This is a genomic window from Paenibacillus sp. PL91, assembly GCF_012935325.2.
In the GTDB taxonomy this organism is placed as follows: domain Bacteria; phylum Bacillota; class Bacilli; order Paenibacillales; family Paenibacillaceae; genus Pristimantibacillus.
Genome location: NZ_JABBYG020000029.1, coordinates 1 through 49,801 on the forward strand (window position 1 = coordinate 1; position 49,801 = coordinate 49,801).

The 49,801-nt window shown below is 41.2% G+C and carries 42 protein-coding genes and 1 pseudogene; 29 read left to right on the top strand and 14 right to left on the bottom strand.

Features of this window, described 5'->3' with window-relative positions; all coding sequences use genetic code 11:
- Positions 1-77, top strand: a pseudogene (locus HI950_RS36245) (type I methionyl aminopeptidase); the annotation flags it as partial.
- Positions 78-463: 386 nt separating this feature from the next.
- On the opposite strand, the gene HI950_RS32820 reads toward HI950_RS36245, so the two are convergent.
- The 3 genes from HI950_RS32820 to HI950_RS32830 form a co-directional block, all read right to left on the bottom strand.
- Positions 464-823: an MmcQ/YjbR family DNA-binding protein gene (locus tag HI950_RS32820; RefSeq protein WP_169090990.1), complete on the bottom strand. Its 360-nt coding sequence runs from the start codon at positions 821-823 to the stop codon at positions 464-466.
- Between the two features lie 192 nt (positions 824-1,015).
- On the bottom strand, positions 1,016-1,204 hold the full coding sequence (locus HI950_RS32825) for a hypothetical protein (RefSeq protein ID WP_169090992.1): 189 nt from the start codon (positions 1,202-1,204) through the stop codon (positions 1,016-1,018).
- Positions 1,194-1,532, bottom strand: coding sequence for a YolD-like family protein (locus tag HI950_RS32830; protein WP_169090994.1), 339 nt, complete (start codon positions 1,530-1,532; stop codon positions 1,194-1,196). Before HI950_RS32830 ends, HI950_RS32825 begins: the two co-directional genes overlap by 11 nt.
- Positions 1,533-1,847: 315 nt before the next feature.
- Between HI950_RS32830 and HI950_RS32835 the strand changes: the two genes are divergently transcribed.
- Positions 1,848-4,355: an SBBP repeat-containing protein gene (locus HI950_RS32835; RefSeq protein ID WP_169090996.1), complete on the top strand. Its 2,508-nt coding sequence runs from the start codon at positions 1,848-1,850 to the stop codon at positions 4,353-4,355.
- Between the two features lie 1,136 nt (positions 4,356-5,491).
- Here HI950_RS32835 and HI950_RS32840 read toward each other — a convergent pair.
- The 9 genes from HI950_RS32840 to HI950_RS32880 form a co-directional block, all read right to left on the bottom strand.
- Positions 5,492-5,905 carry a hypothetical protein gene (locus HI950_RS32840; protein ID WP_187768209.1) on the bottom strand — a complete coding sequence of 138 codons (414 nt, stop codon included), beginning with the start codon at positions 5,903-5,905 and terminating at the stop codon, positions 5,492-5,494.
- 11 nt (positions 5,906-5,916) lie between these two features.
- The gene (locus tag HI950_RS32845) at positions 5,917-7,707 is read right to left on the bottom strand and encodes a glucosaminidase domain-containing protein (RefSeq protein ID WP_169091000.1); all 1,791 of its coding nucleotides are present in this window, start codon (positions 7,705-7,707) and stop codon (positions 5,917-5,919) included.
- 12 nt (positions 7,708-7,719) lie between these two features.
- Positions 7,720-10,473 (bottom strand): CD3337/EF1877 family mobilome membrane protein, encoded by a 2,754-nt coding sequence (locus HI950_RS32850; RefSeq protein ID WP_317618497.1) that lies wholly within the window; start codon positions 10,471-10,473, stop codon positions 7,720-7,722.
- Entirely contained in the window at positions 10,448-13,093 is a 2,646-nt protein-coding gene (locus tag HI950_RS32855) for an ATP-binding protein (RefSeq protein WP_169091003.1), read from the bottom strand. The genes HI950_RS32850 and HI950_RS32855 overlap by 26 nt, the downstream gene beginning before the upstream one ends.
- Before the next feature lie 32 nt (positions 13,094-13,125).
- Entirely contained in the window at positions 13,126-13,530 is a 405-nt protein-coding gene (locus HI950_RS32860) for a TcpE family conjugal transfer membrane protein (RefSeq protein WP_169091005.1), read from the bottom strand.
- 3 nt (positions 13,531-13,533) lie between these two features.
- The gene (locus HI950_RS32865; RefSeq protein WP_169091007.1) at positions 13,534-13,830 is read right to left on the bottom strand and encodes a hypothetical protein; all 297 of its coding nucleotides are present in this window, start codon (positions 13,828-13,830) and stop codon (positions 13,534-13,536) included.
- Positions 13,831-13,857: 27 nt separating this feature from the next.
- On the bottom strand, positions 13,858-15,030 hold the full coding sequence (locus tag HI950_RS32870) for a conjugal transfer protein (protein ID WP_169091009.1): 1,173 nt from the start codon (positions 15,028-15,030) through the stop codon (positions 13,858-13,860).
- Positions 15,031-15,036: 6 nt separating this feature from the next.
- Complete coding sequence (locus tag HI950_RS32875) at positions 15,037-15,414, bottom strand: hypothetical protein (protein WP_169091011.1); 378 nt, start codon at positions 15,412-15,414, stop codon at positions 15,037-15,039.
- Between the two features lie 409 nt (positions 15,415-15,823).
- The gene (locus tag HI950_RS32880) at positions 15,824-16,798 is read right to left on the bottom strand and encodes a replication-relaxation family protein (protein WP_169091013.1); all 975 of its coding nucleotides are present in this window, start codon (positions 16,796-16,798) and stop codon (positions 15,824-15,826) included.
- A gap of 650 nt (positions 16,799-17,448) precedes the next feature.
- On the opposite strand from HI950_RS32880, the gene HI950_RS32885 reads away from it, so the two are divergent.
- The 4 genes from HI950_RS32885 to HI950_RS32900 all read left to right on the top strand — a co-directional run bounded on the left by HI950_RS32885 (position 17,449) and on the right by HI950_RS32900 (position 25,455).
- On the top strand, positions 17,449-18,759 hold the full coding sequence (locus tag HI950_RS32885; protein ID WP_169091015.1) for a ParM/StbA family protein: 1,311 nt from the start codon (positions 17,449-17,451) through the stop codon (positions 18,757-18,759).
- A gap of 37 nt (positions 18,760-18,796) precedes the next feature.
- Positions 18,797-19,324 (top strand): hypothetical protein, encoded by a 528-nt coding sequence (locus tag HI950_RS32890; RefSeq protein WP_169091017.1) that lies wholly within the window; start codon positions 18,797-18,799, stop codon positions 19,322-19,324.
- A 2,530-nt stretch (positions 19,325-21,854) separates the two neighbouring features.
- Positions 21,855-22,844 carry a hypothetical protein gene (locus HI950_RS32895; protein WP_169091019.1) on the top strand — a complete coding sequence of 330 codons (990 nt, stop codon included), beginning with the start codon at positions 21,855-21,857 and terminating at the stop codon, positions 22,842-22,844.
- A gap of 136 nt (positions 22,845-22,980) precedes the next feature.
- Positions 22,981-25,455, top strand: coding sequence for a type IV secretory system conjugative DNA transfer family protein (locus tag HI950_RS32900; protein ID WP_223285652.1), 2,475 nt, complete (start codon positions 22,981-22,983; stop codon positions 25,453-25,455).
- Positions 25,456-25,468: 13 nt separating this feature from the next.
- Here the strand turns inward: HI950_RS32900 and HI950_RS32905 are convergent, their stop codons facing one another.
- Entirely contained in the window at positions 25,469-25,780 is a 312-nt protein-coding gene (locus tag HI950_RS32905; RefSeq protein ID WP_169091021.1) for a hypothetical protein, read from the bottom strand.
- A gap of 206 nt (positions 25,781-25,986) precedes the next feature.
- On the bottom strand, positions 25,987-26,637 hold the full coding sequence (locus HI950_RS32910) for a helix-turn-helix domain-containing protein (RefSeq protein WP_169091023.1): 651 nt from the start codon (positions 26,635-26,637) through the stop codon (positions 25,987-25,989).
- 359 nt (positions 26,638-26,996) lie between these two features.
- Between HI950_RS32910 and HI950_RS32915 the strand changes: the two genes are divergently transcribed.
- The 23 genes from HI950_RS32915 to HI950_RS33025 form a co-directional block, all read left to right on the top strand.
- A complete protein-coding gene (locus HI950_RS32915; RefSeq protein ID WP_169091025.1) occupies positions 26,997-27,599 on the top strand; it encodes a hypothetical protein in 603 nt (200 codons plus the stop codon).
- 130 nt (positions 27,600-27,729) lie between these two features.
- Positions 27,730-28,215, top strand: a complete 486-nt coding sequence (locus tag HI950_RS32920; RefSeq protein WP_169091026.1) for a hypothetical protein — start codon at positions 27,730-27,732, stop codon at positions 28,213-28,215.
- A complete protein-coding gene (locus tag HI950_RS32925) occupies positions 28,208-29,056 on the top strand; it encodes a S1 RNA-binding domain-containing protein (RefSeq protein ID WP_169091028.1) in 849 nt (282 codons plus the stop codon). The genes HI950_RS32920 and HI950_RS32925 overlap by 8 nt, the downstream gene beginning before the upstream one ends.
- 21 nt (positions 29,057-29,077) lie before the next feature.
- Positions 29,078-29,983 carry a replication-relaxation family protein gene (locus HI950_RS32930; RefSeq protein WP_169091030.1) on the top strand — a complete coding sequence of 302 codons (906 nt, stop codon included), beginning with the start codon at positions 29,078-29,080 and terminating at the stop codon, positions 29,981-29,983.
- Positions 29,984-30,013: 30 nt separating this feature from the next.
- On the top strand, positions 30,014-30,535 hold the full coding sequence (locus HI950_RS32935; protein WP_223285655.1) for a hypothetical protein: 522 nt from the start codon (positions 30,014-30,016) through the stop codon (positions 30,533-30,535).
- 55 nt (positions 30,536-30,590) lie between these two features.
- The gene (locus HI950_RS32940; RefSeq protein WP_169091035.1) at positions 30,591-32,258 is read left to right on the top strand and encodes a hypothetical protein; all 1,668 of its coding nucleotides are present in this window, start codon (positions 30,591-30,593) and stop codon (positions 32,256-32,258) included.
- Positions 32,255-33,163 carry a CpaB family protein gene (locus HI950_RS32945; protein WP_169091037.1) on the top strand — a complete coding sequence of 303 codons (909 nt, stop codon included), beginning with the start codon at positions 32,255-32,257 and terminating at the stop codon, positions 33,161-33,163. Before HI950_RS32940 ends, HI950_RS32945 begins: the two co-directional genes overlap by 4 nt.
- Positions 33,160-34,410 (top strand): CpaE/TadZ family protein, encoded by a 1,251-nt coding sequence (locus HI950_RS32950; RefSeq protein ID WP_169091039.1) that lies wholly within the window; start codon positions 33,160-33,162, stop codon positions 34,408-34,410. Before HI950_RS32945 ends, HI950_RS32950 begins: the two co-directional genes overlap by 4 nt.
- Positions 34,411-34,422: 12 nt before the next feature.
- Entirely contained in the window at positions 34,423-35,820 is a 1,398-nt protein-coding gene (locus HI950_RS32955) for an ATPase, T2SS/T4P/T4SS family (RefSeq protein WP_169091041.1), read from the top strand.
- Positions 35,821-36,750 carry a type II secretion system F family protein gene (locus HI950_RS32960; protein WP_169091043.1) on the top strand — a complete coding sequence of 310 codons (930 nt, stop codon included), beginning with the start codon at positions 35,821-35,823 and terminating at the stop codon, positions 36,748-36,750. It begins immediately after the preceding gene.
- A gap of 16 nt (positions 36,751-36,766) precedes the next feature.
- The gene (locus tag HI950_RS32965; RefSeq protein WP_169091045.1) at positions 36,767-37,639 is read left to right on the top strand and encodes a hypothetical protein; all 873 of its coding nucleotides are present in this window, start codon (positions 36,767-36,769) and stop codon (positions 37,637-37,639) included.
- A gap of 17 nt (positions 37,640-37,656) precedes the next feature.
- Positions 37,657-37,806: a hypothetical protein gene (locus tag HI950_RS32970; RefSeq protein ID WP_169091047.1), complete on the top strand. Its 150-nt coding sequence runs from the start codon at positions 37,657-37,659 to the stop codon at positions 37,804-37,806.
- A gap of 13 nt (positions 37,807-37,819) precedes the next feature.
- Entirely contained in the window at positions 37,820-38,011 is a 192-nt protein-coding gene (locus tag HI950_RS32975; protein ID WP_169091049.1) for a hypothetical protein, read from the top strand.
- Positions 38,012-38,059: 48 nt separating this feature from the next.
- Positions 38,060-38,254, top strand: a complete 195-nt coding sequence (locus HI950_RS32980; RefSeq protein WP_169091051.1) for a hypothetical protein — start codon at positions 38,060-38,062, stop codon at positions 38,252-38,254.
- A gap of 46 nt (positions 38,255-38,300) precedes the next feature.
- Entirely contained in the window at positions 38,301-38,492 is a 192-nt protein-coding gene (locus HI950_RS32985; protein WP_169091053.1) for a hypothetical protein, read from the top strand.
- 5 nt (positions 38,493-38,497) lie between these two features.
- Positions 38,498-38,656 (top strand): hypothetical protein, encoded by a 159-nt coding sequence (locus tag HI950_RS32990; protein ID WP_169091056.1) that lies wholly within the window; start codon positions 38,498-38,500, stop codon positions 38,654-38,656.
- Between the two features lie 175 nt (positions 38,657-38,831).
- Positions 38,832-39,194 carry a hypothetical protein gene (locus HI950_RS32995; protein WP_169091058.1) on the top strand — a complete coding sequence of 121 codons (363 nt, stop codon included), beginning with the start codon at positions 38,832-38,834 and terminating at the stop codon, positions 39,192-39,194.
- Positions 39,187-39,813 (top strand): hypothetical protein, encoded by a 627-nt coding sequence (locus tag HI950_RS33000; protein ID WP_169091060.1) that lies wholly within the window; start codon positions 39,187-39,189, stop codon positions 39,811-39,813. The genes HI950_RS32995 and HI950_RS33000 overlap by 8 nt, the downstream gene beginning before the upstream one ends.
- A gap of 197 nt (positions 39,814-40,010) precedes the next feature.
- Complete coding sequence (locus HI950_RS33005) at positions 40,011-40,355, top strand: HD-GYP domain-containing protein (RefSeq protein WP_169091062.1); 345 nt, start codon at positions 40,011-40,013, stop codon at positions 40,353-40,355.
- A gap of 31 nt (positions 40,356-40,386) precedes the next feature.
- Positions 40,387-40,602 (top strand): HD domain-containing phosphohydrolase, encoded by a 216-nt coding sequence (locus tag HI950_RS37220; RefSeq protein WP_411268180.1) that lies wholly within the window; start codon positions 40,387-40,389, stop codon positions 40,600-40,602.
- 183 nt (positions 40,603-40,785) lie between these two features.
- Entirely contained in the window at positions 40,786-41,769 is a 984-nt protein-coding gene (locus HI950_RS33015; RefSeq protein ID WP_169091064.1) for an S-layer homology domain-containing protein, read from the top strand.
- A 63-nt stretch (positions 41,770-41,832) separates the two neighbouring features.
- A complete protein-coding gene (locus HI950_RS33020; protein ID WP_169091065.1) occupies positions 41,833-48,567 on the top strand; it encodes an Athe_2463 domain-containing protein in 6,735 nt (2,244 codons plus the stop codon).
- A 1,016-nt stretch (positions 48,568-49,583) separates the two neighbouring features.
- The coding region (locus tag HI950_RS33025) for an SH3 domain-containing protein (RefSeq protein WP_169091067.1) at positions 49,584-49,801 on the top strand (218 nt) is incomplete at its 3' end.

A 49,801-nucleotide genomic window follows, 5' to 3' on the forward strand; every position in this document is an offset into this window, starting at 1 on the left:
CCCGGACGCTGGACCGGAAGCTCGCCGCCCAATACGAGCATACGATCGCCATCACCGCTGAAGGTCCACAAATCCTGCCGCGCAATAGAATAATTAGAGGCCGACCAACGAGATGGTCGACCTCTTTTTACGTATTCGTTATAGCATCCTTCTTCATACGATAGATAGTTCCCCGTTAGCTCATAAATTTCCTTATTCAGGAAATAGTCCCCTTGTATATTTTGTGATAGGACAGGGCCTACATAATGGTTTGGGTGTAAAATTTTTTTAGGAGAAACGATGGCAGAATAAAGACAATGCATCAGCCGGCAGTTGCCGCCGAGCTCCGCAGCCAGTTTCCGCATGTCCTCTCGTTTGTTTTAAACTCATGTTAGCCTCATTATCAAAGAAAGTATGTATTAGACTGAATGATGTTGATTACACGATGTATTCTGGTTGAACACCGTATTATGTCATTGATCAATTAATTCATTTCAGAAATAGATTCTCGGAGTCTCTTAGGAAGATTTTTGAGAACCAATTCGTAAGAGTGGTCAATCATTTCAAAGATATCCGACTCTGGCAAGGAACCATCGATCGTAATTGTATTCCAGTTCTTTTTGTTCATATGGTACCCTGGTCGAACGGTCTCATGTTGCTCTCTCAAGTTTTCCGCAATCACTGGGTCACATTTTAGGTTTAATTGAAAATAATCCCCTTTGTCCTCAAAAATAAGCGCGAACATTTTACCTGCAATTTTGATCACCAATGGAGCGGGTCCGAAGGGATAATCCTTAGTCGCTCCTTTCTTCTTTAAACAGTAATCGATTATATTATTCTTCATATCAGCAAGTCTCCTTCGCCGGTGATATCAAATTCCTTAAGTCTTGTATATCATTATTATAACTGAATGTTGCCAGACCATTAATAACAGTTTGCTTTAATACGCACGTCAATCTAAGTCTTTATTTTCTTTCCACTATCATAAGCTAAGCCCGGCCTAGTTGGTCGGGTTTGGTATAGTCATTTCGTTAGTTTATTCTTCGTTGAATCTCCCATTATATAAGTCGTCCAGCAAATGTGTGAGCATGATTTTCTTAGCGACCCACATTAGAATCATTCCGCTGTCGATGCTTTTCGCTTCGTCATAACCATCTATTTTCAACCGCAGCTGTTCAGCGTTCTCTTCAAGATGCTCAATTAATTTTTTACGATCAATTCTCAAGCTGGGCACCTTCGATATTTTTGATTAGGAACCATTCACCATCGACCATGAACTGGCTCTTTAACTGGTTCACTCTATCTACGATACCGATAATCTCGAGTTCCTCAAATTCATGATACATCTTAAGCTTAATCGGCTCGCGCTGCTGCATCGATTGTGCAACGGCTCGAGAAACGTCTTCCCACTCTTGCTCATCAAGATGGATTCGCGTCCGTTTATGCCGTTCGCGATCCCATACATTCAAAGCCACTTTATGCTCTGGCAGCATCATTCTGCTGCTCTCCCACATTCCGTTTCCTTCAAGTTTCTTGCGCGATCCAGTGACCATTAAAACATCCTCCTCAGAGATTTATGTTTCTATTATATGCGAACAAACGTTCGTTATTCAAGTGATGAGAAATTTCATTAACATCGGAACAATTGTTCAAAGGTGAATAAAGTTTTAGATTGCTAATGCAATGATTTGACTACCGTGTCCTGTCTATGATGATGTATATTTAGGTGTTTCTAGAGCAATACCTTACCCCGTTCTTGATTAGTAAGTCCAGAAGTTATGTCACAAGGATAGATGCACAGGCAAGACGTTCAGGCCTAACATAACCATATGTAGACGCTCAACTAAGCGCTCGAAAGGAGGATGACATTGCAACCCATTGAAGAAACAAAACTGAGCATATTTGAAGCATACGGGAGGCTTCCTCTTGCGTTCGTTCCCAATGCCGGGCAAAAGGATCACCGGATTTCGTTCTATGCTCATGGGAAAGGCTTTCGATGCGCCTTTACTCCAGATCAAGTAAGAATGACCTTTTATGAAATTGATTCTCTCCCTTCATCGGTTGACAAAACCGGGATCGATTGGTTTTCGCCGGAACATACAGAGCAAGAAAGCGAACGGCGAATGAGAGGTGTAAACCTGACCTGGCGATTTGTAAATGCCCTTTCCGGAATGACAGTGGAAGGAGACGTATCGGAAGCCGGTAAGATCAACTATTTGCGCGGCAGCGATCCGCAACAGCATTACACGAATCTTCCGCAGTACCGGGAAGTTGCATACCGGCAGGTATGGCCTGGCATTGATGTCGTATTTCAAGGAGAGCAAGGGAATCTAAAATATGATGTAGTGCTGCAGCCAGGTAGCCGTGTGGAGGATATCCGGATCGTTTGTGAGGGTGCAGATGACATCCGTCTGGATGATGAAGGGAACTTGTTGTTCGAAACTCCCTTCGGAACCTTTACGGACCTCAAACCGTTCGCGTATCAAGACGTGGGTCACCTGCGAAAGCCGGTAGGCTGCCGCTTTGAGATCCGATCGGAAACGGATGGAAGTAGGACCATCGGATTTGAGATGATGGAGGAGTTCGATCCCGGATTTCCTCTGGTCATTGATCCGATTCTCCTCTACTCCACCTATCTCGGGGGAAGTATTACAGATCAAGGTCTCGGAATCGCAGTTGATGCATCCGGTAACGCCTATGTGACAGGATTCACCTTTTCCGCCGATTTTCCAACCACCCCCGGAGCATTCGATACCACCATCAATGGTAGTAGCGATGCATTCGTGACAAAGCTGAATCCGACTGGGACGGCGCTTGTCTACTCCACCTATCTCGGGGGAAGTGGGCAAGATCTAGGTCAAGTTATCGCGGTGGATGCATCCGGTAATGCCTATGTGACAGGTTTCACCCAATCCAGCGATTTTCCAACCACCATCGGAGCATTCGATACCACCTTGAGCGGCGTTCAGGATGCGTTTGTGACGAAACTGAATCCGACCGGGACGGCACTTGTCTACTCCACCTATCTCGGGGGAAGTGGGAGTGATGAAGGTCAAGGCATCGCGGTAGACGTATCCGGTAACGCCTATGTGACAGGCTTCACCAGTTCCATCAATTTTCCCACCACCCTTGGAGCATTCGATACCACCTTCAACGGTGTTCAGGATGCATTCGTGACGAAACTGAATCCGACGGGGACGGCGCTCGTCTATTCCACCTATCTCGGGGGAAGCACGGATGATTTAGGTTTAGGCATCACGATAGATGCATCCGGTAACGCCTACGTAACAGGACTCACCAATTCTAACAATTTTCCAACTACCCTCGGATCTTTCGATACCACCTTCAACGGTGTTCAGGATGCATTCGTGACGAAACTGAATCCGACGGGGACGGCGCTCGTCTACTCCACCTATCTCGGGGGAAGTGGGCAGGATATAGGTTTTTCTATCGCGGTGGATGCATCCGATAACGCCTATGTGACAGGACGCACACTTTCCATCAATTTTCCAACCACCCTCGGATCATTCGATACCACCTTAGGCGGCGGTCAGGATGCATTCGTGACGAAACTGAATCCAACCGGTTCGGCACTTGTCTACTCCACCTATCTTGGGGGAAGCTCATCTGATACAGGTTTTGGCATCGCGGTAGATCCTTTCGGTAACGCCTATGTGATAGGATCAACCCAATCCACGGATTTTCCCACCACTCCCGGAGCTTTCGATACAACCTTCAACGGAGTTGTGGATGCGTTTGTGACTCGTATTAGTTTAACAGGCTCAAACTTACTATTTTCCTCTTATCTCGGGGGAAGTGGGCAGGATGAAGGTCTTGGCATCGTGGTAGATGCATCCGGTAACGCCTATGTGACAGGACTCACCAGTTCCATCGAATTCCCCACCACCCCCGGAGCTTTTGATACCACCTTTAACGGTGTTGCGGAAGCGTTTGTCGCAAAAATAGGGGAAGTTATCGTTCCCGGACCACCAGGACCGCAAGGGCCTCCGGGTCCACAAGGGCCTCCGGGTCCACAAGGGCCTCCGGGTCCACAAGGGCCTCCGGGTCCACAAGGGCTTCCGGGTCCACAAGGGCTTCCGGGTCCACAAGGGCCTTCGGGTCCACAAGGGCCACAAGGAGAACCTGGACCATCTGGGCCTCCGGGACCTCAGGGAAAACAAGGACCACAAGGCGATCCAGGTCTACCAGGAACGCCGGGACCACAAGGGGCACCTGGACCACCAGGGCCGCCAGGGCCGACTGGACCAGCTGGACAAATAATCGTAAAACCCAAAAATTTAAAAAAGAAAAAGCTCCGTACTTGTAAAAAAAGCCTACGAAAAAAACACTGTTATCGAAAGAGAATTATCTGGTAATAATTACGAATCTCTACAGGCCCTCCTGTTTAAGGGGGGTTCTTTTGTCTTATTCGATTAACTGCCCGTGAGCTTTATGCTGGTATTCTAAATCTTTATTTCCTAGTCTATAACTATATTTTCACAGTCCAATACCGTCTTCATTGGGATTAGGGATGCGTTGTCGCAATTAGGGAAAGTTGTCGTTCCTGAACCACCAGCATTGCAAGTCAGAAGGTTTCCCTGACTATGCTATAAGAAGTGCGGGAGTGGTTCGATGAACGAGCAGGAAATAACCGTTCTAGATTGCTACGTTACTTGATAAGGTAGATGTCCTTCGCCTCTTCAACGATCTTCCAGTCGAAGTCACTATAGATCACTCGGACGAGATGTTTCGTCTGCTTTTCATATAACCGAGACAGGCATTATTGCTCGCAAGATGCATTGAACAGCTTCATCCAAAGCACTTACACTCGCTACACGCTTCAGTAACCACGGCCAATAACCGTAACGATTGCCAGCCAGACATTCTCAAATTCCGTGTCCCTTCCTACTCCGTGGCTGGCGACCCGTAACAGTACCGCTCCTTCTAACTTCGCAGTTCATCTCTCGAATCAAAACCAAACCACTCCATTCCGCTATGGAAGTGGGAGCAGCGCATTCGCGCATTCGTAGGTTCTTCGGTGAAAGGCGACTGGTTGCGAGGTTCCGCTATTCGATATGGCCAACACAGTCGAAACCGCGGCTGATCTGTAGATTCTTGTGGTGATCGTTCACTCGTCCAATTCTGGATTCACCACACTTCTCGATGAACATCAATTTTCGGGAAAACGGCTGGAAGATTGGCCGCAATGGTATGGCCATCATTACGAGAGTGTAAATATGCAGATCCCGAGTCTATATCTTATTTTTCTCGTCTACAACTACTTTATTTTTCGAGTCTAACACTTAACTTTTCAGTCTAATACTTTATTTTCCTAAGACAACAATGTCAGTGCGATGCATGATCAGATTAAAGAAAATAAAGTGGATTGGCTGCCTTTGGGATTGGTCACATATATTGACCGGGTGATTGCTTAGACTATCTGATTCTTAGTATCGGATAAAGAAAAGACCGCCTTAAGTGAGACGGTCAATTAGGTTGAGCCTATGCTGTTTCAAAAAAAACTGTGTAGCGACGGATAGAGAGGAGTCTCCCGCTTCCGATCTAGATTTAGCTCAAGACCAAGATCAATCATGGCGTTTTGTTCTCCGGAAAGAGAGAGGGTGTTCATCAAACGAATAAGCAGCTGGTGAATTGGATCGTATTCGTCCCGTAGCGGATCTGCATCTCCATCTGTAGAAAAGCACGTCCGATTAACCTGATAGAAGACGTCTTCGTACCGATATATGATCAGACGTGTAAATTCCGCTTGATCTTCTATTACCATCTTCTCAGGAAGAAGAAGTGCCCGGAACAGTGGTACATCGTCCATAACCATGCCGGCCATGTCGAACCAGGCTCTTACGCCAGCAAATGTGATTTCCATGTTCATCATTAGATAGGATTCAAGAAAGAGCTTGTCCATCATTGGTACCCTCATCAGTATTGCCCCTTTATATATTGTACTTGTGCCACGCGAAGGTCTTCGGATGAATCCGATTCAAGCGTAATCGAAATCGCATCTGGTACGTCCTTGATAAAAATATTCGGAGCTTCAGTTTCTCCTCCATATAAGTGGAGCATGTTATTATAATTTTCCAAATTAATGATAGGTTTACCCGTATATGGGTCTATCATATTCGAGTAGGTTATATCCCCATTACTGCGGATTACTTGACGTCCGTAATCACCGTAAACCTGCTGAATGCCGAACATAATGACTACTTTTTCCGTATTATTTTCGGCTGCTGGAGGTTTATTGACTGGTGCAACAACGGGTAATGGTCCGGGGAAAGCGCCAGTGTTATAAGGAACATCCGTCCACCGCTCACCCGTTTTTGGATTTATTCCCCGATCCCTATCCAGACTGGTTAGGTTATGTTTCATCATGAGGCTTTTCAACTTGTTTGCATATTGCCAGTCTGTTGCATAGCCGGCTCTCTGTAGCTCATTTGCCCATTCGAAAGGATTATTCATGGAGCGGGCGGTAAGGTAACGTGGGTTTACGATAAGAAAGTTTGCATGATCATCAAAGGATTCCAAATAACTAGAATAGGCGCGAAATTTTGCTTTTATTGGATAGGCGGTACCCCCACTTTGCTCGCTAGTGTTAGCGCTGCAGGACGGCCCAGTCCATCGACGGTCAGCCTTAATTCCGAATACATTGTTACAAATATCTACTCTCCCCCAGCTAGACTCTAGTGCCATCTGAGCGAGCGTCACACTGGCTTTAATTCCGGTTCTATTTTCTGAGACCATCGCATGTTCCGCCCATTTTAGGAAAAAGGGGTTATTGAGTGTACCGAACCTAGTAGGTACGGTAATAACCGGACCAGGTCCGCTTGTTGACCCCCCGCCTGCCCCGCTTCCCGAGTCCACAAGCCCGCCGCCGTTCAACATCCGTGTATAGATGATACCCTGTTCACTGAAAGTAGGTGCAGCGCTCTCCAAATACATATTACTAATATAGAGCTGGCTGGCTGTCTCGTAATCGAATCCGGTCACGTTAGACCAATCAATGTCCTCCATTGTATCAAAAGCGGAATCGGCAGCGACGTCTACGATTTGTGACATTAAAGTGATGAACGGCGTAGGATCGATAGCTTCAGTTCCTTCAGGAATCATTTCATAATGTAAATGAGGCCCTGTTGAACGTCCGGTTTTGCCTGAAAGACCGATGATCTGACCTTTCTTTACTTCTTGACCGGGTATGACATATGCATCGCTTAGATGGAGGTATTTGGTCACGATACCTTCTAAATCTGCATCATTCGTCTGTACAGCTACAAAAATGCCTGTACTCCTCTTTATCTCTGAATCGGTCGTTAATGGGTAATAGACTGTCTTTACTATGCCGTCTGTGGAACTAGAAACCGGCGTACCGACTCGAATGCCAAGATCAATACCACTATGAAAGCTCTGTACGCCTGTAACAGGATGGACCCTTTCACCAAAGTCATCAGTCATGGTCTTTTCAAGATTAGGCACGTAAATTTGAGGCGGAAGAAATTTCTCTGACAAAAAGGCTGTCGCGGCGATCGTTTGCGTACTGGAGATCACCGCGGCAATGACGTAGAAAAAAATGAAAATGGCGAGAATAATCGCATACACATACCAGAAGGAGGCAAAATGATTGGAGACCTGGTTGACTACTTCTTTTCTGATCTTATTTTTCAGCTGCTGTTTCAGGTAATCCTTCGCCATTTCCGTGGCCTGTTCGAACAAGGCCATGGATAATCCCTCCTAACTGTTATTGTTGTTGTCTACACGCTTCCTCGCTTTTGGTTTACGAGCTGTTTGAGCGTTTTTGGTAACTTTCAGTTCAATTTCCTTGTGTTTGGTGTTAACCGATGCTTCAGTTAGTCTCGTTCCACTCGCACGGCGCATCACATCAAGTTCCTTCCTTACGTTGCTGAGATCGGAAGAGACTTTGGTAGAAACAGAATCTTTCATATTGATAAGGACAGCTGTTTTTGCCACGGTATCGATTTCAAAACGTTCTCCTGGTTCGAGCGCAGCCACGGTTCGGGAAAGACCAACTTTAGCATCGTTCATACTCTTTTTGAGATTATCCGGAAGTTTGACTCTCGACATATCAACGGAGGCTTGAACCTTCCCATTAGCAAGAACGGAAATCGGAATATCCTGCTTAATTACTGTTGCCACACCTCCAGGAATGGAGAGTGGGAATTCCCGTGGTGACCTTACATTCGGTAAAGACGGCATTAATCTAGCAACGCCTTCCTTACTAAGCGGAGCTCCCGGTTTAACCGCAGCAGAAGGCATTTGAATACCTTCTTGCGGTGCAGTAGCTTTCATAAAAGCCTCGTTTGCAAGTAGTAGATCATCCCTCTTCTGCTTAAATTCCGGCATGCTTTGGAATGCTGGGGCAGAAGCAATACGGCCATTACGCGAAAGCATGTATTTGTTGACCTTCTGAGTTGTATTCAATCCTGTACTTTTGAAGCGGGTGTCCATCTTTTTCACAAAATCAGAGTGATTCACTGGCTCCCCTGTTACATTTGATTTGTCTATCGCCTGTTTGTACTCAACTTTATATCGTTCGAACAACTCGATCATGCAAAAATCGTCGATCGTGGTTTCGAGTCTCCGGTTCTTGTTCAATGTACCTGCTCGTTTCATTTGCTCAACAGCTTTCTTCGGTCGATCAGTCATGAAGAAAGATGCTTCACGTATCGCATTCTCATTGGTGTACATGGTGGCCGCTACCTGTTGGTCGTTCATTCCTTCATTAACGCCCTGTGATAGAATGGCCTGTTTTACATCGCCGCCATTTTCCTTAATGTCTTTAAGCCGTGTTTTCTCTTCTTTCCACTCTTTGTCCATGCCACGAAATGGGTTTTTTGTTCCATTTCGAAGATTTTCGTTTACCCGCTGGACATAAGGAGTGTACTGAATTGGCTGACCAGTATCAGTCGCATGTTCTTCAGCAGCGTTTTTCTCTCTTTGGAAGCGAAGCTGCATGCTTGCTGTGGTTGCATCATTAATGTTGTCGCCAGCCTTATGGATGGAGTTTGGATTGAACTTGCTAGGCACGCCTTCCGGCTCCTTCCGGTTGAAAACGCTGTTGACTGACGCGCCTGCCTTGTTATAGATGGTGCGTGTAACATTCCGCTGTATGGCATCCAACATAGTCGATTTGGCCTTTTGTGGCATGGGTATAACACCTGCTGCTTTTGAAAAAACAGACCCAATATCGTTCCGATACTTAAACACAACGAAAATCATAATAGCATCGATAAGCATTGCGACAAACCAACCCGCTCCGGAGTTATAGACGATATTGAACGCCATATGGCCCATCACGATTGAGAAATCCAAGAAGAAAAATGTAATCGTGGTTGTGAGTGCTAGTCCGATCAATTTGACAAATTGGGTGCGGACAACTGATAAACTTGCCTCACGTCCTGGAAGAAGTGACGCGAGTAGTGTGATCGCCATGAAAGCCGCGTGTAGTAATAGTTTTAGACGAACAAAAATCGTTGCAAGTGACCAAAAACTTAAAAAACCTAAGATAATTAGACCGAAAACAGCGTTACATAGAAGGATGACCATTTGTTCATCAGATCGTATTTTTCCTACAGCCGGATAGGTTTTTTTTGCAATCTCTAATGCTTTATTCCTTTCTTCGGAGTAGGGATCTGTTTTAAGGACCGATTCTACGATCTCCGGGGTTTTATCATAGGCAGTCCCATCGTCATACTGAAGCATGGTGTAAGGCTTCATCACAAGTTCCATCCATATTTGATCGGAAATAGCAGTTATGCCGTCAGTAGTTGTCCCACTGAGGCCTCCAGGTACGGCAAGTGCAGAATACATCGTATCTCCAAGCTCCGAAGCGGCGCCATTGATGAATTTAAGGATCGTACCGGCCTGTGAGAAGAATGTTAATGCGACGACGAGTGCCAGTATAAATGAAATTGCTGTTTGAGCCGTTTCCAAAAATCGAAGTCTAACAGCTTGCCAGAGCATATAGAGTAGGGTTACGGATGCAAAAATGCCGAACATACTGTTCCAAAGACCTTTCCCCATAGATCCGCTTGTAACGCCAGTTATGTTACCAATCATTTCAGCAATTCCATCAATTAGCGTGTTCATAAACCCAAAGGTGAAGGCTTCTCGCACAATAAAATTGAAGAAGCGAGTAATTTGTACGCCTAGCAGAAAAATCATGCTCAATGAGTGATCATATATGGAGTTAATACTGTCTGCTGCCTTAGCACCTACATTCCAAAACGAACGTTTGTCGGTTAAGGTCTGAAATGCATATTTTGATACCCCATATTTGTTATAAAGTGCTGATTGCTGGTTCTTACAGGATGGATCGCCTTTTGGACAACTCGGAATCATATTATCTAGTGAGCTCGCATGGATCGTTGGAAGCGGGAATGCGAAAATGAGAAATGCAAACAGTATACTAAAGATGATGGTGGCTTGTCTGGACGGAAGTTTAATCCTCCTCATCTTCCAGATCACGATCATCATCCTCCTCTGACGTAGCAGCTACTTCCTCGGTATATCTGGCAAATCGCTGCAGTATAGCGAATTCAGATTCCTCTTCCTCAGTTTCAGCAGCGCTATCGTTAGCTTCTGGCGGTCGAGTGTCGAAGCAATCAAAGAGATGTTGGAATACAACATCGACAGTAAGTACACCAACACGGCCATAGATATCCTGCATCAAACACTGACCATTTTCGAGATTTTTGACCATATCCATGTTTTCCTGTGTATGTTCGAGACCGAAATAAGATAGGGTGTCCTTTACCTTTTTCGTATCCGCGTCTCGGAAAGCGAATTTCATGCCGATGTTGCCGGCTAAGTCACCTGAGAAGTCAGTTGCATTCTGCGATGCTGCCAGGAGCCCGCCATTAAGCGATCGGCCAGTACGAATAACGCGATCTGCCATTTCTTTACCGATTTGCGTCCGTAGAATTGCCCATGATTCATCCATCGATGCAAGTGTGAAAATACCGCGGTCGTAGTAGATAAAACGGTCCATAAATCGACCAATAGAATACATAGTAGCGATCGACATTTTCTCAGCCAGTGAATAGTTATCTGGCAACTTTTCTACGGCTGGCATCTTCAAATTCTGGATTTGAAGAATATTCATGGCATATTCCATGTTGATCGTCTTCTGCTCACCATTACCAAAGAGCAACTTTGCAAATGAGAGATTCTTAAAGCTGTTGAGCACTTCCGCGACTACAGCAGCAGGTTGGCGGGTCTTCCCCATCTCGGCCAAAACGTCTATACACTTGGATAAGTATGGTTTTGGATGACTTGAAACCTCTATCACAGATTGTGATATGTATGAATATTCAATAGAGTTAGTCTTTACCGATGCTAGGTAGGACAGAATATCCATTGCTGCTTCCTTCGAGTCTTCTATGTTAGAAAGCATCAGAAACGGATCCAATTTCCCTTCGTCTTCGGGGTCAGATGAAAGAGTAGCGACTTGAATCTGTCCCTCGAGTTCTGGCAATGCGTCGGGCCAATGCGAGCGCTCCATTTTTGGATCAAAAAGAAGCGTTTTACCACCTTGAACCGCATTATGATAACTGAAAAGATTCAGTAGAACGGATTTACCGCCCCCCAATGTACCGTGTTCACTGATTGATGGTGATCGGTTGATCTGGCTTGCATGACGAAGATCAACATAGACCGGTCGTTGCAATGAACCAGTGGTTCCAATATATAAACCAACACCGTCACCGAGCTCCTGGGTGGCGCCGATCATTCCTGATGCCAGAGTTTCTGGCGGGATGCGCTGAATGTAATCAGAAACATACCGCGGTGATCCCGGTATAAAATCATTAAAGAGCAGCCACTGGTCACCAGCCGGCAACTCGACGTGAATGTTTCCAAAATCGCGGTAATGATCCTGAATGATCTTCACATTGCTCTTAAGCATGTTCAGGTCGGTGTTATATATTCCAAACGTGACGTGGGTAAGGAATGTCGGGTTCTTACGCTTTTTATATTCATCCTCAAGATAAAGCGCACGATCTTGCTTTTCCTGTAGGTCAAGCGGAACTGTCGCCCCAGCTTCATTGATGTTTTTGACTTGGTTGTCGATGTCCATTTTCTTTTTACTTAGTTTCTTTAGAGCATCACGTGCCTCAAGAACTTCTACCTTGACACTCATTTGGACGGGAAACGGTAAGGTCGCTGCACTATAAAGCCATTCACTTCCAGGCATATCCATGGACTCGGGAAGCTCAGATAACGTCAGGTAAGCATGATAGACTTGCTTCTCTACCCCATCGTACGGTTGAGTAATTTTAATTCTTCGTGGGCTTGAAGCGTCGATATCGCCTTCAGTAAGCGTAAGTACCTGACGGGAGTCGTAAAGAAATGTGCTCAGTCCACTACGCTCTCCTTTGGTTTTCTTTGGATTCCATCCATCATCATCACTTGAGCGAAGTGCTGGATCAGCAATCCCCCACCAGAAATTACGTTTAATCAGCCATTCAATCGTTTCATGAGTACCCCGTTTAATTTTCATTTTTCGGCTGAGTCGTTCAAATATTTGCTGTTCCTTGATCTGATAGGACTTAAATTCATGTTCAAAGATTTCTGGTTCGTTGAGTCCGGATATATTCTCGATAAATCGTTTAGGGTGAAGGATTAGTTTTTTCAGTTCAGTAGCAACATTTTCAACTTGCTCTACTAAATCCTTTGCATCATTCTTGGGAAGGTATACAGCAATATACGCCCTATAATCGGAATTGTTTGTCCCGCTCTGCGACGTATAATTCTCGTTTAAATACTCGTTCAGGGTATCGATAACTTTCTTGCCCCACTTCTTCATGGGTCCATGGAGACGTTGCTTCAGCCGTTCATGGTGCTCGTTAATGTCATGCGAACGTGGCAGCCAAAGGATATGGAAACTGTCGGTCATTAATGCCAAAAAAGAAGTTTGCGTAATTAATCGATCAATCTGCTGTTGGTCGCTAAGATGGTCATAAACATATGGTTCAATTTCATAAATGGCAGATACGGTCTTGTCGTGATTGAATATCAGATTGTTTTCGAAGTAAGCGATCGAGAACTCAATATTTACTTTGCTAATTTTCTTTTTCGGTAGCGCCAAGAATAAGAACCTCCTTTGGAAAAGAGAGCGTGTTATACACGCTCTCTCCGTATGCGATAGACCACTTTGCTTCCGTAGCCATATCGTTTGGTGTGCTCAATTTTTCTGTATCTGTGGAGACGTTTGTTTCTCATCCAAAAAAATACCATGCCGAGAAGCCACAGATGAGGGGCTTTTCCATCCAACTTTTGTTTCGCTATCAGCCAAGTGGCCAAACCGGGCATGAAAATCATGGTATAGGAACTCGGAAGAAAGAAAAGAAGCGTTTTTCCAAGGATAAGGAAAATAATCTCGCATGCCACGAAAATGCCAATGATGCGTAAATTCGCAGGTACTGGCAGCTTCTTTCCTTCCAGCGCGTAGATCACCCAATCCAGATTCCAAATCTTTGTATAATTAGAAACAGTGACACGGGGAGCTTCAGGTTTATCGCTCATTGTTTATGCCATAAAAGAGGTATAGATTTTACCTGCGAGTGTCTTAACCCATTCCCAGTTCGTGAAAATTGCAACTACGAGTGCGATAGCTACGAAGCCGAACATCTTAATCCAGTCGCGTACCCATAAGAAATAAATACCGATCAAAAGCAAAACACCTGGAATCAGTGCATTGATGTTTCTTGTTAGGGAGCCACCGACTTTTTCCCCGACTCCTTCAGCAAAAATTGGTGATACCACAGATAACAAGGCGATGGACAACAGTAAAACTTTCAAACTCATTTCACGATTAAATTTCATGATACAAAAACCCCTCTCAAAAATAGTTTATGGTGTATCAGTTCCGACAAGATTGGTTTCAATCGAATCGGTTACTGGTGTAGCACTTGTTGCACCGGTGTCTGTGCCGGGTGAAGCGGGATTCACATCATCTGTAGGCAATTTTGCATCAACGGTAGACACCTTTTCTTCCGGTTGTTTAATGCCATTAGATAAAACGAATAGTTTTCCGTCCTTCTCCACAACGTTTAAGTACCATGCATTACTGAACGGTTCCCCTAAATCGCTTTTCACTATGACATCAGCTTTTATTCGATATGTGCTGCTCGTCCCATCCGATGAAGGGATTGAGAAGATCGACACTTTTTTGAGGCTATCGTAGGTGAATTCAGACTTCACTAGTGATGCCGGAGGTTTAACATTGTCGGCGTAGAAATATTTGAGCTGGGTTACATTTCCCTCATACCAGGAACGAAGGTAACTATCAGCTAGTTCGGCACCTTTTTCAATCAGTGTGCTATCCCCTACTAAAGTCATTTGAGAATTCGGATCGACGGTACTTCCTTTTGTTTGTTCCGAAACGAAGCGGGGATAAGACTCAATTACGGGACCTTCGGCCGCCAATGTGATAGGTACGACCATATAGGCTTTTTTTGTTATTGGTACTGGTTTTTCCGCAGTCCCCTTCGCTGCTTCGATTTGATTAGGTAGCATAGTTACCGTTCGCCATACGACCACGGTTACATCGATATGCGTATCATCAAGTACAACTGATCCGTAGACTTCGGCTGACGAAACCTTACTGGAACTTTTCACATCAAACGACTTGAGACCCATATCAGCTTCAATGATCCGGATAAATTTTGAAATACGTTTATTTCGATCAGCCGTAAAATCTGCATCCCAAGTAAAGTATTCCGTCGCGAAGTCTGTAGCGAATCCTTTCACTGAATCGGAGACGATTGTTTCATTACTGCCATAAATATTAGTCTCGTTAATGATTCGTGTTCCTTGTGACCAAGCGATGGCTCCTTTGAGAAAAATTAAACCTGCAACGATCCAGATAACTGTTCGAAGCACTTTTTTTCCAGCCATCGATTTAGGGGACCGCGGTTTGATAGATTTATCGGATTTCTTTTTTGGATCCTCCGCTTTGTCTATCTGAACCGTATCTTGTAAATCAACTTCTGCACTCTTATTTTTTTTTTTGATAAACCCCAACTATCATCACCTGCCTTGTTGACTTCGTTTATTTCTGCCCCCGGTAAAAATGCCAATGATTATTACAGCAGCCACGAGGAGGATGATAGCGTATTTGGCTGGAAATACCTCGAACCAATTCCAAAAGCTAACGATCTTCTGCCATATAGATGGTGCCTGATTCGCAACTTCCCCTGAAATGTCATCCACGATAGCTACGATCTTCTCATGTGTCTTGTCCAAATCTTTTGGTGGTGGAATCTCCGGTATCTCCTCTTGGACAGCCTCCTTCGTTGGTTCTGGCGCAATTTCTTTCTCCGTTGGAGTGCGGATAAGTAATACAGCTGCAATCAAGGCGACCAACACACCGACACTTGCAAAGATGATTTTTTTGTTTTTGCTCAAGCGTTCACCTCCTTTAAATCATGATACTTGTATATTAGTAAATTAGTTAATTTACTAATATACAAGTATTAATGAATGCCAAACATGCTCTTCTAGGTAATTCGATAAATGCAGATTTAGAGCCAATTTGCGTAATTTGGGGCTTCATGCGGCGAAGGAAAAGGTTCAAAGTGTTCCGAAGGTCGGAATATCAGGAACAATGTGGCCATTAAGAACACCGCAGAGATACAAAGAAATATAACTTTCTGTTTTCTTCCCAAGAGCACACCACCCTTTTTCTAATTAGCTATCATAATATCACATCAATATATTAATTAGTATACTAGTATTGGGAAATTCTGTTGATTAATATCTGGTCATTCTGGACCTCTGAAAATTCACCTGCTTATTTTAGATAACTATTGTCAGCTTATTGGACTGACATGATGATATCTCCAATGTTCTTCCCGACAAGAACACGTTGCTCATCATTTGGGAATACAAGAGAAGCTGCTTTCTTGATATTCTCCAGCCGCGTCTTATAAACAGCGTCAGGAAGTATGAAGGCGATGAAACCACTTTTTTGGATCTTATTCGATGATAATTTGAGAACGTCTCTATATCTTTCAAGCTTCTTCTCGATTGATACCTGATCGGTATAGAATGGTGATCGTTGCACAGGCTCCGTAGATCGATCTAACTCTATGTAGAAAACTTGATCTCCTATCCTAAGAACTGCATCGGGTCGAACCGACATGGTTTCATTATCGGAGTATACGGAAAAGGCAGGATGCCAATCCCAATCCTGAAATTGATTAAACTCTGGGAACTTCACCATCCAGTTATACCTAAGATCCAAATAAACTTTCCCAAGCTCCCAAAAGTGTTCTTTTTTAGCCCTCTCCATATCGAGTTCAAGCTTTGAAAGTTTGGATTCCTCCAGAACACCAATCTTGATTTCAACAATTCGTAGGCCTCTTGCCGTCAGATAATACCATGTTTCTCCTCTGATACGCCCACGCTTATGAACCGGCTTGTCAGTTTCATCCGGGATCATATTTGTGGATTCTATGAGTCCCCCATTCCTCATCTCCTGAAAATTTCGACGTGCTTTAATTAGAGCACGTTGCCTGTTTTTATCATCTAGGATAGATTTCCTATCCGAATCCACTGAATCATAATCGGGATAATGCTGATCAGGGCTGTCTAAAAAGAACATATCCACCGCAACAGACTGTGGCATTAGACGACATAAATACAGATCAATAAGAATTCGCCAATCTCTACTCCCTAAGCCAGCAATAACATCGCCAAGAGAATAATCACCTGAAGATCGTATTTTTCGTTTCCCGCTTTCTTCCGGAACCGTATTGGCGCCCTTTGCGACCCCTTCCTGTTCCTTCACTGGACACAACTCCTTTCTTGACCCATGAGTGGGCCTGGGTTGATTTGCAGCAAACCGTTTCCGGTGTTAGTCGCGAATTCAGCAATTAATAATTGCCAGGACTTTCGCGATGTTCGCACATATTTGGCGGACAATCTCTGTTCAATGTAAAAACGAATGTGCAATATGATAAATAACGCGATATACAAACATTAAAATGCACAATGTTAAACACGGTAAGAGAACGATGTACAAACAGATAGTAACCTTCTAAAAGTATGATATACAGATTTTAGAGCCCCCAATTTGCCTCTCCCTTCCCACCTCCCTTTCAAGCCTTATTTCTTATTACTGTAGGATCTGGTTGCTGCGGACCGTCCAATAGCCAAATAGTAATACAAAAACTAGTGTAAGAGCAATCATCAGTTTCTGTTTATAACCGTTTGACCACGTACAAGTATGGATAAACTCAATTAAGTCAACGGCTCTAACTGAATAAAGACGACTATACTCAGCTTTATTCGAATGAATATATTCACTACAAAATGATTCGAATGTTATTATTATTGTATTATAATACTGTGTGAATGCTGTTATCATTTAATTTGACTAGTGTTATAAAAGAGGATACAATCTTAGTAGATTGATAGAATATATTGGGAGGAACGACAATGAAACTTGAATTTGTTGTAGGTAACGATATCGGGAATAGCGAACAAGCTATATATATTGACGGAAAGTTGATTAGACAGCCTAACGTATATGCGGGTGCTGTTTCTATCCCATGGACGGACGACGAAACGGATGTTCCAAAGAACCTTAAAAACATTTATGATAGCTTAGTTGTTTCGATTATTTCTTCAGCTATCCCAACGGGTACATACCTTATTGGGCGTCATGCGTTGAAGACAGTGGGGGAAAATGTTACGAGCCTTTACGTAAAAGGAAACAACGCAAAATCGGATCAATTGATACCATACATAAACACACTCGGAACAATTGCAGCTCGAGCTGTTGAAAAAGCTTATGAGACAGGCACCTTACCTGATTCCATTACAGTAAGAAGCGACCAAGCAATTGCGTTGCCTGTTAAACAGCACACCCCGAGAAATGTTGAAACACTACAAAGTAAATTCATGAGCGGTAGTCATAACGTGACCGTGCATCTAGGATTGACAAAGAAAGTGGATGTAAAGATTGAATTTGATTACGTACAAGTCTTGCAAGAGGGTACGCCTCCTGTCTTTGCATTGCAGATGGATCGTGAAAGTAACTGGAGAACAGACAGTTACGAACCCGAATTAACTACTAAGACCAAAGAAAAAGGTAAAATAAACGTTACTAATACTGGTCTATTTGAAGAATTCGCTGCGGAGTACAAACTTGGTGATATCGATGGAAACTACCTGGATGGCAAGAACCTTCTTCATGCAGATCTCGGTGATGGGACTTCCGATTTCCCGTTTACCCGAGGAGATTCAGTGGATAAGGACTTTTGCCATGGTGTGAATCATGGTGTTGGCCACGCTATTGTAGAAGCTGTAGATGATTTGCTAGTGTTGGCGCCTCATGCCTTTAACTCCATTTCACGGCAACAGTATAGCGATATTTTGATAAGTGGATTCTCTGCTCGCAAACATAAATTCTATCAGGAAGCTAAACAGGCATTTCAACCGCATTTGGACAATCAAGTAAATCAAATAATGCAACATATTAGCGATCAAGTACTGAAAATTGGAGCAAATGAGATAGATATTATTGTCGTCTATGGTGGGGGGAGCATTCTTATGAGAGAAAGCATTCTACCTAGACTCAAAACACTTGCGGATAATAACCGAATTCAACTCTTCTATGTTCCTGCTAAATATGCTGTAACCTTAAATGCAGAAGGATTAGATTGGTTTGTACGGAGCCCTCTTTACTCCAAATTAAAGGAAGTATATAAGGAAACTGCAAAACGTGTTGCAGCTGCTAGTGAATAAAAGCCAAACAATGTACGAGACCTGGGGGTGAAAAATCTTGAAACCGACCGATGCGGTACCCGGTAAACCCTACGTATTAAAAATGAAAAAAGATGAAGATCCCCTTATATTCCAATGGCTCAATATGCAAGGAATATATAGTGATTCGATAAGGTATTTGATTGAAAAAGAGATTGCTGAGAATGGTTTGCGCAATCTTCAACACTTCATCCCGAGTAAACGTAATATTCATGCGATGAAAGAACAAATACATTTCGGATCTGGATTTTCACAAGCAAATTATACGGAGCATCATAACTTTCCAATGCATAATAAAGCTGCTCAAGTTGCTGCAGAGGTGGAAATAAGAAGCAATTCGATCAACAATAGCTTTCAAGATAGCGATATAATCAAAAATGATATAATAAAAATTTCAAATAATGATACAGAAGATACTACAGATAGTTCGGAAAATAATACTGAAATGGTAAATGCCCCAAATTATTCAGAACCTAAAATTGAACCAAAAGTACCGAGAAAAGCCGGTAAAAAATTTGATGATGATGTTTTGAATTCTTATAGATAAATACTAGAGACGAGCATTAGAAGCTATTCTGATGCTCGTTTTTTTGTCCTTATTAATTCTTTAAGGTTTCTCGTGTGTTGTTTATTATATGGTGTTCTTCTCCAATGCTATTAGAGACCGCCGGTTACGACAATGTAAGAAGTGTTTTTCTTTCTTGTGGGAATTAATTCATACTAAATGGTAATCTTTTAGATATCTATTCATAGAAACCCATATACACCACCTATTCGGATTCATACAGGTTGAATGGATTGTAGGCTTTACACAACTGATCCTCCCCCCTACTTGAATAAGAAGAAAATCTTTCCTTCTTGTTTTCGGAACGAACTGTATGACACACTCCCAGTGATTACTTAGATGACAAGTACTTACACCTTAAACGAATCCCAATATAATTATAATGACATCTTAAAACTATTTAAATATTATAAAAATACTATTAAAATACTATCTAATTAGTATTTTAATAGTATACAGATGGATCCTATCATGTCATTTGCATCATAAAATCTCATTGCAGATGCAGCATGCTTTTTGAGTGTGTAAGCCGCTCAAGGCGAGCGAAGCGCAAAACAGCAACTCCTTTTTCCTTTAACTTTTGAATCAACAGCTATTCTGCGAGCTATTTGTGTATGTTGCCGTCGTGAGGCAAGTAACACGATAAACAGCATTTCCAAACTCCTATATCTTTCTTGACGGTTCTGCCGAATCATTGCATAACAGATGGCTATTTATTTACAAATTGGCAGCATCCAACGCTTCTGACGTACGCCATGCTCGTTTTACGTGCATGAGTAACAGTTCCTTCCATCATTTTTTTGTCAAACTCAAGGAACAAACAGTGACTTTCAGGATTGGAGGAAATCAATAGTTAGGCAGTTAAACCATTTAACTCTTGGAATGTGAAGTGTGCAGAAAAGCAATCACTCGATGTAGCTACAAGAATGTAGCAGATCTCTCATACTGGAAATCTTGTGTAAGAATCATGATTTGTCCATCGTACTTTCTTCTGGACGGATCAGATGGTTCTTAGTACGCAGAGAACAAATGCTGTCACATGATCTGAATAAATCAGTTATTCAGACTTAATCAAAAGTGAATTAATTCGGCTTTATCCGGTTATACATGGTTTGAGTGACGTTTATTGCGTGGAGTTGCTAACACAGATGAACAAAACCATCTCCGTATTTCTACCTTTATTATTATGAGCAGGTCGGGGTTCACATACTCCTTAACTGCCATGGAAGGTACACGTCAACAGCCATCCAGCGGTTTTTTTGCGATGCCTTTGAGAAGTGTTCGGCGCCTAAAAACAAAGATTCGTATTCCTATTTCTTTCTAGTTGGTTCTGCCTGATCACGCACACATTAGGTGGGTAGCCATTAGATGCAGATATACAGCTATCTATCAGCTTTTTGCTTGTGCTGTTTTCACTTGGTAAACGCGGTGCAAAAACAGCAAATCCCCTTTATATCAAGCTGGGAATAAAGAAATGTAAAGTTATATAGAGGTCCTTATGCCATACGCCTTAGTTATCTAACTTGTATGAGTAACTGCTCTTCCCTTGATTATTTTGTTAACAGCCACTCAGAACAGGACGAACAGTAAGAGTATCTCTTTATCTCTAACGTAACGTGCTGCGTGCATAGCAGTAGATCGATTTAAGTGCAGTATTTTAGTAGATTGCACATGAATCACTAGTTGTGGAGTAATTAAGCGGAACGGAACTTTTGCCACTGTGGCGCTGCGTTATGTAATAGGTTATTGACTCCTTGGTTTCATAGTACCTTTGCAAGCGATCCATTCATTACCGTTTTGGAATTCATAAATTGGATGGTTGGCCAAATTTCTTACCCCATCGCTGAGTACACAAACAACTACTCCCTCCCCTCCTTAGAGCTTTTTGGAAGGTCTGATAGAACGCAGGCGATAAATTAATGCAAATATGAGGAATATTAAATCGGTAGCGGAGTAAAGCTCTATATTCGATGAATAAATTATGTTTATTCAGCATTATTCAGCACCGGATTAATCCGGTTTTATCCGGTTATATGCGAACTTGTACGAATCATTGAAATTTTATTCGAATAACATTATAATTGCATACGCATGTCTTCTTAATAAAGGTAGAATGACATTGCTGTGTAAATCGCATTGATTCAGCATTATTCAGTTAAATTGTTACCCGTATTAAATCGAATATAAACGGTTGTACACGGATGCACCATGTATTTAGATGGATAAAAAACAAACTGAATTGCTATGAATTAACCCCTTTGTATTCATTCTAGATAACATTCTAGACATAAGGATGAACAGTCTGAATAAAAACAATTTATTCATTGTTATTCAAGATATGTATTATTCGTTTAAATTCGAATATATTCGGTTATATACAGATGTGAGATGTATATAACCGAATAAAAAATAAACTGAATTACTATGAATTAACTCTTTTTATTCATTCTAGACTCTAGTAAAATAACCTTATAGAGGATTTTCGGAATTTCTTGTAGAGAGGGTGCTTCAAATGGATGACATTATGACGAAAGAAGAGTTAGAAGAAGCCAGACGAGATGAAATGAGAGAGATTTTAATTAATGCTTTTGACGGTAATTCAATTTTGTACGAGATATATAAAAAACGGGGCTGGTTGGATCGCCTTTTTACAGATCGGATTCTATCAATGGACAAAGATGCTTTATATATATCGAATCAAGTAGCTGAGATTCTTGAAACGGAACCACATGTCGTGAAGAACAAGAGACGAGCTTTATTGCAATACATAAATCCAGAAGAGTACGGAGAAGGTAATGCAAAAATATATAAGCATAATTATATTTCTGTTTTTAAAATGAAAATGATTCATGGTTTGACCGGGGAAGCGTCAGAATACACTTTACCGCAGCTCAAAGAGCTTATATATGGTCAAAACAGCATATCAAAAACTAATAAAGCTCAAGACCAAGATAATGAAATTCTTATTAAATTGATGAGAAAAATGGAACAGTTTGAACAGTTTCAAGGTATGGTTGAAAGTGGTGAGTTCTTTGAAGAAATTGAAAAAAGACTAACAAAAGCCACGGAACGACTTATGGAATCAAACCAGGATATAAATGAGTTAAACATTAAAATAGCCGAACTCTATGATAAAATCATTTCTCCTGACCTATCGATTTCAGAAAAAGAACCCCTTCAAAGTGAGTTTGCGAAATTAGCAGAGAAATATCCAACCCATGCATTTACTATAAATATGTATTTACATGCTGCTCAGGATCGCATAACACATTTTAAGCAAGTGGAGAGGGAGCTTCAGGTTCGGACCATAAAAGAAACGGTCTTGAACTACTATGAGGCTTTTGAAACAGCTAAAGATGATTCAGAAAGAGATGTGATCCGAGATCAACTTCAAAAATTAGCAAATAATAATCAAGATTTAAGCTATGACATACGTTTTTGGTTATCTACAGCAGGAAAAGAGAAGAAGAAGAAAGGATTCTGGTCCTTTTTAAACCGATAACTCGAAAATCGATAAACCTCTGATTGACAGTGCATGCATTGTCGTCAGAGGTTTTATTTTTCATAGCAATTATCCCCTCCATTGTAATATACTAGTATATATATTAATTAACATACGAATATGGAGTGGTCCACATTTGAAGTATGCAGGCATGGTATTAGGTGGAATTTTGTCAGCAATAGGGCACATGGTAGCGTTTATCTTTAAGAATGTATTCATTGCAATTCGAAGGTTTTCTATGGATCCTGCAAACAAGAATACGATATGGAATCTGCAGGCATTTTGTGTTTTATGTTCTTTGATACTTCTCTTTTTGTGGCTAGTTGGCCGGTATCAGGATATTATACTTGGATTAAGAGAGCCAGTGTTATACAGGGCGATTCCATTATTGATACCGTGCTTTCTCGGACATATGATTTATTCATGTCCAGCACTTTTCAAAAACACATACTCAAAGCCAATCATTCAAACATTCTTAAATGCTTTTAGTATACTAGCTTTGGGACAAATCCTAATGCGATTTATTCCAGTGAAATACGGTATTCCACTAGCTTTCGTAATGCTTTTAGGAGCTGTCGCAATTACTTTATATTACACCCTTCATTTGAGTATTAAGAATACTGTTTGGAATAAACTTAATAAGATGGTTGAAGAAGTGGAAAGCCAGGAATCTGATATTAACACTGGTGCAGGAACGAATCAAAATAAATCGACCACTTCAAATTTATCTAGTATAGATTTGTTCGATTTGAACGAAAAAGGATGCTTATCACATCTAAGATATTATTCAGAGGAATGTAAGCTTGAACTTCTTCAAACAGTTCCTACTAAAGAAAGGCAAAGTGAACTCGTAGTATTAAACAGAACCGACCGAGCGCAGCATGCTCAGATTATCGGCGGAACCGGTGCAGGGAAAACCCTCTTAGCAACAAATCTGATTTCACAGGATTTGTTGAATGAATATATAGGTTCAACCATCATTGAACCGAAGGGGTCCCTTATCAATCGTTTATCAAATTTCTTGGAGAGGACAGGTAGGCCTTTCCATAGGCTTGATCCAGAATATAAATTCACAGATTGTTTAAATCCGTTATACGTTCCCGAGAATGAAGATATAGAGCCTATGATAGAAGCAAATGTATCGGCCTTTCATGGATACCTGGGACCTGACGCTGTTCAATACTTTAAATCACGTGCAACAAACCTATTGCGAGTTGGAATTAAAGCTCTGAAACTTGCCTACGGTAATGATGTAACATATAACGAACTGGACCGATTGGTTCAACCCAGCAATGATGATTATCGTGCAGAAGTTTTATATGAATTGAGAGGAAAGGAACACTTAGTACCGGTTCTTATGGAGTATACAAGGAACATGGCTGGATCTCAAAAATCGCAAGAGCACGCGATGCAGACTTACTCAAATTTATATGATTATTTGAGTGAATTGACTTCAAATCGGCATATTCAGAAAATCTTCTGTGGACCATCTACCTTCAATATTGATGATGCATTGAAAAATGGTGAAGTTGTATTGGTAAATGGTGCATATGGAACCCTTCAGACCCTTACTTATACAGTCGGACGATTATATCTTAATCTACTGCGAGCGAGTACCTTTAGACGCAGCTTGAAGGAGAAGGTAAGGCCACATCAATTGACAGTCGATGAAATAGAAATGTTTGCGGATGAAGAATTTTCAACTTTCATGGAAATGGCACGTGAATTTGAAGTGTTTGTAAATGTTATTCATCAGGGTAACGTACAGCTGGACGATGTAAGTGAAAGACTTGGAACCATGGTTAAGCAAAATGCAGTTCAAAAATTCATCTTAGCTGGCTTAGATGTAGAGGATGCTAAATATTACGCAGATATGATCGGTGAGGACTATAAAATTGGTCAGAGTACTGGTACAGATGAGATGGAAGCAACAGGATTCAAAACTCAATTGAAAGAAGAGAAAAGATATACTGTGTTACCAAAAGAAATATTAAATCTGAAGGGTTACAACCCAGAGACTGGAGATTACGGAGAATGCTTATTTCGTGGCGTTCATAATAACGTCCGTCAAGATCCGGTAATTGGTATTATTTTACCTTTATCTAGAAGGCTATTCTCTCCATTAACACAAAAAAGTGTTGAAATTATCGAAGGGGAGAGAAATGAAGATGTTGAATCGGATAACACTGAAGACAATTCCATTGAAAATTATGCAGTATCGGTCCAGGAAAAAAATGATATTTTAACTCAAATCAAACAGGACGCTAAAGAAAGAAGGGAGCAGAAAAATGCCGATAAGGCGGAACCTGCAGCAATTGTAGCAATAGCGGAGAGAGAAACAAACTCGATTCAAGAAGAGGAAAATAGAGCGAAACCAACTCGACGTAGTTCTGCTTGGGACAAACCAACTGAATCATCAAATTCATCTAAGCCAGATCTGGAAATAGAAGTTGAAAAAGAAAAAAATCCCGGAGCCGAAGAGGCCGGGAATGGTACAAATATTATGTTTCAGCCAGCAACCGTTGACCAAACAGTGCAGCAACTTGCCGAGAGAATGCGTAATGAAGCAAGAGTAGCTCGGAATAACAATGGGACCAGTGAGAAGGGATAAAACTCCAACTCAGTTAGTCCCTTTCTTCTTTCAACTCATGGAACTCTGTATTAAATTCTTCATACGCGAGACGACCAAGTGGGGTCAAAGTATAGAGTTTTTGTCTTCCTGATGAAATATAACGTGCTAATCCAAGTGCCTCAAGCCAGCAAACTGCAAAATTTAGCTCGCCGCGCCGAACTTGGCTATTTAAAGATAAGTCTTCCTTATTCCAATCTTGTTTAGAGAGGGATTGCATAACCAATTTTGCTCCATTAGGAAGTTTTTTTATCATTTCTCTTAGGTAAGGTTGAAGTGTAGTATTCAGATTAAAGTCGATAGCCATTTTGGATCGCGCCTTTCATTATAAGTGGTATGTTAATTAGTATAGTATCACATATATATATTTATTAACATACGGTTATTTAAGGAAAGAATGCTTATCTGATGCGCAAAACAGGTAATATTACATGCTCAGGTAAATGATACTATATCCAATTTAACGTAGTTTCAAACAAGCGCTGGTTAATGTAATACGTATCTTAGATAAGATTAGTAATTGATGTTTCTTACAAGTGTAAATACTGATGGGCACAAAATTAAAGCGATGTCAATTTTATTGTTCTTTAAAATTGCAGACTTAATCGAATTACGATACTTCGACGCGCGGGTCCAAGTAATTTCGACATATTTACCTTTACCATCGGAAGAGAAATATATACGCCCATACTTCTCGTCGAAAAACTTTATGAGTTTTAAGTTTGCGAAATTACCACTTTGAACTCTAAGGAAATTATTTTGTTCCAACTTTTGCTCTAATAGCATGTAATCATGAAGAGATTTTACTTCAGATAGAACATTTTCAGGAAGATGGTAATTTATCATATTATTGTAGTCAACTTGTACGTATAGAACGGATTTAAGATCGAGTTCAACGAAAGTAAAAGATGGTAGCACACGTTCATTACTAACTGTATGGCCGGCTAAAACCATTAATTCATCATAAGATCCATCATAGGCTTCTGCAAACTTACGCAGAGTTTGAGGCATCGGGATTATGACTGAACCATTTTTTCTGTTGGTGCCAAGTTCAACATCGCGAATATATCCGTGACTTAGACCGCTCAATTGTGCAGCTTTACGCAGGCTGTAACCGCAGGAAATACGCAACTTTTCAAGATGTGATCCAATTTGATTTTTCATAATTTTTGCTCCTTAATTGAGCTCATCCACTCAAAAGGTAAATAATTAATTTCTTTTATTTATATCTATGATAACACGCGAATTGTTAAATATGTTTGAATTATTGTTGAAAAGTTACTCGAATAGGGTATTTTGGTAGATAGCTTTTGAACAACTACTATTTAAATAATAAAATATCTATACGTAATTATTTATTGGTTAATGGTATGGAGAAGGAGCATAAAAAAAGACCTATGGGTAAAAAAAGAATTTAATCAATAAATTTTGAGAAATTTCGAAACGGGTATATCATTGAAATAAGACAATTATCATAATACTATTACAATTAGATTATAATACTATTAATATGCATCTGAGGAGTGATTGCGATTAATCTTTTCTTTGATCCTTCAGTTCTACCGGTTATAACTACAGATATTGATGGGAATATACTTTACGTCCGGACGTATGGCCTACATTACTACGGTTACCCTGATCTTATCCTGGAGCAGGAATTAGAAGATGGAGAGCAGCTGATTCTCGATATCCTTGATCGTATTTTCAGCCTCGATTTTAACATTACGTCCACATGGAACTATAACGGGAAATTATTGAAATTTGATATTGGAACTGATGGATTAGCTCATATTGTATTTACGGATGTGGATGAGGCAAGAATCCTTACCATTTTGAATCCGATTACTGGTGTTGCAGCTAGATTTATATCCAAAGGCTTACTGAATTTATTTAATCATCCAGAAGCAGAGGTAATGGGGGATGTCCTATACGGGCGTGAAATCCTAGGATATATGATGGATCAAGTTAAAAATGGTGAGGTATACGACCGAGATTCAATCATAACATTCGAGGAGAATCTTTATCATATCCATTTAACCAATGATCGCTTCGGGAATGCGGTTTTGCAGATCCATCTGGATCAAAACATTGATGTGGTGAAAAGAAGGCTAAAACAGACAAAATGAAGAAGAAGGTAAATCATCTGCAAAGAATAAAATAGGCTTTCTTTTTTCTATAGTAGTATAGTAGTATATTAGTATATATATTAGATTATTAATCAATATACGATAGTTATTCTGGAGAAAGGAGTATGAAATGGGACATGAGGCAAAGATCATTGAAGAGCTAGATTTTGTGCTTACCCATCCAGCCTGCAGCGTATTGAATTTAGAGCATTTTTACAATACCTGTTTATACGTCTATGACTCGGTTCCCATTTTAAGCATTATCGGGCATATGAAAAGAACGAGTCCGCACTTATTGATGGAATGGTCTAGTACCAATGTAATGGTAAGAAATCTACTTAAGGATCTGTCAGCAGGGGATACGAACAATAACGGAAAACCTCAAACCATAACAGTTACCATCGATCTCTCAAAACAAACGGCTGCCGACAAAGGCATTTATCAAGTCGTATGGTCTACGAATATACCCGATGAAACAATAAATTATCATTTTAAAAAAAAGAAGATTATTGTTACCGATAAGGTAGAAGGAATTGTAGAACTGTTGGGATTAAGTCTCGTCGATGATAATAAGTATAATCTTTACATAAAAAAGAGGAGGAATAAAAATGAATGAGGCATTAGGAGCAAAACCGATATCAGAATACAGAACGTCGCTTCGCCGCAAGACTATTCATCAGGGAGTTGTAGTTGGAGTTGAGAATCATGCTCCGTTTGGACAGAAGATGCAAGTTGCACTCGTTGAATTAAACAATGGCTTAAAGGGTTTAATCTACGAGTCACAATTCGATAAACAAAAATACAGGTCTCTTGTTGGCTTTATCGATCATAAAATCGACTTTATGGTACTTGATGTAACAAGACTTGGTAAGGACGCTGCAAACCTCAATGTCTTTGATGAGGAAAAAGGGATTGTATTGCTCTCCCGGATCCAAGCACTTGAGGAGCTACAGGAAGAGTTTTGGGAATCAGCTGATATTGACCACGTTGTTACTGGCGTAGTATCTGGTTTTGAGAATGAAAGACTCTATTTACGTGTGAAAGGTGTTATCTGTGTACTACCGATTCAAGACTTTGAGTATGACTGGACGGTATCTGGGCGGAACCTCGTAGCGCTTGGTACTGAACTTACCGTAAAAATCACTTTCATTGATCGCTCTAAACGGCAAGTGCGAGTTTCTCGCAAAGAATTGCAGGAAGATCCATGGAATCGTGTGCAGGAAAAATTCGGCGTGGACAACTTCTATTCTGGCCGTATTACAAGTGTTGTCGATAATGTTGGTGTATTCGTTAAACTGGCCCCAGGTATTGAAGCACTAGCTTGGTATCCTGATGAAAGAAAAATGCCGAAGGACGGTGTGCTTGTTGGAAAAACATGTACAGTTCGAATTAAAAATGTGAACCCAAAAAGTAGGCGGATCGGTACAAAAATCACTGGTTTTCCTCATGAAATTTAAGAAGGAGATGGCCGATGCAGCATGGAAAATCTCGTTTCTCCACTAATAAAGGCTGACCATACAGTTGTCGATGAAAAACAACTTCTGGATGATTCATATGCTTATGTAGCAAAAATTGATGATCTTACGCGTCACGAATTTTACTACATATCCCAAAAAATCGAACAGGGGTGGATAACGGAACGGGACGTTGAGCTCGTGAAGTTTGTTCACGTTCATCGTTGGGTAACCCTATCACAAATTACTCGCCTATTTTTTCCTGATGTCGAGAGGGACGAAACGGTAAGGAAGAGAATTAACCGATTATTGAAATACGGCTTAATTCGCAGACTCCAATGGTCGAGCTATTCAAGGCCGAAGGAAAACAAACCGAGCTTTTATGAATTAGGTGCAAGCGGGGCAGATATTCTTAAATTTCAATATGGCACATATCTCGGTCATCGTGATCCGCGTAACCCTAAACCAATAACAATGCTTTTCCGGATGCGTTACATAGCGACGAATGAACTTTATATTCAGTTGCGCGAGTCATTTGAGCTTGTTCATTTCGAATTTCATCCAACTTTGGTTATTAATGAGGCGCAGCAGGTACCAACAGCAAAGTTTGTGTTAAGAAATCCCAAAGGACGTGAAATGTCTTTTTATTTGATTTGTCATAGAGAGGATGAAAAATGGGTAAAGACAATACGGTATCAGGCAAGGTTTTTCAAAGGATATTTTGCTACGATTGATCCAGAAGCAACGCTAGTAGTCCTCGTTTCATCTGACGAAAAAGCGAACTTGGCCAGCAAGATTATGGAACAAGAAGGAGCCGGCCCGATTACCTGGTTTGTTACCGATAATGACCTCTATGATCCGAATATCAAATTGAGTAAAGCATTTTTTGCTTATCAAAACGGAGTAAAGTTTTATTATGATTTGCAGTAAGCCGGCGAATAAGGAGGGGAATATGCGTTGATGTATACGATGAAAATCCAACTCCTGACGGATGCTCAGCAGTATGAGCAGTTGACTGACGTAACAAAACGCTTTAGTCAAGTATGCAATCATATCAGCGAAGTTGGATTTCTCACAAAGACATACCGTAGTAAAGTAAAACTTTCAAAGGAATGTTACCACCAAGTAAGAAATACGTATAATCTTCCTGCACAAATGGTTGTAAGAGCGGTTGGTAAAGTAGTCGAAGCATACAGAGCAGGAGTAGGTTCTACAGTTAAGTTCGGGGAATCTACATCCGTCGTTTACGATACTCGACTAATAAAGTTTAAATGGATGCAATCCGTTTCGATTGCAACATTTAATGGTCGCATAGAAGTACCTTTCAGAGTAACGGGATATCGGCGTGGATCTTATGACCGACGGGTAAACGGCCTAGCGGATTTGATTTTTGAGGAAGGGATATTTTATCTTCTCCTTGTAGTGGATTTGCCTGAAGAACCAAGTATCCAGACGTTAGAGTTTGTAGATGTAGTTTCATAAAATTATAGTTGTATATTAGTTAGTATATATACAGGAATAAAAGGGAGGTGAATTCGTGAAAAGACTGTTTCTTATTTCCGACGATAAGGATTTCGCAGAATGGATCGAAGATGAATTATCCGAAACAGGAAGATTTATCCGAAGTCTGGATTCTTTTGATTTTTTCTTTCCTCAATGGAACGCTTCCCAAGGGGCAGACTTCATCATATTCCCTGAAACAGTAATCCCGTCGGATGAGCATTTATTGAAGATATATGATTCAGTACATACAGAGTCACCCGATACGGTCTTTTTATTTATTTATCACCGAGACGAAGATGATCTGACGAACTTACTACGAAACGACGGGAATATCTGCGTTAGCTACAATGATCTTGATGCCGGTTTGTTGGAAAGCCTGATTCGAAAGGATGTTACTCCAAAAGTAGTGTCGGAAGAGCAGCATCAGTCAATTTTTGAAGAAACGAAAATACCTACTTTGAAACTCGAGGCGGAGAAGATTATATCCTCTCGCCCTAACGAAGAAACAAAGGATGACAAAAAACCAGTTTTAAAAATAGAACCCATCCCTGAACCTATCATCGTGGAAGTGCGGCCTTTAATAAAAGCTGAATCTAAAATTCAGGACTTATCGAAAGAAGTTGCCTTTCCGGAGACGTCCCAAAACGACCATGAGGAGAAATTATCAAAGCGAACGCCAGCCCAACAACTCGTTACGGCTCCACATAAAACTCAGCTTAACGTACCTGCAGTCGAGGTGGCTAAGCCTCGGAAAAAGCGCTCAACTGCAGAACAGAAGGAAAAACTAGCTCGAATAAAAGAACGAATCATTATTGAAGAAAAGATTGTGACTATTCACGTACCAGTACACTACAACTCAAAGCTTATATCAGTGATAAGTCTTTATCCACGTGCTGGTGCAACATTTATCATATCAAATTTCGCAAGAATGCTTGGGGAAAACAAAGTGCCCGTTGCGGTATTGGAACCAGTATTCGAGAATACGGGGTCAACATATTTCGAGTTGATGCACGGGGAAGTGAATGCACCGAAGAACTGGAAATCATGGGCGGAACAGATTAAGCATACGGGATCGGTTAAACATGAAAACTTGTGGAGCAGCCATGGAGTAACCTGGATACCGTCAAGCATAGAACCGATTAAAGGCTGGCGTGATGAAGATAATATGAAGCTTCTCCTTTCAGCAAATCGATACCCCATCACGCTTTGCGATATTTCCTCCCGACATGATGAGGAGCATTGTAAAAAAATCATGTCAATGTCGGATGAAATATGGGTTGTGGCAGATGGCGACCCTATCGCGTTGAACCACCATTATAAGACAATCGACAAGCTAAAGGTGGAATTCGAAAATATAACAATTCGTGTAATCGGAAATAGATGGAACCAATATATCAAAACCTCTGAATGGAAAGAGGCAGTTTTACTTCCGATCATCACACAGATACCGGATCTTGGGACTATCGTTTTGAAACAAATATGGTCCGGCAAGATGGCATGGGATGATACGAAACTTAAAAATATACTCTCTCATCCCTTTAAACCTATGGCTCGATCAGTTGTGGCAAAAGAAATGTATCACTTATTTAAGAAGAACTACGGGTTTAGAGCCAAATTGAAAAATATATTTCAAGAAATGAAATCGCTCGATGATGAGGTCGGAGAAAGAAAATTTAAGACCATTGGAAGGAGAAAGACATGAGGAAGTGGATATCAGTGATTGCCGGGCTCCTGATTGTTTTGGGTGCCACGATCGGATTTTCCCAGTATATGAATGGGTATGAGCTAGACGTAACGATGATGAAAACAATCAAACCTGCGGTAATGATTCATGCGGGGGAGTTAATAACAGCGAATATGTTGAGGGAAGTAACCATACCAACTGTACAACACATGGATAATGCAATAATCGACGTAACTGAGATTATCGGAAAACGAGCTGTTGTACCGATAGGGGAAATGGAAGAATTTCTTTCATGGAAAATAGGCCCGGATTCACTTTATCCGAAGGAAGGCGAAACATATATCGGATTTAAGGTTGATTTTGTCGGTGCCGTTAACAATATGATACGCCGTGGTGATAAAGTCGACGTTTATGTGGAATATAACACGCCTAAACTTCTGGATGCTGCTGGACAAGAAATTGACCCGACGATGGTTCCTGACTCTTCTTCATCACTCTTGTCACAAGTAGCCGATAAGATTTATAACGAAAAACTTATACCAAACCTAACGGTTGCATATGTGAAGGACCAAGAAGGAAAAGAAATTATAGATAATGAGCCTGCAACAACTCTTGGTATTCCATTAACTGGAAGCCAAAGAGACGAGGTAAATATGGAACGCTACCGACAGGGAGCAGCGGCTCAGCCTGCATACATTACTTTCATAATTAGCGATGAACAATACGCTAAATTAGCTGAGGGGCAGAAAAAAGGCGTTATAAAACTTGGTCTACCGCTTACCTCAGATCAGATAGGCACAATCATACCGGACCAGCAATCTGAACCGGCCGATCCCGCTGGAAAGAGTGATTCTCAAGCTGCAGTAAATCCGGCAGATACAAGTACTAATGCGGCTAACACCGAAGAAGGAGTTGGACAATGAAATTACTGATTGCTCTTAGACGTCCGCAGATGGCGGAGACGATCGGCGAAATCATACCCAAGACAGTGGAAGCAGAGTTCGCATTTAATGAAAACGAGTTAAACAAGGCATTTGCAAGGGTCGGACAACAATTAGATTATTTAGTGGTGCACGAGGACATATTTGATGAAAAGTATCCATGGATCTGGTTGAGCTATTTAAGATCTTCAGTACCAGAAAAAACAAAGGTCATGGTTATACTCTCGACGCAAACTGATTCTCTATATAGGGAAATCATCAAGCGAATAAGTCTTGATCTTCAAATTTTTCTCCTACAAGGTGCTTTGTCCGGACAAGAAATTGCAGAAGAACTGAATATTAGAATCTTCAATAAATCCAGTTCGAATGATCTACCTGAGACAGGTAGGCTAGCGGTGGTAATGGCAGCTGCACCAAAAGATGGAGCGACAACCGTGGCAATATCAGCAGCAATTTGCATGGCACAACGTATGCCAGGAAAAAAAGTCTTTCTCGTTGATTTAAACCTCAAAAGCCCAGAAATTAGGGATCACTTACATATCACTACAGATAAGGGATATCCCCTTATTCAAGCTGACTGTGATTCTGGAACGCTTGAACAATCTTCATTAGTAAAAGCCTGTGATCAAATCAAAGGTATTAATAATCTCTTTATTCTTACTGGCATTCAAAGACGAGAGTGGGCTGAGAAAATATCAGTTGGCGAAATTGGTCACTTACTTTCTATTGCCAGAAAAACCTTCGATTTTACCATCGCGGATGTTCATACATTTCCCGATCAGGCTGCCACTTTAAAATGCGTAAAAGACGCAGATGAAAGGATCGTCGTGGTGCAATCAGTTATTACAAGCTATCAATCATCCTGGAATGACTGGTTTAATAGCGTATGGCAGCATTACGGTTTAACAGAAAAAGATTTCCACCTGGTTATGAATCGTGATCTTAACGGACCATTGGATGGCATCCAGATTGAGAAGGGGGTAGGAACGAAAATCGTAACGCGTATTCGGAATGTGGAAAAGGGAGCAGGACTAAAAGCAATAAACTTCGGACAGCCATTATATTTAAATGAGGGTCCGGAATCGAATGAATTTCGAACAAATATCCTGTCCCTATCAGGTTGGTTAGCAAATAGAGCAAAATTTGAATTGACCGCGGAGAACAACGATAAGAAATCAGCTTTGCGCGGTAAGCAGACTAGTGGCTTCCGCCGCTTCATGCCGTGGTAAAGGGGGAACGAAGTGAACAGATCATCGATTCGAAAAAAAAGGGTTAACTTCAGCATTTTTGAGCATTTACAAACGGATAAAAAAGAGAACAAACGAGAACAGCAGGTCACGAAAGGCTATCTTCATCGCACGCTCGGAGAAGTCGTCAAAATCGTTCAAGAGAAACTTAAAAATATCGACGGCACCCCGGAAGAACAAGATGAGGATAAAGAAACGATTCATCAGGCTGGTCTAGGCAACCCGATCGCTCAAGAAAAGATTAAGGCTCTAATCAAACAAATAATTAATGATAAAATGTTGTACGCAACAACAGGCCAATTGCAAGAAAGAATGAGTTTGTCCGATGCAGTATTTGCTCTTACTGTAGGAGCCGGCTACATCGAAGATTTATATAAGGCCAAGGATATAGAAGAAGTTCAAGTGAACGATACAGAAATCTTTGTTATGAAAGACGGTGTATCGACAAGGTATCCAAGGCGTTTCGACTCAACAGAACAAGTAATTCGATTACAAGAGAGACTTGCCCTATACGGCCGGGCAAGAATCAATGAACAGCATCCTATCTGTCACACATTCATGCATAATAAGGCACGTCTAACGATGACACAATCACCTTATTCACCATTCCCAGCCATTGCTATTCGGAACTTTATTTTGAAAGATCCAAGTCTGCTGACTCTGATGGAACGAGGTACCCTGAATGAAGATATGGTCCTTCTATTAACTCTTCTTGTCCGTTATCACGCTTCTATTATCGTTGCTGGAGGAACCAAAACAGGTAAAACAACAACCCTTTATGCGCTAGCAAGAGAAATACCTATTCATGAACGGATACTAACCCTTGAAACGGAATTTGAAATGATGCTTCACGAACGGCTTTTAGGTAGGAATATTATCCCATTTCAAGCTATTGCTAATCTCGGCTTAACGATGGAGGAAGCTTTTAAACCACTTCTTCGGCTAAGCCCTGATCGGATCATTGTCGGTGAGATTCGGGGTTCTGAAGCATCGCAGGCGACTCAAGCTGCACTCAGGGGTCACGATACAATGGTCTCTTTGCACTCGAAGTATAGGAATATGATTATTTCGGACATCATGGACATGGTTAAGCAAGATGGCCGAACGCACGATAACGAAATGCTTAAAATGCGTATCGGGCGTGCATTCAATATCGTCATCTATCAGCGATTTGTAAAAGTAAACGAATATAAGAACCGGCGAGTAATGTCAGAAATTACAGAACTCGTCCCTTTAGAAAATGGCGTTATTGAAGAACGCCCGCTTTTTCTTTGGAATCTTAAGAAAATGGCATGGGAAAGAACTGAGAATAAAATTAGTGATGGATTGATGGACCATATGATGTCATACGGTGCAATGACAGAAGAATTCACCAAAATAGGAGCCTATTAAATGACAACCATAAAAATAGCGTTTCTTGCAATTTTTGTGATCGGCACTTTTTTCATTGTTGGACCCATTACCAGTCGTCTAGCTATGGGCTTGATGTTATTTAGTCGGAATCGGTTTTACGATAAGCGTCGTGCTCAAGGACGTGCGGGGGATGAGAGATCCGGTAAATTCTGGTCCGATCATCCCCTCATGATCAAATTTAATGAGTATTTGAGCATAGCTGAGATAAAGATGCCAGCAAATTATCTACTTACAATGTGCTTGTTGATCGCAGTTGTAGTTTTTCTAATCTGTTATAGAATCATGCCTGCTCCCCTATATAACGCCATAGTTGGTTTTCTGTTTGGTACTATCCCGCTTCTATGGTCGTGGTCAAGATTCCAACGCAAAAATCTTTCGATGGCCTCGGTAATGATTCCAACTATCCAGAACTTCATTGGATATTTCACGGAAGCAGATAACCTTGAGGGTGCTATCTATAAAGCTTCCCGTACCGTTCCGTATGAAATCGCTAGTGAATGGAACCGATTGATTATGGATCTGCAGACGGGTGAAAATCCTGAACAGGCGATTCTGCAGTTTGCAGAAAGGGTCGGTAATGATTGGGCGCATTATTTCGCAGACATTTTAATCACTCATTTGGATAACGGTGGGGATATAACTCCTTCGCTATTTAAGTTAATCAATGAAATGCAGAACACGATGTATAACGAGGAAAAACGAATAACCTTACTTACGGCTTATAAATGGGGAACCTTTCTCATGATAGCACTATCAGTATTTGTAGTGTATTTCAACATCCAGATGGATCCGAAAAATGCGCATTATTACTTCGAAGATCGTTCCGGAATTCAAGTAGTCACTTTGTCTATAGGGGTTCTGTTCGTCTCATTCATAGGAGCTATGCAGATGGGAAGGAAAAAATTATAGAAATGAGGTGTGGCATGTGGTGATGTGGTTGATTCTAGCCTCCTTTACTATCGGGTCTGCAATGGTCTTCTTACCAATAGCACTGTCCATTAAATTCAGGAATCGGTTAAGACTTCCATCAGCAAGGAATAAGCGAAGACAAACATTTCAAGATTTTCTAGAAAGAAGAATTAGAGTTGAGAACACAAAAAAATCAAATTACAAACTCCTACGGAGATTAAAAACAGCGGGCTATCCATTTGGAATGCAGGCATTTCATTTTCGCTTAACACAGCTCCTAGCACCGATCTTCATTGCAATATTTTGCATGTCCTTATACATGCTAAAGAACACAATAAATGACTATCCAGCACCATTCCCAATTTTTCCGTTCGTCATTATGGTAATGATCGGATATGCCGGACCATCTTTATTGCTCCTTTATTATGCGAATAAGAGAAGGGAGGTTTTAGCCGAGGAAATCGTAAAATTTTCTCATCGGCTTGTAGTTTGCATAACAGATAAAATCCCATTGTATTATGCAATCCGCCGTGCAGGTCGTACCTGTAAAGTCCTGAAGCCCTATATAGACGATATGTTGATCGATTGGATGGATAATCCACGTGCTGCAATAAATCACTTCGGTGATCAGGTGGGCATAAACGAGGTCCTTCCAGTAACGAACACATTACTCGCCAGTTGGAACGCTTCACAAGATAAAATTATCGATTTATTCCATCAGCAAATCCGAAACATTGACACTATGCGCGATTTTCAAATCAAAAAGAAAATTGAAGCAGGACCACTGCGTGTAACCTTTATAATCTTGATTCCATTCTTAGCGGCTAGCGCACTTGTTATGCTGCCTTGGTATAACAGTTTCATGGAAACCTTGAGAGAAACATTTTAGGAGAGGAGAGAGATTAAGTGGACAAGCTGATATTGCCGGTCGTTATTTGTATCATTCTTTTCGGATTAGCGTTTTGGATCTTCAATAATCCAGACGGGATCGGCAAAGGCGTTGAAAACGGTGGAACAAATGTGAAGATTAAAATAGAACAAGCTACAAGTAGCTAAGGAGAGAATCAAAATGGATAAGTTAATTATTCCAGTTGTCATCTGCATTATTTTATTCGCTGGGGCATTCTTCATGTACAACAACCCTAATGGTATTAATGATGGCATTAATGATGGTACATCTCGTGTTAATACTAAAACAAGCACTTTTGATTATCGTGGTAACATCGCTCCTGGAGCAGGTCAATCGATGCCAACCGGCTAATAGCCGATCCGCTATAAAGTATACCCTAGGAAAGGAGAATAACCTCAAATGGATAAACTGATCATTCCAGTTGTCATCTGCATTATTTTATTCGCCGGTGCTTTCTTTATGTATAACAACCCAAACGGGATTAACGATGGTATCAACGATGGATCAGCACGAGTAAACACTAAAACGAGTACGTTTGATTATCTCGGAAACGTAGCACCTGGCGCCGGTCAATCAATGCCAAGCGGCGGCTAAGTTATTAATTATCTACCAAAAATTCATTATAAGGAGCAAATTAATCATGGATAAATTGATCATCCCTGTTGTAATCTGTATTATACTCTTCGCTGGAGCTTTCTTCATGTATAACAACCCTAATGGCATAAATGATGGTGTCAACGATGGAACAGCACGTGTAAACACAAAATCAAGCACATTCGACTATTCGGGATCGGTAGGTCCTGGAGCAAGCCAAACGCTCCCAGCAGGCTAAGAACCATGGAAAAGTTACCCTTGATGGTTGTGGTCAGCATTATTGTTATTGGATTATGTTCATGGGTTTTTCTTGGTGATAATGGCTTGAATAAATCAGTAGGTAATGGGTACGACAGTCTAAAAACAAATGTTCGTGCGTATGGATACAAGCCTGAACCATAGATTGTCGAATGGGGGTGTTCGCACCTCCAATTTTTTTTAGGTGAAAGGAGGAAATATAGTGTTAAGGCTCCGGAAATTAATGGAACGATTAAGGAAACGATCGGGAAATCAAAAGGGAATAACCGATATGCTCGTGCTTTTAATAATAATGCCTATATTCCTGGGTGTAACTTTGATGGTGATTATCTTTGCTACATTCTTATTACGGCAGGCTAAAATCGACGATATAAAGGCTCGTGCTCTACAGATGGCACAAACTGAGGGGTATGTGACTACGACTATAATAAACGATACTCGAACAAAATTATCTACCGTAGGCTTCCCTGCAGTTGTAAAGGGAGGAGTTACCTATCCATCTTTTACCGGTAGCACAACGACAAAAGTATTAAAAGATGATGTAGATCCGACAGTTCGATTAGTGATTCAATATCCCGCTTCCGATCTATCTAAGCTAATGGCATTTTTTGGTGCCACTACAGTAGAAGATCCTGGATACTACTACCTAGAAGCAAACGGGAGAAGTGAAACATATGAATAAGCCAAAAATTCTTGGTAACGAACGTGGCGGAATTGCGATTATGTTAATGAGTTTGATCGCAATGCTATTTTGCATCATCGTATTCGTCGTTGTCCTTGATTACATAATGCTTTATAAAGATCAGAACAAACTTAAAAATGATCTAAACAGAGCGGTGCATGCTGCCTCACTATCAATTGACGAAGAGCAGCTCTCGCAAGGATTCTACCGACTAGATACGACGACTCCTGGCACACGGGCGCAAGACATGTTTTATCGGTACCTCCGAATAAACATGGGACTTGATAATACAAATAAAGCGCTGGCATCCAGTGTAATTCCGGAAAATGAAACGGTTAATATTAGCGAGCTATTATATGTTGATTGGGAATCAAAGGTCCTAGTTAACATGCATTCCACGCCTACAAGTTGCACGTTAAATACGACTACCTCTAAGGTGACTTGCGCGGTGACATTGAACGGTGGAACATCGACTCAAATTACGCGAACGATAAATCAAACGGTAATAGGCCCGTCTGTTATCGCAATCATAAATACGTATCATAAAGGCGTCGGTCCAATGGCGAATGAACCGCTTTTATTACCAGCTGTTCAAGAGGTTTATTTCAGGAAAAGATAATTGAAGTGCTAGGAGAATTAAGAGAATTGGATTATAGTCTATATATTAATTAGTATATTACTATTCCCCGACGTTTCATTTTCGACGGAGTGAAGAAAAATTAATGACTATAAAATAAGAGAGAAGAGGGTGATGCTTACGATTCAATTTAGAGCGGAGCAAAACCCTATGGATGATGTTATCACAAATGGGATAAGTTGATCGGAGATGAAAAAACTCTTATTGTTGTTCAGGCTCTCTATCGCTGTCTACAAGTTAGAGATCCAGTTACAGCAGCTCATTCGTTACATATGGCTGAGCTAACTTACAGATTGGCAGAAGAATTTGATCAATCGAACGCAGGTTTATACTTTGCAGGTGCCTTAACACATGATATTGGTAAGATGGGGATGACAGATCGAATACTGAAAGGAAGCGGGAAATTGACTTCCAATGATCGCATTCATTTACTAAATCATGTATCAGACGGTTATCGCCTTCTTAACAGCCTTGAAATGCCTCAAATAATCTTGGACATAGTAAGTAGTAAGATACCATCATGAAAGATACGATGGTACTGGATACTTGGTTGGATTGAATGGTTTAGAAATCCCACTGGCAGGCCGAATAACCGTTATATCAGATACTTATTCTGCTCTTACATCAAATCGGCTCTATTCAAAAGCAAGGAGTAGAGATGAAGCTATAGGGATTATGTTACAGGAGAAAGATAAATTCGACCCGCAAATACTGAACTATTTCATAACAAATATAACATCAGAAATTGAGAGAAGCAGACAAATAATCTGATGGAGTAAGCTGTGGAATTCTAGTAATTTCATAATTTTTTTCGTTTAAAACATGAGAAAAATTAGGAGAAAAACGAGGCATGGATTATATAATATATATACTAATTACTATACTACTATTTATGTCGATACAAAATAACGATAAATAATTATATATTAAAATTCAAAATGGAGAGTGTTAAATATGAAAAAAAATGTACGGAAATTCGTTGCTTTGTCGATAGCGGTCACAGTCTTAGCTTCAGCACAAGTCGTAGTTGCGGCAGCTACTTTTACAGATACCAAAACACATTGGGCGAAAAACGAAATTTCGATTGCTGTCGATCAAAAATGGATCAATGGGTATGATGCAAAAACGTTTAAACCAAATGCGAACATGACGCGTGCTGAGTTCTTAAAATCGCTCGTTACTGCTATGAAAATCAAAGTAGCTGATTCAGATACACCATTCGTGGATGATACTGGTTGGTTCCGTTCTTTCATTGCTACCGGCTTGAAAAACTCCATTATTAAAGTTGGCGATTATAAGGAGAATACATTTGAGCCAAATCTACCGATTACGCGTGAAGAGATTGCCCGCATGACGATCCGAGCACTGGGTAAGGATGCAGAGGGCATTAAATCGGGTTATTTGGCAGTCGCTAAAAAGCTGGAAATCATGAAGGGTTATCCAGATGGAACGATGGGCGGCGATAAGAATGCAACTCGTGCAGAGTCGGTAGTGATGATTACAAGCACACTGATCGCTAAAAACCCTACAAAACCAGTCTCTTATCCCAAAACCAAAGAAGAGATGAATACATTGATTAAATCATTACCTAATTTCAAGGGAACAACAACGTTTGGTGACGAAGGGATTGTATTTATCAACTCTAAAGCATCGGATAATTTTTTGGATAACACACTAATTGTTGAATATAACACTAGATTAAAAATGACTGTAATTAATATTGCTGATCCCACATCGGACAACCAATTGATGGTAAAGGATTTGCTTAAAAATTACTTTCCGAAATCATCTGAAAAAGCATATGAAACTTATATAAAAGTTAATAAAGCAGCAAATTCAGACGCTAATGCAGATATTAGATTAAAGTATGACGGACGTGTATTTGAGGCACTAAAAGCCTCTAGTGGTAAGAGGGTTCAGATTCGCATCGGATTGTAAATCAAATTATCCAATGTACGGCACTATATTTAGTTTCTTTTATAACAGCGGTTACTAAGAAAATTGGAGAGTGAGGAAGTGCATATATCCCTCAAGAGGAATTTATTTATTTCTCTACTTGTTATTTTATTGTTGAATTCTTCCATTCAATATAGTTTTGTAAGTGCCGCTGGTGCAGCTGATTGTCCATTACCTGCAACATATGATGCGATTGCACAAGGTCTTATTGATCAGAACGATATTCCTACTTCAATCAGTACCGGGAAAGGTACGCTCAAACTTAATGGCAATTATCTATCTAATCAATGTGGTCTTGGGAAAAATGCTGTTGTTTATGGAACGCCTGCCAATGTCCCCGGAAATCAATTTGATCAAGGCCAGTGGAGATATCTTGGATATGACCTTAATGGCGTTGTCTACCGTAACTGGAAGTTTCGTAGTGATTCCAGAGCAACAAAGCATGTGGCTAAAAACTGGGTTAAAACCCCATGGGAAGAGCCGGTAGGCAATAGGAAAGGTATAATAGGAACACCTGAAATCACTGGTCACCCTGAAGCGAGAGCATGGTTAGAGAAAATGATCGATCCCTATCATGAATCAGCCACTTTTATCCAAAGCTACAATAACCGGACAGGGAAAGCATGGACAGGAGATTCACTAAAACCCTATGTTATCTTTCAACAAGTACCTACAAAATTTAGTCCCGGCGTAGTTCAGATGTGGAATATTTGGCAGCCAGACGGATCTTGGTGGTACGAAATGTTTGAGATTCCTGCATTGGACCCTCTAATTCTTAAGCAACAACCAGACCTTCTAATTAAAACACTAGTTAGTCCGGCAGATGCGTGGGTAGGCGATTCTGTACCGATCAAAATAACGACAGAAAACAAAGGTACTGAAAGCAGCGGACCCTTCACAGTAGGCATCGTAGGAACAAACTTTAAATCGGAAGTCATATCGAATGTACCTCCCGGTCAGGTTAAAACAGTTACGGTTAATGTATCATCGACCACAAGTGGTATAAAGAGTTTTACGGCTAAGACTGACTTTGGTGAAGCCGTTGTCGAATCAAATGAGACGAACAATACGAAACCATTTAAAATTGCTTTCAATAAGAAAAACGAACCAACAACGCCAATCGCCATTATCAGTCACCTTGAAGGCGATCATCGGACCGAGCCAGAAATTACAATTAAGCCAGCCGTCGATCCGAAGCTAGACGATAAACTGTCTTATTCGCCCGGTAAAGAAGCTATTACACTTTATGAGTGGAAATACAAAGCACCAAACGGAACGATCTTTAAAAAGAAACCTATAACAAAGGACTTTGCCACTTTAGGAGAATACCTCGTTGAGCTGCGCGTTACCAACAGCAAGAACAAGGTATCAGAATGGGCGCAATTGAAGGTTACTGTCACAAACACTACGTCAACGCCTAAACCAAGCCCGACACCAACACCAAGTACTGGTCCCGAGGTCACACCGACTCCGACACCTAAAAGACCAATTAAGGTCGATATTACTTTCGATCCAATCGCCATCTTTACGGGTGAACAATCGAAGCTTGTAAATAACACAATCAATTGGGTTAGCTATACATGGTCGTTTTCTTCCAATTTAGCGCCATTGATTCCAGATGCGACAGACTTTGAACATAGCCCTATTACGTTCAATGAACCAGGTATTTACAGCGCTACGTTAACGGCTACGGACGAGCACGGATTTTCGGAAACCAAAACGACATACCTATCCGTAAATGATCCAAAACCGACAGCCATTATTTCTGGCGTTACGAGATGGATACAAGGACGCCCGTTTCCTTCGCTACATCATTTGGACAATTCCTATACGCCGCTTGCTAGTCGAGGCACCACCATTGATTGGAGCCGATCCGAGAAACGGTATAAAAAGAAAGATGGATCAGCTTATACAAGCAGCTGGCCTACTACAGCACCTATGGAATTAGGAAGTTACGAGCTGGAAGGAAAGGTTTATGATTCGTTTGGACGAATGAGCGAATGGGCTATACATCCACTTGAAATCGTTCCTGACGAACCGCCAACCGTAGAAATCACTGCACCTGATGAAGGCGTAAGGAATAACGAAGTTATGCTGTACATCGACGCATCAAGTCCAGATGGTGACGATATTACGTCTTTGAAAATCGAGGAGCGCTATGATAGCAATGGTGAAGGTAATTTTGAAGATGAAACATGGAACGTCATTTATGATGGTTCAAACAAGTTCACCCATACCGTCAAATATACAAGCGTAGGGAAACGTCAGTATCGAGCAGTAGCGAAAGAAAATTTTGGATTGTCGGCAGCGTCCAATCTGGATGAAACCAATATCATTAACATGGCACCTGTGACTAATTTTAATGTGTTTGGTACAATTCAGCAGCCGGATCAAGGCGAGGATAGTGGGCCGCCGATTACAAATTACACGCCCGAATCGATCTTGCGATCATGGACATTGAAGAAGCCATATGTAGGCGGCAATGAAGGCAAAGCTGGCTGGAAGGTATCGGGCAGTAGCCTTACGACGAGAAATGCAGTTTGGGCAGATTTTAATGGCAATTACAATTTAGCAAAGAACCTGAAAAGATTGCCTGCGTGGGAAGGGAAAGTCGAAAACATCTATGCAGGATATAAAACACGTATCACTGTTAAATCGGGTTATTATTATGAATATAGTTGGGGAGGAGTATCTAACGAAAATTGGAAGTTCCAGATACGCGATGCTAGAACAGGTGCCGTTGAAGGTGACTATACGCATCATGGTTCTACTTTTGGAGATTCCAGTATTTTAGATATTAATACAGGAGACATCAATACCGCATATTTTAGGATGCACAGTAATGGAAACGTAAACGGAGGCGGATTGCGATTATACAATATTGTAACAGGCCAGCTTTTGCAGGACTATCCCAATATCACTCCGATCCCTCTAGAATGGGGGAGTGGGAATCAAGATTATTTTATTCAAGATGTCGTGTTCACGGAAGATAAGAATTATGCTTATGTCACTTCTTTGTTTAGCAATGGGCAGTCTTCATACGATATTCGTAAAGCTTTGTATGTAACGAAGTATGCGCTGCATCAAAAGACAGCTCTATGGACAGTCCTGTTAGATCAAAGAGATAATTATGCCACACAATTTGTTTCACAACCAATGGCTATCGACAAAAAAGGGAATTTGCATGTCACGTACTACTATCATGGTATGTTTCAAAACGTAAATGAGCGGACAGGTATATACAAAGTTTTTAATCCGGATGGAGTGAATATCAAAGGTACCGGATTGTATATGGGTGTTTATTCAGGTGTAACAACATCCTTGGATAAAACAATGGCTTATGCAGCGACCACTAGATTTGTATCAGGTAATTATGGGCAATCCCGAGATATTGGTGTTATGACTTATAACGCTGATTCTAACACTTTCGGACATATTGAGCATCAGAGTACGACTATCGCTGATATCAAGTATGAACCTTTTATGCTAAATCTTCCGGCAGTGAATAAAGACGGCTATGTTCATTTGTACAACGGAATGATCGCAACTCCTTGGGGTAGTCTTGTTAAAAATCATCCTTTATCTGCTTTTAGGAATCATCAAGCCTTGCTTGTGCCACACAACACCCAACCAGACTACAGTTCAAGCGCACCTAGCTATTATTACTCGACAGGCTTTTATACTTATGATGCCGATCTAACAGCAATGGACCGTATTGTTGCGCAGCCATCAGGAGATTTTTACACAGTAGGTGGGGGAACAAAATGGAAGTATAAATATACTCCAGCTACGTCTGGGACAGTAGCTATGGTTAGGCAAGAGAGCTATCAACAATACGTCGCCGCGTTTGCACCTAATCAGATTGATATTCATTTAGACAATACGGAGCAAACGCAATGGATAGAGAGTAGTAGTGTTGGTGGTAGAACATTGTTAAAAGGGACGGAGTTTATTAATTCAACCAAGGTAACACCAGATGGTTCGTTATTTTTGAACACTCAATATTACGATACAATTGGGTATTACGGGGAATCAAAATATCGAGATATGGTCATTCCACTTGTGGGTGAGTCAACAGGAGATTTACCGCGTTTGCTTGATGACAATACGGTAGAGGTAGACAGCGAAACTTGGGGCGGTCTGCTTTATGATCCCGCAAGTGTGATGCGAAATCAAGTGCTTGAATTTAACGTAGCTGTTAACAGCATGAACAATAATAAGGCAATTGGTGCTGCCATTCGGATTCAAGACGAGAAGAATTTATACGCGATAGAATGGACGCAGGATACGCTATTTCTCTATCGAGTCGTAAATGGACAGAAAACCGAACTGGCAAGATCCTATCTAGCTCGTCCTGTTGGTATACCAACAGCATTTAAAATCGAAGCAATAGGCAGCGAGATTCGTGTAATCGCCAATAACGTTAAGCTTATCGAAGTCTCGGATGGTACGTATGCTACTGGATCAGCAGGGCTATTGTCACTTGGACAGCAAATGGCTGCTTTCAGTTTGGTGAAGCGAACCAACTACGGTAACAGTTATCCTCAAAATACCTATGACTCGGTGCTGGTGAATGATCCAATCAGTTACGAGAAATTGTTCCAAGATATTGAGGGTGATGCGATGGGCGCGGAAGAGTGGAGTTACAGCCATAAACCCAACTTTTTCGAAAACCCCGAAAGTCTAAGTGTTCATAACGGAAAGACTTATCCCACCACTATTAATGCATTAGAAAAAGCAGGCTTGTATGAAATTACGTTCCGTGGTCAGGATGATCCTGGGCTTGCCAGCTACCGAAAATGGTCACAGCCAGTTAAGAAGATTATTTATGTGCATCGAAGGCCAATAGCGCAGCCTGACGTTCGTTTTACAGGGCGAGTGTTTGCAGAGGGTGAGGCGCTTGATTATGAAACGTTTGATAAGTCTTACGATCCCGATATAGCTCACGTCTTATCGGACAAGCTATTCCGCACACGATGGGCTGATGAAACCAAATGGACAACAGGGAAACGCGAGTATTACAACCGTCCGGGAGTGGAGCTGATCATACAGGAACAAGTACGAGACATACACGGCGCATGGTCATTTTGGGCAGAGACCGTTGTCTATAAAGACGGTATACCACCAGTCAACCAAACAAAGCCCGTTATGACAATTACGTATCCTACCGGTACAACGGCAGCAGCTCCTACCGTACTGATCAAAGAGCCAACGATTACATGGTCTTACTTTGATGCAGAAGGAGATCCGCAAGAGAGTTATCGTCTATCCATGACGTATGTAGACAATAATGAGACGGCTTTATACATCGAGCATGAGGGTAATGCACTCAGTTATAAAATGCTGACCGAAACCATCACGCCTGGTCGCGTGGTTAAAGTACAAGGTCAAGTATACTCAGCAGGCGTGTGGTCGAATGTAAGTAATGTTCGATACTTTGTCCTAGACTTGCCTCCTACGACTTATCTACTTTCGTATAATGGGCCAGATGGAGACAATCCGATCTATACCAATTCAAATCGTCCGCAGCTGCGTACATTTGTGGTTGATCCAGAGAATCACCCGATTTCCGCGATTGATTACGAGGTGTTCCGAGCATCGAGCGGTGCAACTGAATTAGACACGAACGCGGCCACAGCTGCAGCCAACTACACAACGACAGCTCTTGCGGAAGGGCTTCACTACTGGCGTGCAAGGGCAAATGATAGCTACATTTGGGGGCCGTACTCCAGTAATGGATTCTTCTTTGTCGATACCGTTAAGCCGGCAGACGTAAATGAACAGTTAGATATTGAGCCAACTGCGGTTACGGTGAGCTTTAATGCCTTTAGTGATGCCGATCCTTCTTCTGGCCATGCAACGCGAACCTTCTTCTTGCAAAAAGTAAATGCGGACGGTAGCGTTACAAACATTGATTTAAATAAGGATGGATCGGCAGAATACAGCGTTCCACTTGCTCTCACTAAACAGTCATATCGCGTTGAAGGCTTAATTAGCGGGCAAGAATATCGTGTGACTGTTTTGGATTATGACGTTGCAGGGAATGAAGGTCATTATGCATATATTCATTTCGTTACTAACCGCCCACCGACTGGAGACTTTGATTGGTCACCTAAACCGGTCTATGAAGGGGATATGGTCCAATTTAAAACAGATGTTGAAGATGAAGATGGCAATATACTTGTAGTAACTTATAAATTAACAAGTCCCTCAGGTGTTAAGAAAAATTACAGTTACAATATGAACAAACCATATCCAGTTAATGGTCCATCGATTAGAATGTCTGAGGTGGGCAACTGGATAGCAAAAATGGTAGTAAGTGACGAGATCGCTGAACCGATAACGGTTACGAAGGTAATTCAAGTTCGTCCACTTGGAATTACAGGATGGGTCAGTCATACAACAAAATGGGAGGAAAACCGATTAGAGTTTAATAAAGCCAATCCGACTGCCACACGCCCGTCAGATATGTTCTGGGCGGGTGAAGAATTTGTTCTTTCTGCAAATGTAACAGATACTGGATCTTCATTGGTCAAGGCGGATAAGGTAACCGTAGGCTTAGTCGGTCAAGGTATAACTGTCGATCTCAGTAATAGCCCATTTGGAAGCATTATCTTTAAGGGGTCGATGTGGCGAAAAAACTTTGATTCCCTACCTGACGGCAATAATAATTTTCTCTTTACCACCTATTACTCAAATGGTGTTGAAAAGACAACAACCGTGAAAATACAAATTAAAGATAGCATTTGGGATATTACTAAAACTCATCTCACACATTAAATATGAAAAGAGACCTTGAAGTTCTCATTTGAGAACCAAGGTCTTTTTTTGTTCAAACGTGAGCCCAAAACCTACAATCAAGGTGTTGTAGGTAAGAAAGGTAACGGCGTGACCCAAGGTTACTGCGTCAATGGCACCATCTACATTTCGGGACTATGTAGGGTGCGTTCGTTTGAGGAGATATCGTGGCACAGAATCGGCAGACGCTGGAGAATCTCGATCACGTGCTGGCGGGATTGGTGTCACGGGGTCGAACCTCGCTTATGTGGAGATTTATCTGACAAACTCGCAAGGCAACTGCCATCTCAGAAAACCGCCACCTGCGAGCTATTGAAATTAGTTCTAAGAGTGGATGGTATGAGCATCTCTGTAAGTCCGAGGTAAAGAATTTTTGATACAACAATTCCCGTAGAGGATTCACTAACTGTTCAGGTCATTTTTACAGAACCTTCGACTCGAGAGGAGTACGACGTAACACTGGATCTGACTTAACCCGGCAGGACGTATTGTTGCAGTAGTAACTGCATATAGCTGATTACGGATAGCCACAGTGGGTATCCGTTTTATTTTGTCGCCTCGGGCCGACCGTGTGGCTCAGCAGCCCTTGGATTAGAAACATCAGTTAGAAAAGGCCCGGGTTTTCCATGGAAAATTCCCCAACGAACAATTATTTCCATTTGGTGAGGTGACCCCTATTACATAAAAATCCGGAATCTGAAACTCTTATGGGCCAATTTAGATAATGGTAAATTGTAAAAGAAAAAGAGCTTATTTCGTTCGCTCTTTTTATAGAGCAATTGTAGTACATTTAAATCGGTGCGGTTCGTTTGTTCCGAACGTAAGCGGCGCCTTTTTTTGCAATATTACAACAAACGTTAGAATCTGACGTATATCTCTAGTTTTTGGCGGCGCATGGAGAATACGGGCGTTATTTTGCATATATAGGTCTGCATGAATCTAGTAATTGCTGGTATAATAGTAGACCTACATAGCTAAGAATACTAAAGGAGACTTGTATGAAAAAAATTGTATACCTAATAATTTTGATCTGTGGGTTGATTAGTATTTCCGGTTATATACCAAACCGGGCGGAAGCAAGCGGTAGTTATACAGCCAAGGTATACACCGACTCATTGAACGTCCGCAGCGAACCTTCTCTTAAATCGTCGATCGTGGGTGCTTTGAAGAATCGCGAGATGGTCACCGTTTCGAATGAAGAGCACGGCTGGCTGCG

Coding starts and splice junctions, on each gene's coding strand:
- HI950_RS32990 (WP_169091056.1), top strand. CDS start 38,498: ATGGAAAAGTTACCCTTGATGGTTGTGGTCAGCATTATTGTTATTGGA.
- HI950_RS33000 (WP_169091060.1), top strand. CDS start 39,187: ATGAATAAGCCAAAAATTCTTGGTAACGAACGTGGCGGAATTGCGATT.
- HI950_RS32860 (WP_169091005.1), bottom strand. CDS start 13,530: ATGAGCGATAAACCTGAAGCTCCCCGTGTCACTGTTTCTAATTATACA.
- HI950_RS32840 (WP_187768209.1), bottom strand. CDS start 5,905: ATGATGGACAAGCTCTTTCTTGAATCCTATCTAATGATGAACATGGAA.
- HI950_RS32935 (WP_223285655.1), top strand. CDS start 30,014: ATGTATACGATGAAAATCCAACTCCTGACGGATGCTCAGCAGTATGAG.
- HI950_RS32820 (WP_169090990.1), bottom strand. CDS start 823: ATGAAGAATAATATAATCGATTACTGTTTAAAGAAGAAAGGAGCGACT.
- HI950_RS32960 (WP_169091043.1), top strand. CDS start 35,821: ATGACAACCATAAAAATAGCGTTTCTTGCAATTTTTGTGATCGGCACT.
- HI950_RS33015 (WP_169091064.1), top strand. CDS start 40,786: ATGAAAAAAAATGTACGGAAATTCGTTGCTTTGTCGATAGCGGTCACA.
- HI950_RS32950 (WP_169091039.1), top strand. CDS start 33,160: ATGAAATTACTGATTGCTCTTAGACGTCCGCAGATGGCGGAGACGATC.
- HI950_RS32975 (WP_169091049.1), top strand. CDS start 37,820: ATGGATAAGTTAATTATTCCAGTTGTCATCTGCATTATTTTATTCGCT.
- HI950_RS32945 (WP_169091037.1), top strand. CDS start 32,255: ATGAGGAAGTGGATATCAGTGATTGCCGGGCTCCTGATTGTTTTGGGT.
- HI950_RS32910 (WP_169091023.1), bottom strand. CDS start 26,637: ATGAAAAATCAAATTGGATCACATCTTGAAAAGTTGCGTATTTCCTGC.
- HI950_RS32885 (WP_169091015.1), top strand. CDS start 17,449: ATGAAACTTGAATTTGTTGTAGGTAACGATATCGGGAATAGCGAACAA.
- HI950_RS32905 (WP_169091021.1), bottom strand. CDS start 25,780: ATGGCTATCGACTTTAATCTGAATACTACACTTCAACCTTACCTAAGA.
- HI950_RS32920 (WP_169091026.1), top strand. CDS start 27,730: ATGGGACATGAGGCAAAGATCATTGAAGAGCTAGATTTTGTGCTTACC.
- HI950_RS32995 (WP_169091058.1), top strand. CDS start 38,832: ATGGTGATTATCTTTGCTACATTCTTATTACGGCAGGCTAAAATCGAC.
- HI950_RS32985 (WP_169091053.1), top strand. CDS start 38,301: ATGGATAAATTGATCATCCCTGTTGTAATCTGTATTATACTCTTCGCT.
- HI950_RS32830 (WP_169090994.1), bottom strand. CDS start 1,532: ATGGTCACTGGATCGCGCAAGAAACTTGAAGGAAACGGAATGTGGGAG.
- HI950_RS32980 (WP_169091051.1), top strand. CDS start 38,060: ATGGATAAACTGATCATTCCAGTTGTCATCTGCATTATTTTATTCGCC.
- HI950_RS32865 (WP_169091007.1), bottom strand. CDS start 13,830: ATGAAATTTAATCGTGAAATGAGTTTGAAAGTTTTACTGTTGTCCATC.
- HI950_RS32845 (WP_169091000.1), bottom strand. CDS start 7,707: ATGGCCTTGTTCGAACAGGCCACGGAAATGGCGAAGGATTACCTGAAA.
- HI950_RS32930 (WP_169091030.1), top strand. CDS start 29,078: ATGGAAAATCTCGTTTCTCCACTAATAAAGGCTGACCATACAGTTGTC.
- HI950_RS32925 (WP_169091028.1), top strand. CDS start 28,208: ATGAATGAGGCATTAGGAGCAAAACCGATATCAGAATACAGAACGTCG.
- HI950_RS32895 (WP_169091019.1), top strand. CDS start 21,855: ATGGATGACATTATGACGAAAGAAGAGTTAGAAGAAGCCAGACGAGAT.